Below are 43074 nucleotides of genomic sequence, written 5' to 3'. Positions count from 1 at the left end.
TGCACTGCGTCCGCTCCCGTCCGAACCGGGACGTCCCCTCCAAGGACGGGCCAGCACGGCACTCCGGACGAAACGCGATCACGCAACGGCCCCTGCACCGCTAGGGCTCGCATCCGCGACGTGATGCTTTCGTAGATTGCGGACGGCTCTTCAAAGATCACCAGGTCTTCCCCCCATTCCCGGTCTCGCGTTGTGATTTCAAGCTAGGACACGGCACTGACAATCACTCAGAATCCGAACTGGTGCGCTATTTATGCATGCGGTGAGGGACAGCCTGTGAAGGCTGGCGTGCCACTCTCGGGTGACCGTTCCCAGTTCGTGTGGCCGTCATGGCGGAGGATGGGTGCTGATTAGAGCGGATGGCGTGAAACCTATGGCTCAAAGGCGTCTTCCTGATCTCCTGCTGAGGTGGAGGTCCTTGTCGTCCGACGGTGTTGCGACGGGGCCCGGCCTCATCCCGGAGCCGATCGCTCCGAAGGTTCGGTAGCGACTGGATGGCGAGGAAGTGGGCGCAGGTCCTGCCCGTTGAGGCGTTTCTTGCGGATCGGCTGGGTGCGGTCAATGCGTGGGAATCCTGGGTATCCTGGCGAAAGGGGCAGCATTCGAGTCAAGGGCCCATGATCAGAGCGAGGGCTGGTCATGAAAACCGACCAGCGGGCGTTCGCGCCGCGAAATATTGAGGCGCATCGTTCGGCTTCTGCGGCAGACTGACCGAGCTTATGAGCTGGGTTTATCGCTCCCACGCTTTGAGATCGTTTGGAGGAAGGCGATTGACTGAGTCCGGTCAGCCGGCGGCCCGGTGGAAGAGTGAACCGATGACGACGCGGCTCATCGCTGCTGTTCTTGTCACGGATCCTGACAACGGCAGACTCCTCATCCTGCTGCGGAGCAGCCACTTGGATTTCGCGCCTGGCGAATGGGACGTCCCCAGCGGGAAGGGCGAGCCGCGGGAACCGATCACCGCGACTGCGGTACGAGAACTGAAGGAGGAGACGGGCGTCGTCGTCGCCGAGACGGACCTGCGCCTCGTCCACGTCGTCCATGGCTGCTGGGGAGCGGAGGCCCCAGGGATGTTCATGGCCCTGGTCTTCCACGCCGACCAGTGGAGCGGTACTCCCCGGAATGCGGAGCCGGACAAGCACGACACCATCGCCTGGGTGCCTCCGGACGACCTTCCGCAACCCTTTACACACACCACCCTGGTCGCGGTCAAGCGGTACTTGGACTGGGGCCCGATCCTCTCGTTGGACGGCTGGCCAGAGGGCTGATGACGGTCAGTCCGGGCAGCTGCCGCAGGGCCGTCGCCCAAAAATTGTGAAGCTCAGCAATGAGCCGCGCGGCTTCCTTCCTGGCCGGCTCCAGCGGGGGATCCCCCCCGGGTGCACGTGTGGCCATGCGACCTTCGCGCAGAAGAGCAGCGCCATCAGCAGGCCGGACCTGCCCCCCAGGTTCGGCCTGCGCTCGCTCCACACCCGTTCTGCCAAGGATGGTACGGCGACGGAATGGCGCCATAGCGTTGCCGCGGCCAGCCCTCGTGGCGTCATGCCCCAGAGCTTCCTAATGCTGTCCCCTGGGGCGCGGGGACGCATGGGGGAACCGTAGATTCCCGGTGACCGAGAGAGGCGACCGCTCTCCGGCCGGGCCGCACGCAGGGTCTTATCTTCACGCCTCCTCAGCCTCTCGCGGAAACAATTCCGCACCTCATCGGCGTTGGTGATCTCCGAGTCGAGGAGGGGAAGGTGTTGGGCCTGAAGCTGTTCCGCACGGACACGACGAATAGCGGCATGACCGAGGTCACGCCGCGTCTTGCTGAGGCCGAGGCAGATGTGCAAGGTCTCGTCGAGGCGCACATGGAGACGTTGCTGGGTGTCCGGTTCCTGGCGAGAGAGTATGGCACGGGGCCGGTTCACGGGGGCCGCATCGATTCGCTCGGGCTGGACGAGAATGGGTCACCGGTCATCGTCGAGTTTACCGACCGCAGGTAGTCCTGCCCGTGATGTCCGTCTGGGACTGTGACCAGGTCGTCCCGGGCTTGTTTACCGACCGTGTCCGGGACGTCTGTCATGTTCTGGAGTCGGTACGGAGGACGAGTGGCACGGCACGTGGTGGTCGGGGACCTGAGGGTCCAGCAGATCGAGCGGAAGGACGGGCGGCGGTCGTGGACGATCGTGTGGCCCGAGGCGACGGTCCATGCGGAGGCGGATCGGTTCCTGCGTCTGCATGAGGGTTCGGGAACGCAGAGGACGTACGCGTATCTGCTGGTGGACCACCTGCGGTGGCTGGAGCGGGAGTGCCTGGCCTTCGATGCGGTCCAACTACGGGACCTGGAACGGTACATGGGCCTGGTAGGTGCGGTGGTCCGCATGCCACTCGGCGAGCCGTGGCGGGTCGGAAAGCGCCCCTACGGCCACTCCGCCCTGTCGACCGCGGCGGCTTGCCTGAAGGGCTTCTACCTGCATCAGTCCTCCCTCGGCGTGAACGGGGAGCTCGGCAGGAAGCTCGGCACGTCGCGGCTGCCGTCGCGGGTGGACCGGCGCCGTTCGTTCCTTGGGCACGTGAAGTCGTCGCTGCCCACCAACCCGCTGGCGCCGAAGGGGCCGCACCGCCGGCATCCGAAGATGCTCCCGGACGGCGCCAAGGAGAGGCTGCTGGAGACGGTGAACGCCGCCCGGGACCGGCTGGTGGTCACCTGGCTCGCTGACGGCGGGCTTCGCATCGGCGAGCTGTGCGGGCTGCACCTGGTCGATCTGCACTTGCGGGAGAACGCGGCCTGCGGCGAGTGCCGCACCCCTCACCTGCACGTCTGTCACCGGCCCGGCAATCCGAACCGGGCCGAGGCCAAGACCAAGCACCCCTGGCGGGTCGAGCACGGCATCGTGACCGGCGGGCTGATCAAACGGGTCAGTCCAGCGATGGTGCACACCTACTTCGAGTACGTCACCACCGAGTACCCGCGCGGCACCGAGCATGGCATGCTCCTGGTCCAACTGCACGGCGCTGCTACCGGACAGCCATGGGCACCGGTCGGGGCCCGGAGGATGCTCGGCCGGGCCGGGAAGCGCGCCGGACTCGGGGTCGTGAAACCCCATGCCTTCCGGCACTCGTTCACGTCCGCGGTTCTCGACGCCGCCGACGGCAACACGCTGATCGCCCGCGACGCCGGGGGCTGGGCCTCGGCCGCGATGGTGGATGAGGTCTACGGACACATCGACGTTCACGACCCGGTCTTCGACGCCGCCCTGTGCACGGTCTGGGGTGAGACGAAGTGATAGAGCCGTCGCTGCTACCGCAGCAGGACGCCCGCATGCGACGGGACCGGCTGGAGGTCCTCACCGCGCTGATCAACGGGCCCGAGTTCGACCCGGTGCTGCGCGGCGGGGTGTTGAAGATCCCGCCGACGCACCCGGTCTATCCGTGGAGCTGCACGGTGGTCGACTGCGCGCGGCCTCGCTGGCGGCGCTACGCGATGTGCTCGGTGCACGCCGAGCAGTGGCAGGAGGCGGAGGCACGCGGCATAGACCGGTCTCAGTTCCTGCGGACCGCGGAGCCGTTGCCGGCCACGGAGATGCCGGAGGCGATGATGTGCCGGATCTGTCCGCAGCGGCCGGCGTTCAGCCTGCAGCGGGTGCTGTGCTTCCGGCACCGCAACCGGTGGCTGAGCCACCTGAAGCGGCACCCCGAAGGACGTGTGAACGAGGGGGAGTTCGAGCGGTGGCTGGCCGACCAGCCGTCGCTGCCGGGCTATGGGGAGTGCCGGGCGGATGTGTGCGACGAACTGGCCGCCTCGCCGCTGGGGTTGTGCGGCGCGCACGAGCGCGGCTACATCCGGGACGGGCGCCCAGGAGGGGCGACGCTGCCGAAGAACTTCTTCGCCACCTACGAGCGCCGTGATCGCCCTGTCCCGGTGACCTGCGAGGACGAAGTCGCCTTCCGCGCCTGGTGCCGAGCACAGATGCCGGTGCACCGCACCGGGACGGTCAACCTACGCGGGCTGCGGCCCCTGCTACGGGCGGAGTTGCAGTGGGGGATGTATGTCCATGGCCTACAACCCGTCGCCGTGTGGCACCTGACGTGGGTGCAGTCGCTCGCGGACGAGTGCCAGCGCCGTGACGTGGCGTCTCTGGCCGGCCTGGATGCGTCCGTCTTCCGCCGCGCCTACCACCAGCGCATGGTCCAGGAGATACAACAGGCCCTGCGGAAGATCTACTTCACCCCCTCCGACACCCGGGATGTCGGCTACATCGAGACCGAGCACTTCGGGGTGCGCTTCCCCCACCGCTCCAGCTACGTCGACCTGACCTGCATCTCCCAGCGGTGGCTGCGCGACCTCTTGTGGGACCACATCGCCGACGTGCTGCGCTCACCCACCTGCCCGCGCAGCGCCCAGCCGGTGGACTTCGTGCGCCGCGCAGCCGCCGAACTGTCCGCGTTCTTGGAGGCGGAGGCGCCGGGCAGCGGCCACGACCCGTCTGTGCTGCGCGGCGAGCACGTCCACCGCTTCGTCGCGGACCTGCGCAACCGCGAACGCCTCGGCCTGGCCTTCCGCGGCCAGGCCCGCCTGGACGGCAAAAGGGCGAAGGTCACCGAGAACTCGCGCCGGATGGTGTTCAACTACGGCCGGTCTCTGCTGCGCGGCGCGCTGGAAAGCGGCAGCGCCGAGAGAATCGGCCTGGACCGTGCCTTCATCGCCGCTATGCCGGTCGGCGGCCCGGGCACGCCCCGCAGCCGCAACCCGTTCCCCGACGAAGTCGCCCGGGCGCTTGCGGACGAGGCCAACCTGCAGCAGCTCGCAGACGGCTACGACCCGCACGACCGGGGCCTGCGGGACATGTGGGAGACCATCATCGTCACCGGCCGACGCGCCAGCGAGGTCATCCAGCTTCGCCTGGACTGCGTCGGCCGCTACGGCGGGCTGCCTCTGCTCTGGCACGACCAGACCAAGGTCGGCAACCTGAACGCGGCCGTCCGCATCCCCGACCATCTCCTTCACCGGCTCGAAGAACGCCGCCAAAAGACCCTGATCCACTACGCCGACCGGCACGCCGGCCGCCCGCCCGCTGCTGCCGAACGCGCTCACCTGGCCCTGTTCCCCACCGACATCCTCAACCCCGACGGCCGCCGCGCTTTGTCCTACACCTGGTTCCACACCGGCTTCCGCAGCTGGATCGCCGAGCTTGACCTCGGCGGTCACTACGTCGCCCACCAGGCCAGGCATACGCTGGCCACCCGGCTGCTGCGGCACGGCGCGAGTCTGACGCACATCCGCCGCTACCTCGGCCAGGTCTCCGACCGCATGGCCGAGCACTACGTCCACCTGACCCAGTCGGACCTGGACAACGTCCTTCAGCACGTGTGGGTCGCCGGACCCGGCACCGCTCACCCCGGCGAACTCCTGACCAGCGACACCACCCCGCTCACCCGAGAACAGGCCCAAGCCCTGGCCATCGACCTCTCGCGCCGCAGCACCCCCGCCGAGGGCGGGTTCTGCACCTTCCAGCCCGTCGTGAACGGCGGCGCCTGCCCCTTCAACCTCGATTGCCACAACTGCGACAAGTTCGTCCTGTCCGGCGCCGACCTCCTCTACTGGCGGCGCAAACGCGAGCAGTGGCGGCTGCTGGCCGAGCGCGCTCCCGACGACGCCACCGCCGACTACCTCCACCGCTACTTCGAACCCACCGCCCGCGCCATCGACGGCCTGGAGAAGGCCCTGGCCGGCCTCGGCCTCCTCGACGACGCCCTCGCCCTGGACCTACGCAAACCCCAGGACTACTTCCACCGCGTATGGTCCACCGCCTTCCGCGCCACCGACCTCGCCGACGCGGGCAGCGACGAGACGGACGAGAACAGCGATACACGTACAGCCGAGGACACCGACCCCGAACAGGACGTCGCATGAACACCGCCGCTGTCCCCGCACCGCGCACGGCCGCGGCCCTGGCGGCCCGCCGCCAGCGGACCGAAGCCGCCCTCCACCGCGTCCACGCGGCCATCGCCCGGCTACGGCGCGAGAAGGCCCAGGTCAGCGTCGCCGCTGTCGCCCGCCGCGCGGACGTCTCCCGCACCTTCCTCTATGACAACCTGGAGGCCAGAGCCGCCGTCGCCACCGCCATGGCCGAGGGCGGCGAACGCCGCGTCCGGACGCTCGCCGAGCAGGCCAACGAGCGCGAGTCGACCTGGCGCGAACGCGCGCTGAACGCCGAGGGGGGCCTCAAGGCAGCCCAGGCCGAGATCCTTGCTCAGCGGACCCGTATCGGTGAACTCCTCGGGCAGATTCGGGACTTGGAAGCCGAATGGACCAAGGAGACTATCCAACGGATCACCACCGAAAACACCACACTCAAGCAGAGGATCCATCAGCTCACCGCCGACAACCGCACCCTCGACGAACGGCTCAAGGCCGCCCGCTCCAACCTCCGCTTCCAGGACCGGCGCATCGCTGACCTCGAAGCCGGCCTCGCCGACCCGTTCAGTTGAAACCTGGCCGACTTCCACAGCCCGGTGGCGCACGGCGAGGCCGCCCGCCATCTCTGGGGGCCCGCTGCCCCGGAGATGGGCTACCCCCGCAGGAGGCGCCGACGGAGCGTCTCCTGCTCCTTACTTCGTGCGGGAGCGGGCGGTTGCGGCGGGGGCGTGTCGGCCGCGTGAGCGAGGTCGTGTTCCAGACGGTCGCTCGTGCGCAGGATGTCCGCGTCGGCCCACGGCGCGGGCCAGGTCATCAGGAGGTAGTCCTCCACCGGTTCGGGGCTGGTCTTGTCCGGGAGGGTGCTGCGGCCTCGCGCGTGGACGCGGAGCCGGTACCAGCCCGGTCCCGCCGGGCTGAGGGGTGCAAGTCCGTCGACCGGGCCCTGCTCAAGGGATTCGACCCGCAGGCCGCCCGTGGGAGCATGCACGCTGACTTCCGCGATCTCTTCCCAGAGGTCATCTGCGGGCCAGGGTGGTGGGCCGGTCATAGGAGTTGCGGTTGCCCGGATCTCGCCGGTATGGACTCCCGTGACGATGAGAGCCCCGTGTGACATGGGGACGGCGAGTCCGTTGCTCCAGTCCGCCGTCTGAACAGGGATTTCTCCGGCGTCGAGAACACCGAAAGTGCCTTCGGGGACGTACACGTTGTGTGCGGCGCTCATGGGAATCTCCCGGCTGGTACGGCATCGCTCCGGGTGGAAGCCTGCCACGCTTTGCACAAGTGCGGGCAGAGCGCAGGCTCATCCGGAGCGACACCGCGATTCTCCGCGGGTGCGGGTGCCGTGGTTTCCCTCGGCACCCGCACGGTGCATCAGGAAACGGTGACTCTGAAGGGGTCTCCGTCAAGGACGCGCTCAGCTCGGAAGAACTGGGTGTTCAGACCGCCCTGAGCGCTGTTCTCCGTGGCCGTGATCATGCAGACGCTGACGCCCGTCGGGCCGGTCCCAGATGACACGTGGGACATCTGGCAACCATCGAAGGTGCGCCGGGTACCGCCGGAGGACAGACCTTCAAGGGAGCGCGCGATGGGGTATTCATCGCAGCTCAGGCCCGTAATGCTGGGGGCGTCTCCGCACGCCAGGTTACGGTTCGTATTGACTATCGTGGCATCTTCTGTCCTGGTCAGCGGGTTCTCGAACGTGGCACCGGGGAGGCCGGATGCCTGGGCGCGCTCCACATGCGAGGCGAGGGAGGGGTAGGACGCCTTGCTGTAGACGAGTTCCGAGGCGTACCAGGGCACCACACAGCCGACGGTGGCTCGTCCGACAGTGGCGTTGTCGCAGCGGAATTGGTTGAGCTGGTAGTCGACGACGGCCGGCGAATACTGAGCGTTGGTGAAGGTGAGGTACCAGTAGGTGGCGCAGGTGCCGATGGCGCCGGCCGCGGTGGCAGTGGTGTCGAAGAACGCCTCGCCCGACCGCCAGGAGTTCAGCGGCAGCAGGGGCTGCGCGGGGAACGACGCGCTCTCTCGCGTGCAGGACCCGCTCATGGTCGCCTGCCCGTCGACGGATGCCTTCAGGGCGTCGCCCCACCCGTCGTACGCGGAAACCTCGATCTGATGGGCGAACGTGGGCAGTCCGGTGTCGCTGTAGCTGTAGTTGATGACGATCATGCTGGCCTGACCGGTAACCGTCGTCTGGCCATTGACGGTCTGCCGCGTGGTGTACGTGAGGCCGGTCACCTGGCAGATCTGGGTGCGGGTGCCGAGGATGATGCCGTTCGCGTCCTCACACCACTGGGGCGGGTCCACGGCGGCCAGGGCGGCGCGCGAGTTCTGCGGCAGGCGCGCAGGAAGATCGGCCGGCTTGGTTTCCTGTACGCACACCGAGGCGCCCTCGGCGTTCGGCTCGGTACACGTCTCCGGCTCGGAGAGCCGTGCCAGCTTCTGCCCAGGCTCGGCGGTGGGGCGGTCAGACCCAGGAGTCGCGCGTGAAGTTAACTGCCCCTGCACGCTCTCGTCGGTCTCGGTCTCGGTCTCGGTCTGGGCTGCGGTGCTTCGTGACGCCGCAGGTGCTGCGGCGTCGGCAGGTGCAACACCGATGAGTGTCGTAAGGAGCGCGGCTATCACCGCTGCGGGTATCAGGCGTATCGCTCGGGATCTTTCCCGGCGCTGCGACATCAGATCACTCCCGTCTCAGATCGACGATGTCGTCACATAGCCGATCGGGACGGTACTTCATGCAACGGCCAACCATTGGCATGCGCACGTAAGAAGAGTGGATGCAAGATCTCATTTGAGACGTCGTGAGCGAAGAGCGGCATCGGGCACGGCTGGCACTGAACGCGGACAGAGTCGAGACCGTCAGAAGCCGTGGTAGCAGCTACACGGCTACGGGGCCGTCCAAGGCTCCAACCGAGATCAATCGAGCGGGCTACCGCAGCAGCCTCAACTCGCCGTCACGGACATGTAGTCTATAAATCGTCGCAGTCCAGAGCCGGTTCACGAGTTCCTGCGGTCGGTAAAATCGAGTACAAGCGCGGTGTCGACGCCGGCGTCATCAACCAGGGCCTGTTCTACCTGGCGTGGCTGATGGACCATCGCGCCGAGTTCGAGCAGCTGGTCCGCGACCGGCTCGGGGTGACGGCCGCGTCCCAGGTCCTGTGGAGCGGACCGCGCCTGATCTGTATCGCCGGCGACTTCACGCGCTACGACGTGCATGCCGTGCGCGAGCACCGGAGGTCGATCGATCTGGTCCGCTACCGACTCTTCGGCAGCGACCTGCTCGGCCTTGAGACCGTGGCGTCCGTGAGCGGCGGCATGCAGGTAGCACGCCGGCCGCGCCGCCAGGCGGTTGCCAGGGCGGCGGCCGGCGCCGGGGGCGCGTCGATGGTGGAGCTGGCGACCGCTGTCGACGAGGTACTGCTCGGGCTCGGGAACGGTGTGAACCGCGTCGAGCGCAAGACCTACCGGGCCTACCAGCGGCTGCGGAACTTCGCCTGCCTCTGCCCGCCGCAGCGCAGCAAGCTGTTGGTCTACCTGAAGGTCGATCCGCAGGACGTCGACCTCGTTCCGGGTTTCACCCGTGACGTGTCCGGTCTCGGTCACCACGGGACGGGTGATCTGGAGGTGCAGCTGCGTACGCCGCGAGACGTGGAGCGGGCGCAGGATTTGTTCCGGGCCAGCTACGCGGCGGCGTGATCGTCTGCCGGCCTATGGCTGCTCTGTGGCCGTGGGGTGGCCCCTTTCGACGTGCGAGTAGGGCGTGGCGGTGGACTACCAATGATGTGCGGGATCGCCGGTTGGGCTAATCGGCGATCCCGCGCTATGTTGCGCCGCTCTTGCGTGCTGACGATCAGCGTGTACGGCTGACAGCGGGGGTGGCCGCGACCGCGGGGGTGACCGGCGGGCTGGTGACGAGGCTCGTTCTGCGTTCGGGGGTTCCGGTCTGTGGGTGGCGAGTGCCGGTTTTGTGGGCGAGGGCCTCGGAGAGATCGGCCAGCAGCGAACTCGGGGTGTGCGGGGACGCGGTGACGGCCCAGGTGGGCCGGTCAGGGCCGGGACCGGCCCAGACGGTCCAGGTGGCCAGGTTGTGGCTCGGGTGCTGGGCGGTGAAGGCGTCGAACTGGACGCCCGCGTCCCCGGTGGGGGACTTCCAGCGGATCCATCGCCCCTCCACGGTGTGCTTCCATCCGGCGTCGGAGAGGGGCTGCGTGGCCACGGTGACCATCTTCTCGTCCACTGGGGCGCTGATGGCCGCGTCCCAGCCGTCGCCTTCGGCGAGGTGATTCAGCAGCTCCTCCAACATCGGGGCGGGAGTGGCGCCGGTCGCGGTGAGGACCCACATGCGGTCGGATACGGGTGTCTCGTAGGCGGCTACGGTCCACGCTGTTTCGTGAGCGGGCGTTTCGTGGACGCGCTCGATGCGCAGGGTCTGGGACTCGTGGATGGCGTGGGTCGTCTCGTCCGACCAAGTCCGCCACTTCTCCCATTCGCTGTGGGAGTCGATGAACGCGTCGAGGAGCGCGTCGTGGTCACCGGCATCGGCCAGGTAGGCCGGGACGGTCTCCGGTTCCGGACGGGCCGGTTCGGCCTTGGCTGCGGTGAGAGAGAGCGGGGCGCGGGCCTCGGCAGCGGCGCGTTCGGTCTCGGTCAGGGGTGCCGGGCCGGGGCGCATCTCGGCGCCGTGGACCTTCTCGAAGGCGAGCAGGGCCCCAGCGGGTGAGTCGAAGGTGTCGGTGACCTGGCGCAGGTGGTCCTCGCCATGGAGGTAGACGGACTTGCCGTTGCGGTGGAGGTAGGTGCCGACTGCGACGGTGGTGTGGCCGTCGTGGGCGTGGGCGTGGGCGTGGGCGTGGATGAGGAGCTGGCCGTGGCGGATGTCGTCGTGGATCTTCTGCGCCTGATTGGAGACCTCGCGGATTTCGCTGCGGGTGCACCACGGCATCGGATAGTTCGCCCAGGTCCATTCCTCGTCCATGGCCTCCTGGAGCCGAGGGGTGGTCTCCACGATGATGCCGTCGGCGAACAGATGCTTGGCTGTGTCCTTGACCCAGTAGGGCTCCTCGTGGTCGATGCGGACCAGGACCAGGACATTGTCGGCGACGACGGTCCAGTCGGCTGCCTCCAGACTCAGGTGGGCAACGTGGGCCTGGGTGCCGGTCAGGACGGCAGTCACGGCGCTTGGATGGGTGGGGTGGGTATCGAGGCGAACGTGGGTGTCGATGGTGGGAGTCACGTTGGGGTGTCGTCTCTTCTGCCGGTGGCCGGGCCTTCGGGTCCGGCCACCGGCGTGTGCGGGGTGCTATCGGGTTGCTCGCGCGGCGCGGCCGGTGTACGCGGCCGTCGTTGTTGGCGGGCCGGCACGGGTGGTGGGAGCCCGTCGCGGTTGCGGCGTCGGGACCGTTCCGGTGGCGTGCTGCCAGCGGGTGTGGACGGCGCCGATGTCGGCGAGGGAGCGGCGGGCGCCGACGACGAGCTGGAACGGGGTGTTCGCCGTGTCGCCGGCGTACGCCTCGATGCGCCGGCCGGTGCGATCGGCGGTGGCCAGGAGGGAGCGCTGCAGTGCGCGCTCGCTCCAGTGCTCCACGGAACCGGCCGGTTCGGCCAGCAGGTGGAGCACCTCGCCCGGTTTGCTTCCGTCGTCGAGCAGGCCGCGCTGTTGGGCCTCCCACAGGACGGTGACGGGGTCGACGGGCTCGCGGCGGCGCGCCAGGGCGGTCAGGCACTGCCACAGGCCGGCGTGCAAGGGCAGGGTGAGGTCGTCGGGTAGTAGCCACCGGACGGACTCGATGTCGGCGGGGTTGGCGGTGGCGGTCGCGAGCAGCATCTGCTCCTCCTCGACCGCCTCCGTGTAGTCGGGCGCGACGGGCGGCGATGGTGCCGCGGTGCGGGGCAGCACGCCTGCGCGCGGCGGGAAGCGGGCTGCGATGTCGTCCACGACCGCGGCGAGCGCGTCGGCCTCGGCGAGCACCGCCTGGACAGGGTGCGGGAGGGAGACATCGTGGACGGTCTGGACGAGGCGTTCGGCGGCCGTCTGCAGACGGCGGCGGGCATGTTCGGCCTCGACCATCCGCGCGTAGGCAGGCGCGTGGCGGGGCCAGGGACAGACCTGGACGAGGGTGTGCAGGTACGAGGCGGTCAGTCCGCGCGCCCGCTCGCGTCCCGTGGTGAGTATGCGGTCGAGCCAATCGGCGTTCTCCGCGTGCTCGGCCTGGTCGGGCGGCGGCAGCGCGCTGATCGCAGCGAACACGGCGGCATGCGCGGCGATGGAGAACGAGTCGGCGGCGATGCCGGTTACGTCGCCGAGACGGTGCGGATCGAGGAGGAGTGCGCCGAGGAGGGCCTGCTCGACGTGGAACACAGGCTGCGGCGGTCTTGCGTCGAAGTCGTCTTCGTCAGGTTCGGGAGCGTGGGGCATCAGGCGGCGAGAGTGAAGTCGTCGGGGTCAACGGAGACGCCGAGGTGCGGGGCGAGAAGGTGGCTGGCGAGCAACGGCGGTACGGCGTTGCCGATCTGCGAGAACTGCTGGCCTTTGTTTCCGGCCCAGGGGTAGTCGGCGGGGAAGGTCTGCAAAAGGCCGGCCTCGCGGGCGGTGATCCGGATCGGCTCCGGCACCGCTGGGGCTGGGGCGTCGGTGTCCTCGGTCGGAGACGAGGCTGGTTCGGCGACCCAGGTGCACTCATTCGCCCGGTGCCCGAAGAACAGCGTGCCTGCTGGCTCGGACAGCGGACGGACGGTGGCGTTGGCCTGGTTGTTGCTGCGCAGGGACCAGGACCAGCGGTGCGCTTCGGCGGTGAACGTCGGCGCCGGAGCGTCGGCGGCTCGGTTCTCCCGTGTGCCGTGCCGTGCCGCCCATCCGGCGCCTTCGCGGCGGGACTGCAGGACCACTTCGTCCGGCCGGGGCATCCAGGTGCCGCGCTCGCGGGCGTCGGACAGCGTCTTGCGGGAGCCCGACGGGAACGGTTCGGGTCCGCCGCCCGCGCAGACCGTGGGGACGGGCCGGTCGGTCGCGCCCCATCCCAGGGCCTCGGCCATGCTGATCCAGCGGGCGCGGCCCGGACCGAACAGCGGCTCCGGTTCGGCGAGTTGGGAGTGCGTGGGAGTAGGAGGCTGCGCCGTACGGACGCGGGAGGCCAGGAGTATCGCCCGCTTCCTGGTCTGCGGAACGCCGAAGTCGGCCGCGTTGAGGATCCCGTACCAGACGGAGAACCCCCACTCGCGCAGGACGGCCGCGTACTGCTTCCACAAGGGCAGGACGTGCGGAACTTCCTCCATGGCGACCCAGTCCGGCTCGCCGACCGTGTTCAGGGCGTACAGATAGCGCATCGGCTCGGCAGCGAGCAGGGAGCGCTCGTCGCGGCACGCGGCGAGGAGGCGTTCGCGGGTGTCGCGTCCGGCGGCCAGGTCCTCGACCGCCGCGTGCACCAGCGGCTGGTCGAGCAGGCCGAGGCGTTTGCCGGCCATGCTCCACGCCTGGCACGGAGGGGAAGCGATCATTCCGCGGGTGCGGCCGATGAAAGGCCAGGTCGGATACATTGCCACGTCGGTGCGGATGGTCAACTGCCCAGCCGCGGCCCGGGTCTTGCACGCCCACTCGTTCCATTCCAGCCCGACGTCGCGCACGCCGAGGACATGCAGCGCCCTGCTCCAGCCGCCCGGCCCCGCGAAGAGGTCGAGTATCACGTGGCCAGCCCGAAGTCGGACTGTGTCGGCGCGTGCTTCGCGACGGCGCGGGCGGTGATCGCCTGCGACGCGCGGGCGGACGCCGCGGACAGCTCCTCCGCGCCGGGCTCCCGGTACCACGGCCGGAGGTCGAGCATGGCGGCGCGCATGCCGGTGGCGAAGCAGAGCGCGGTGCCCTTGGGCAGGGCGCGGATCGCGTCGGCTGGCAAGATCCGCTCCTGCCGCATCGACACCGACGTGCTCTTTCCGGACTCTGAGTGCGAGGTGGACGTGGTCTCCACGTCATGGTCACCGATCAGGCGGCTGAGCTTGTCCGCGAAGTCCGGGTCGTCAATACCGCTGCCGATCACCTTGACAGTCGAGGCGGACCACATGGCGTCCATGCCCGTGTCTCCCCAGACCTTCTGGCCCTGGCGGTAGGACTGCAGGATCGTGATCGGGATGATCCCGCGGCTGCCGAGGTGGGAATACAGGTCCGGCAAGTCGCTGATCTTGCACACGTTGGCAGCCTCGTCGAGGATCGCCAGCATGGGCGGATCCAGGCGCCCGCCGGCACGTTCGGCCTGCGCGGTCGCGGCCCGCATCACCGAGTCCGCGCACGCGGCGATCAGCGCCGAGGCTCCGCCGCCGCCGTCCTTGCTGAGCAGGAACAGCGTGTCGGTGGACGTGACGAACTGCTCCGGCCGGAATTCCGGGACGTCCTTCTGCGGGGTCACCCACGCGGCGATTTCCGCGTTCAGGAGCGCGGAGGCGTACTGCCGGGCGGTCTCGTAGATGCCGTCCCTCGTCTCCGGTGGGCCCTCGACGGTGCCCTTGAGCTGAGCGGCGACGGCGGCGAAGTCGTGGTCGCGCAGGATGTCCAGCGGAGTGCGGTCGGCGGGGAAGGCGAGCCACTGCATGATGTCGGTGATGGGCCGCTCGTCGAGCGCCGCGGCCAAGAGCAGCTGGGACAAGATGTTGCTGCCGGCCTTCGACCAGAAGTCGCCCTGCTGGGAGGCGTCCACCGAGGCCGCGAGGAAGTGTCCGGCCAGACGGTTCGCCCCGTCCAAGGTGGTCGCGCTGGCGAGAGGGTTCCACCACATCTCGCGGGCGGCATGCGCGATCTGCTGTGGATCCATGGTCCACACCGACCCCGCCCGGGCCCTTGCCTCGTAGGCGGTGGTGAAAGCGTCGCCGGCGGCCTTGTTCGACGTCAGCAGGACCGGGCCGGGTGCGCCGAGCATGGACGGGATGGCGAGCGAGGTGGTCTTGCCGGACCGGGGTGCCATGATCGCGACGGCGACGTCCTCGAACCCCATCCGTACCTCGTGGCGGCTGCCCTGCAGGTTGCCGAGAAGGATGCCGGTGTCCTTCGCGTCGATGTGCTTGCTGTCCTTCAGGCTGGGGCGCAGGGAGCGGGCTTTGTCGGTGATCGCCTTGGCCATCAGCGGCTCGATGTCCTGGGCCTTGGCCATGTCGGTGATCTTCTTCCGGCCGCCGCCTCGGTTCTTGTGCCAGGCCCACAGGACGCCAGCCCCCGCCCCGAGGGCCAGGAGCAGGAGAACGGGGACGATGCGGGCGCCGATCAGCAGGGATGTTTTTCCTGCGTCGGGCCAGACCTGCTCGGGGTGGAGCAGGGCGTTGGTCGGCTGGTAGGGGGCCCAGCTGGCGCCGGTGAGGTAGGCGGTGGCGTTGCCGGATAGCCAGGCCAGGTGGGACAGGGGGACGACGACGGCGAGCACGCCGAGGAGGAGGCGCAGGACGAGGTCGTATCCGTCGGTGTTGCTACTGGAGGAGGAAGGGAACAAGGGCTACGTGCTTCCGGGCGGGGAGGGGAGGGTCAGCGGCTGCGGCCGTGCCTGGGCGGCGCCTGCCGCGAGGGGCTCGGGGCTGTCGGCGTGATGGTGTGCCGGGCAGCGAGGGAGTGAACGCGGTCAGCGCGCCGACGACGTACACGGCGAGCACGTCGGTCGTCCGGCGGATGACGATGTTCGGGTCGAGAGGGTCGGCAGACTGCGCCCGCTGTCGGTGCGGTGCACGGGCTTCGGATCGCCGAGCGCGGCGGTGAACGCGGTGACAAGGTGTGGCGGAGTGTGCGCACCGAAGCGGGCTTGCCAGACCTTCTGGTGCATGCCGAGGGTGACCGTGACGAACCAGACCTCCGGATCAGTCGGTGTTCCCAGCCGCTCGACGTATGCCGTCTTGTCGGGGGAAGCAAGGCCGTTGTCGCCGTACGGTGACCAGCCGGCCTGCCGGAGCGCTCCGTACGGGACGCAAGGCGCGTCAGCGGCTGGGGCTGGGTCGGTGAGGGCGTCGGTGAAGGCGGCGTTCAGTTCGACGGGCGTGCGGGCGCCGAAGCTGGCGTACCAGGCGGGCCGGTCCGGCTCGGCGACGTGGTGCAGGGTCCACCACTGGTCGTCGGGGTCGGGCTTCAGGCGCAGGAGGGCCTTCTGGTCGGGGCTGGAAAACAGGACGCGTGGCATCAGGGGGTCGTGCCGTGGCTCCACCCGCAGGCGCGCTGTAGGAGAACGGTGATCCAGGCGGGGTCACCGCCGCCGGCGAGGTGGCGCGGGGCAATACACCTAGTCACTTCCGTGCCGCGGTTCGTCGCACGAGTGCGAGGGCAGACATGGGAACCAGGGATGAGGGGGCCTTGCGGGCTGCAATATTGATCTCCCGGAGCGCTTTGCCGTGGGTGGCCCAGTCGTCGAGGTAGCTCCAGGATTCGGCGTGATGTTCGGCGAGGGCGTCGTCGAATTCGGCGGTGCCGGGCTTGGCGGTGGCGGGCAGGGCGTCGCGGGTGAGCAGCCATTGCTCGTGCAGTTCGTCGAGACGGTCGAGGGCCGTGTGCAGGACGCCCAGCTGGTAGACCCAGCGGCTCTGCACCGTGTTCTCCGGCAGCTGGGCCAGCTGTGTCTCGGCGGTCGCCAGCAGGTGCCGGGCGCCGTAGCGGAGCGGCTCGAACGCCTCGGCGGTGTCGGCATCGCGCTGGCTCTTGCGCATGCCGTAGGCGTGGTCGTCGTAGGGCCAGCCGTCGAGGTCGGTGTGCTCGTCGGAGTAGGCGTCCCAGGCGTCGAGGATTTTCTGGCTGTCCCGCACGTAGTGGTCGAGGTGGCGCAGGAAGTCGTGGTGTGCGTGGTGGTCTCGGGAGATGGGGAGGGGTCCTGTCAGGTCAGCGGTGCGCGGCCGGCTGCGCGGTATTGGCGTGCGCCGGGATCGTCGCGGGTTTCGTCTGTTGGCGGCGGGTTGAGCGTGCCTGGGCGCGTAGATGCTTGATGCGCGTGGCGTGGGCGTCGACCACCTGCTGCGGGCGCAGCGGGCTGGGCTCCTGTACGGCGCTGTAGTGGCCGGTGCGTTCGAACATGCCGCGCTGGAGCGGGTTGCGGTCGGTCAGCGCGGTGAGGAACGCGCTGACCAGGTGAGCGGGGGTGTGCTCGTCGAGGTAGGCGTGCCAGATGCGCGGGCCGGGAAACTCCCCGTGGCCGGGCTCGCGGGTCTCGATGTGCCAGGACGACCGGTCGTGGAATTCGTTCAACGGCCGCAGTTCGATGTGGCACATGGAGTCCGGCGAGCGCGCGCCGTCTGGCTCGTGGTGCCATCCTGCCGAGGTCACCTGCTGCCACGGGTCCGGCTGCTGTGGCGGCGGGGCGGTGAGGGCGTCGGTGAAGGCGGCGAGGACCTCGGCGGGCACGAGTTCGCCGAACTCGGCGTACCAGCCGGGCTCGGTGCCGACGGGTTCCGCCCGTAGCCGCCACCACGCCGAGGTGTGGGACTGCGGGGCGAACTGGAGCCGGTGGCGAAGGTCGGGGCTGGCCAGGATGATCTCGGCGCTCAGGGGGTCGGAGACGGCGTTCCATCCGGCGGCGGCCAGGCCGTGGGTGACGTGGCGGGCGTCTCCGGGGCCGGCGAGGTGGCGGGGGCTGGTGTCGTACGGGATCTGCACGGCGTGCTTGTCGGCGAAGGCGGCGAGCTGCCGTTCGCTCAGCGGCACCAGCAGCACCCCTGCTCGCTCGTCGGCGAACTGCCATACAGGTCACGGAGATCGTCCAGCACGTAGTGGAGGGTGTGCTGGTCGGCCAGTTCCCACGCGGCCGTGCGCAGCTCGGTGATCAGCAGGTCGCCCTGCGCCCTGCGCGGTGCGTCCGGGTTCTCCTGAACGGCGCGGGCGAGGGCGCGCAGCGTGTCGGCGAACTGGACGGGCAGGCCCGTGTACTCGTCGAGGAGGGGCTCGACCAGGGCGAGGGCTTCTGCGGGGTCGGGGTTCTCGCGCAGGTAGTCGGTGAGGTCCGCGAGCGTTTCGGTCAGCGTGCGGATGGTGTCCGGGGTGAGTGCGGGCATCGGGCTCCTCGGGGCGGGGCTATTGCGGTCAGCGGCGGGTGCGTGCGCCGTCGGCCAGGGTGTAGGGACGGGCGCTGGCGCGCGGCCTGGTGCTACGGGCGCTGTTGCGGGCCCAGGTGGCGGCGCGGGCGGCCGTAATGCGGGCCTGCTGCCACGCGCTGAGCTGGGAGGGCTTCACGGACACCGACCAGGTACGGATCTGCGCGCTCATCGGCACGCGTCCGCGTGGGCGCATCACGGGGTCCGGGCTGGCGAGTTCGGTGGAGAAGGCTTGAACCAGGTGCATCGGGGTGTTCGGCGTGAAGTTGGCCGTCCAGCCGTTGCCCTGCTTGTCCTGCGCTCCGGTCCACCACATCACCGCCCCGTCGGGGCTCTGCCGGTACTGCATCCACGAGGTGCCGTCGGGACTCGTCGCCATGTAGTCCTGGCCCTCGAAGCGCGTGCGCCAGTTCTGCTCCTGCACCGGGGCCCAGACGTTGGGGGCGTGGGCAGAGCGGGGGCGGGTGAGGGCGTCGGTCAGGCCGGCGACGATCTCCACTGGCGTTTGCCGGCCCAGGTGGGCAGACCACTCGCCGTTCGCTCCGTCTGCTCTGCCGTGGATGGTCCATCCGCCGGGGAGGACGTAGGGGTCGTAGGCGATGCGGACGGTGCGGTCCGGGCTCTCCATGTGCAGGGGGCCGCCCGTCTTGGACTTGTCCCGCCAGCCGGAGGCGCGCAGGAATTCCGAGACGTGCCGGACGTCGCCGCCGCCGGCCAGGGCGCGGGGCTGGACGAGGTAGTGCTGCTCGGCCTGCTCGTCGGGTCCCCAGCCCTGCCACTGCTTCTTCTTCACCGGCGGCGCCGGACGACGAGCGGTGCGGGTGCTGGGGGCTTCGCCGCCATAGTGGCGGGCTGGGCGCCGACGCGCTGGAGGGTGTCTTTGTGTTCGTCCAGGTCGAGGGTGATGTCGCCGAGTTCGTTCGAGGCACGGCCCAGGGCGAGCCACACCTCCGGGGGGAGCGCCCCTCGCTCTGCCTGGTCCTTGGCGAACACGCTGCCGGTGGCGACGAGGTGGGTGACGCCGCCGAGGACTCCGGTGTCCGGGTCGAGCACGCAGGCGATGACCTGAGCGGCCTGGGGCGGGGGAAGCTGAGAGAGGCGGTCGGCGAGCTGGCCGAGCTGGCGAGTGATCTCGTCGGCCAGTCTCACCGGGTAGGGGGCGGGGTGGGACATACTCCTCCGGGGCGGTGGACGGTCAGTGGTGGTGGCGCTGCCCGACGCGCTGCGTCTCGGCGAGGACGGCCTCCGGGCGGGCGCCGGCCAGCAGGGAGGCACGGTCGGGGCCGGTCGGAATACAGGCGCGCAGATAGCGGCGAAAGAGGGCCGTGGCGAGTCGGGGCTTGAGCCGGTTGCTGATCGGTGGGGGTGTGCGGGTTGCTACGGGTTTCTCCGGGATTCGGGTGGTGAGGCAGGTGGCCCCGGCTCGGCGCCGGGGCCACCCAGGCGTTTATGGCTTGCGGCGGGCTGGCGTTGGAGGCGAGGCGGAGTTGGACGGCGCCGGTTGCCGCGCGGCAGGGCGGCGGGCTCGGCTACGCAGGTCCTGCGCGGCCTGCTGGTAGGCGTGTTCGTCGAACACTTCGGGCGTGCAGTTGACCTCGTACCCGGCCACCAGCAGCGTGGGGATGGCGCGGGTTGCCAGCCGCCTCCTCTGCTCGTCGGTGTCGAGGTGTTCGGGCACGGTGTGCCAGATGTAGAGCGGCGCGTCCGTGGGGTATGCGTGGCGTTCCAGGCCGAGATGTTCCAGCAGGTCGTGGAGCTGGGCGGGGGCACCCGTCGGGGTGTCGGCGTGGATGGTGGTCGTCAGGGCCTTGATGTAGATCTCGACGTCCGTGCCGTATTCGTCGGCCAGGTTGGCCATGTGGTTCTACGGGGTCAGCGGCGGCGGGATTCCGCAGGCTGGGCGCGGCTCGGCGGTGGTGAGGCAGTGGCCGGCCGCTGCGCAGGGCGTGCGGCGTAGTTGCGGGCGTGGAGGATGGCGCGCGCGGCCTCGCTCACGGAGGTGGCAATGCTTCCGAGTCGTGCGATGGGATCTGGTTCTCCGGCGGGCGCGGCCTTTTGGAAGTCGCTGGCGGCGATCCAGGCGCGGACGGCGACCTCTCTGGCGAGGGGCAGCAGCCCGTGGACGGGGGCAGCGACCTCGGTCAGGACCTCGGCCACCTTGCCGCTGGTTGTGGCGGCTGCGGCTCGCTCAGCGAGGCCCGCCAGGTAGGGCAGGGCGGCCTCACGTTCACCGTCCGGTGCGACCAGCATGTTCAGCGTGGGGTCGAGGTGGACGCTGTGACCGGTGGCGAGCAGAGCGTGCGAGGCTGCGGTCGCCTTCCGGCGCTGCTGCTGGACGGGCAGGCCGTGCGGAAGCCGGTGATAGTCCCCGCGCGGTCCGGGAGCGGAGAGGGAGCCGCCGGTTCGCTGGAGGATGTCCGCGGCCTTGTCGGTGCCGCCGATGGCCACGACCAGGTCGGTTCGGGGGTCCTTGGTGATGGTGACGTACTCCAGCACCCAGAAGTCGGGCTCCGTCTGCTTCACCGAGACCGGGTGGCCGGCGTACGGGGAGCGGCCGGGACGGGCGGCATGGAAGCGGCGGCGGCGTTGGGCGCGGTCCGGCCTGCGGGATGCTGCAGAGCGGTGCCGATGCCGAGCGCGTCGAGGCGCGGGCCGATCTCGCGCAGGGCGCGGGCCTGGGCTTGGGTGTCGTCACCACTCAGGCGGTAGATGCCACTCTGCGGGTCCTGGGCGAAGCCGTGGGCCATGAGGACAGCGCTGGCGCGGTCGTCGGCGGGGGCGGTGGCGATGCTGCCGTCCGGCTGCCAGGTCAGGACGACCCGGTCCGGCTGGGAGGGCTGGATGCCGTCCAGGGCGTTGTGGCGGACCTGGGCGAGGGCGGCGTCGTATCGGGCGAGCAGGTCGCCGGTGACCTGCTCGGCGCTCAGGAACGGGTCATCGGCCAGGGCGATGCCGTTGGGCTCGGGAACGCCGCGGAACGCCTCGTCGGGCAGGGCGTGCGGGGCGACGGCGGCGATGAGGAAGCCGTCGCGCCCGTCGTGCCGGTCCAGAAGGGCGAGCTGCGCACCGTCCTGTCGGCTCAGGATGGCGGCCTGCTGCAGGGGGTGCTCGGCGAGAGAGGCGGCGACCAGGTCCAGGTCCCAGATGCGGTCGGCGAGTTCGGCGAGGTCGTCCTTGGCGTCGGCCGGCAGGTGGGAGCTGGTCCAACTGTCGGGGAGTTCGCCGGCGAGAACGTCGGCGTAGGAGGCGAGGCGCTCGGAGGTGTGGTGGTCGTGCATGGTGTCCTTGGGCGAGGTGGGAGTCAGCGGCGCAGTCCGGCGGCCATCGGGGGCGGCGGGGCCGGTAGGGTGCGCGGCGGTGGCGGGCAGGCGCACACGGCAGAGCGCTCTTGCTCGGTTGACGGGACTTCCCCGGTGCAGGTGCTGCGGCCAGGGTGCGGGGCATGCCGGTCGGCGAGCTGGTTGCGGGTCTCGGAGAGGTCGGTACGGATGACGTGAAGGTGCTCGTCGGCGAGGTAGCGCAGCCGCCGCGCGATGTAGGGGTCGGCCGCCTGGCCGAGCCCGTCGTGGAAGTCGGCGGTGGCGGTGAGGACTTCCTCCAGCGCGGCGAGGACACCGTCGTGGGCGGCGGTCAGCTCGGTCAGCGCATCGGCCGCCTCGCCCGTAGTGGCGGCCTCGCGAAGGCGCTCGGCGACGTGGGCAACGGAGGAGCCCAGCGGCAGGTAGCTGGCCGGACACGAGTCGGTGTCGAAGTCCGCGTCGCAGTCGACGTGGTATCCGGCCGCCCGCAGGTGGGCCACGGCGTCGGTGGCGAGACGGGACTCGTCGTCCTCCGCCAGGCCGGTCGGGGTGCGGTGGTACGTCTCATGGACGCGGACGACGGCGACGAAGCCCGCGCGCTGGAGGATGCTATGCGCCTCGGAGTCGCCGCCGCGGGCGAGGAGTTCATCGGGGTGCGGGTCGCGGCAGATGTCCAGGAAGCGGTCGGTGCGGGGCAAGGAGATGTTTTCTCCTACGGCGATCGGTGGGCGTTGTGCCGGACGGCTGCCGGGGCCGGGACGGCACGGGGCTGGACCAGGCGGTAGGCGGTGGTGTCCAGGTCCTGCTGGATGGCGTGGAGGCGGCGGGCGATCAGCTCCAGGCGGTGCGCCGCATCGGTGCTGGCTGCTCCCGGCTGGCGAGCGATCCGGTGCGAGGTGTGCTCGACGAGTTCGCGTACCGCGGCCAGAGGGCCGGCCTGTTCGTCGGCGAGCTGCGTGAGGATGGTCGCGAGCTGGGCCGACGCCGTGAGCGCCGCGCGGACGGCAGGCCGCAAAGGGGGGTCGGATCGGACACGGATCAGGTGGAGGTCCTGTTCGATGCGACGCGCCTCCTGTGCCAGGCGCCGCAGTTTGTCCGCAGGAGGAGCGTGCCACGCGCCGTCGAGATGGATCAGGTTGGCGATCAGGTCGAGGCGCCCGGGCTGGGCCTGGACGGCGATCCACCGGCAGCCATGTTCCTTGCCGGGGATCTCGATGCCGGCGGCTCGTGCGAGCCGTTGAGCGACCTCGGCCCACTCCGGTCCTGTCAGTTCCCGGTCGTCCGGGTGAAGGCGGACATCGAGGTGGAGGATTGCCCGCCGGTCGTCGTCGGGGCTGGCGGCGAACGGATGCTCCAGGTAGGGGTCTTCAAGGTGCTCGGCCCACTGGACGGACGTCCAGATCCTCTGCTCGTCGTCCAAGGTGAAGTAATCCAGGCCGGGCCAGTGGGCGACGATCGTGTGCTCCGTCAGGCCCTCGTTCGGTGAGACCGGCCGCCCCAACGCCTCTTCGAGCGGGGCGTGGGGCCGGTGGGTCCGCTCGTGCAGGCGGGGGATCACCGGCTGCTCCGGATGTCGGCGATGTGCACGAGCTGGCCCAGGGCGGTGGTGGTGTACCAGCCGCAGTCGATCAGCTCGTCGCGGTCGGCGAACCGTGCGAGGAGGGTGTCCTCCATGGCCCGTAGATAGATGAGGCAGTCCGGGCAGCGGCGTGAGAGGTGCACGAGGTAGCGGGGGTGGGCGGTGACGTAGGACTGGGCGCCGCCGGTCGCATCCCGCAGGCGCCACCCGTCCTCGTCGGTCGGGGTGTGCCAGGACGGGGCGACGACGCGCATCGCGTCGCCCCACAGTTCTCCGCCGGCCACCCCCTTCAGGACGACGACGGTGTCACCGGCCTGGAAGTGGGCGTGGGTGATGTCCCGGTCGGGGGTGAGCGTGTCGGGCGTCGGTGCGAACGCCGAGGTGGGCGGGGGCTGGGACATGAGTTCCTTCCGCGCGAGTGCTGGCGGGGTGGGAGCATCAATAGTCCGGAGGAACGCCGGTTTGGCTAACCGGCGTTTCCCGGCTATGTTGCCCCGCCGTCAGCGGAACGGGTTCTCCGTCCCGCGGTCCGCCTCACTGGCTGCGTCGAGGAGTTCGAGAAGGTCAGTGCCGTCGGCGTCGCGCTGGTCGATCCACCATCCAGCACGGGTAATGGGGCGGGCCTTCTCTTCCAGCTCCGCCCAGTCCGCCTCGTCCCAGGTGCCCTCGACGACGAGCGCGGTGTGCGCGGCCGTCATCAGCTGGTGGCGGGAGCGCTCGCCCCAGTCCAGGGCCTTCTCCGGGCCCTCCAGCTGCGGCATGTCGAACTGCTTGGCCCACGCGACGGCTGCCTCCTGTTCCTCGGCGCGCTTGGCCACGAGCCACTCCTCCTTGGACTCGGAGTCGGCGTCGCGCGCCGCCTTCCAGCAGTCGGTGCAGTCCTTCGACGCGAGCCAACGGGCAAAGCCTGCCCGCTTGTCGGCAGGGCGATTGGACAGGTCATGATCCACGCTGTGGGAGCAGGCGTGCTCCACGGTCCAGTGCGTACGCACGGCCATAAGTCGGTCTCCTCAAAGGGGTTAGTAAGTGGTGGGGTTACGCCCTGATCAGGGCGTCTTGTGCTGGCCTCGGAGTGGGCGGCGGGGCGGAGCTGTCGGCGCGCGGCGAGAAGGACGGCGAGGACGAAAGCCGCGCCGGCGGCGGGGAGCACAGCGCTGGTGAGCGGCTGCTCGGCGAGGCGTCCGGCCAGGGCGGTACCCGCGGACTGTGCGACGCCGATCGAGAGGATCAGCCACGCATACGCCTCGCTGGTCCGGCCCGCCGGGGCGAGGGCATCGGTGGTCACGTAGGCGCAAGCGACCACGACGGTCAGGAACGCACCGGGCACTGCGATGGCGACGGTGGCCGCGAACGGCGCGGGCAGAGTTACGAGCGGGAGCCACCTGGCGAGGAACGCGGCGCTGGCGATGATCAGCCGGTCGGCGGTGGTCCGACTCCAGGTGCGGCGGCCACTCGCACGGCTCATGAACAAGCTCCCGGCTCCCGGGGAGCTCCTGGGTGCGGTTCGCCCTGGGGCCAGGTTTTTAAAATCCGTCGCCCTGTATTACAGGGGTGGCTACCGTCCTGGACATGGACGATTCGCTCTCCTTCGAGAGTCTGCTTGCCGGGGCGAAGAAGTTCGCCGGGCTCGCGCTGCAAGCCCACCGTGACCGAGACGACGAGGTGTTCGTCCTGCACACGGGCGTCAGCATCGAGCGCCTGATGAAGGCAGCCCTGGTCAAGACCAACCCTGTACTGCTGATGGAGACAGGTGCCGTCAAGGACGACCGGGCGCTCCTGCACTTCGCAGGGCTCCGGCCTCATACGGAACGGATCCGGACCGTCAGTGCCTCAGCGGCTCTCTCACGCATACGGTCGGCAGGGTGGCTGACGAAGGACCCGGACCTGGACGAGCTGATCGAGCTGCGCAACGGTGTCGTGCACCTTGGGCCCACCGAAGCGGAGAGCGCGGATGTCCTGGCCACGTTTGGCCGTACGACCAACACTCTGCTGGCTCACCTTGGAATCGCCCCCGTGGACTATTGGGGCAACCAGTACAGCGTGATCGAAATTTCCCTGAACGATCAGCTCGAAAGGGTTGAGCGCGACGTCAAGCGGCTCATCGAGCAGGCTCGCCACCGCTACAGAGAACGGACGCGCGGACTGCCCTCAACAGCCGTACAGGCTCTCAGGGAAAAGGCCGTGATAACGGGCCTGACGTACCCAACCGAGCGAGACGGCCAGTTTGCCGTCGGCCACGTCGTCTGTCCCGCGTGCGAAAACCCGCACGCAGCCCTAATGCTCTTCACAAGCGGGGTGGAGAGCGACGGCGCGTCAGCAGCCGAACGGCGTGAGTCCTACGCCGGGTACACGTGCACGCTGTGCGAGCTACCGTTGGAGACCATCGAGCACGTCGAGGCAGCCGGGATTGACGTCATGGACGCTCGACTGCCCGAAGTTGTGGTGAGGGTGGCGGAAAACGCAATCAAGGCACTCCTGAAAACACTGGAAGCCGTTTCCTTGCCCCGTGAGCCACCCCAACCTACCTCTTAGTAGTCCGCCGAAGCCCCGGTCTCGGCCGGGGCTTTCGCATGCCCTCACAGCGCCGGACCTTCCTGCGGACACCCGCAAAGAGGTCCCCTTGTTGATACCTGAGCTGCTCAGGCTGGCCGCAGCCGAGGACGGGGGCGGCGGCCCCGACATCGGCAAGATGCTGGGCCAGTTCACTCAGTACGGCATCATCGGCCTGGTCGTCGTCCTGCTCATCGTCGGCGTCATCGTCCCCAAGTACGTCATGAACAACCTCATGACGGAGAAGGACAACTGGCGGCAGGCGTTCGAGAAGGAACGCAAGGCTCATCAGGCGACGCGGGAACAGCTCGCCAAGGCCGAGGAGCGCGGTGACGTCGCCGTCGAGCAGGGCCGCACGCTGAACACGCTCCTCCTCGAACTCGGGCACCGCCCCGACCCCGCTAGGAGCACCTGACGATGTGGCCCTTCGCCCGACGCAGCCACGTGTCTCCCGAGTCGGAGACCGCGAAGAGAGGGACGCCGAGAGTTCCCTCCAGGACGCGCACGCCCGGACCCCCGTGTCCGAGGCCAAGCTCACCGAGAGCCGTCGGGTGAAGGAGCAGCTCAGAGCCCACAACAGGGCGAACGCCTACTCGGACTTCATCGTGGGAGTCGTCCTCGGCTGGCTCAACGACGGCCGCTCGTAAGGAGGGTCCTGTGTACTCCCTGATCCTGTACGTCCTGCTGGGCGTTGGCCTGGCCGCCTCAGTCGGGTTCCTCGCTCTGTACCGGCCCCGGCGCTTCTTCCGGATGGTCGAGATCAACGCCTCATGGTGGGGCATCATCATCGGCCTGCTGTACGCGCGCTCCCTCGTGCTCCTTGCGATCCGCGGTGCCCGTCCCGGGGATACCTGGTGGGACATGGTCATCGGTATCGGCTTCCTGGCCGCGATCGACGCCTTCCTCCTGGTCCGCTTCTTCTCCTACCTCCGGTACCTCCGGGAGCACCCCGAGGGCCCGCCCACGGCCCCCTGAGCCGTCCCCCAAGCCGCCCCCTCCGGTTCCACCCCCCTACCGGAGGGGCTTTTTCGTGTCCGCGCACACCCCTGGAGAGCCCTGTGTGCGAACTCTGGCTTCCCGGCGCCGAGAGACTCTCGGTCGGCAACACCGCACCCACCGATGGCGGCCCCGCCAAGGCGGTGGCTCATGTGACCTGGGATAGGTCGGCCACCAAGGCCAAGCCCCAGGACCTGGTCCCGTACGCCAACCTCCGGTCCGCCGTACGGTCCCGTCAGCGGAAGGGTGACCAGGAGAGCCGAGTTGCGCACGGCGGCCGGAAGACGCACCGCCGTCTGGCCGTGGCGGTCCATGAGGCGTCCCTTGACGGGCTGCACCACCGAGGAGGACAGCCCGTACAGGGCGCTGAGCAGTCCGCCGAAGGCGCTGCTGCTGCCGCTCATGGTGGCCCACAGGAGGATGGCCACGGGCGCCATGCCGTTGGGGAGTCGGCCGGTGAGGGTGCCGCCGAGGAGGCGGGCGACGTACGGGCTTCCCAGCATCGCGCCGTAGGTGATGCGCGGTGCCGGGGCCGGGGCCGGGGGTGCGGTCGCGGACAACGGGTGCTGTCTCGGGGTCTAGCGGTGGCGGGCGGTCGTGCTGGCACGGGGTGGCGGCGTGGGCGGGGTGGTGTCCACGGCCGGGCGCGGGCGGGCGCGCAGCACGGGGGTGCGGTGCGGGGGCAGGACGGCGACGGTCGCGCCGAGGTCTTCGGCCGCCTCTTCGACTTCGCGGGTGAGGAACTCGATCTGCCGGCCCAGCGCTGAGAGGCGGGCGGCGATCTGGCGGCCCTGCACGGTCTCCAGGGCGCTGGCGAACTGGCTGCTCGTCTCCAGGAGTTCCTGCAGCCGGGCCATCGGGCCGGCGGCGTAGCCGCGCTGGACGGTTCCGAGGAGAGCGTTCGATGCGTCACCGGCGGTGTGGCCTTCGACGACGTCGCGGATGAGTTCCTGCAGGGACACCTCCGGGGCCGGTGCCAGCCGGTTGAACCGGGAGACGTCCGCGCGCAGGATGCCGGGCGGGACCGGAGCGGGCAGGGCCTTGCCCGCCTCGTACTCGTGGGCGTAGTGCCCGATCACCTGCCAGCCCGGTACCCCCGGATCGCCGCGCAGCGCGACCACCGTCGAGTCGTTGTCCTCGACCAGGTAAGCGAGGGTGATCGACTGCCCGTCGGCGGCATACCACGACTCGGTCAGCTCCAGCTCGCCGCGCCGCTGCGCGGCCTGGGCCCTCTCGGTCCACATCTGCTGCTCCTCGTCGGTCAGCGAAGCCTTGTGGTGCTGGCCGTCGCGCTGGTCGGCGAGGTTGCTGGCGACAGAGCTGTGGTCCGCCCAGGCGGTGAGGTGCGGCCACAAGGCCGCGTGCTGAGTGCGTTCGGCCTGAGAGCCAGGGGCGGCTGGCCGGTCGAGGGCCCGGTGGATCTCGGCGGCGGAGACAGCCAGGCCGTCCAGGACGACCCGCCACCCGGCTAGGTGCCGGGCGGGTGGCAGCTCGTCGAGCACGAGTCGGGCGGCATCGAGGAGAGCCTCGGCGTGCGGGGCGAGGTGAGTGGCGTACGCCTCCACCGCCGCCTTGTCGCGGTGGGCTCGTGCGGCTGCCGCGGCGCCCGCGTGGACGGTACGGCCGTAGCGGTCGCGTGTCATGTCGAGCGCGGCCTCGGTCTCGCTGTCGATGACCGCCATCTGCAAGCGGAAGTCGCGTGCCGCGTTGGCCAGTTCGGGAGCTGTCGGCAAGGGGCCGTCGGGGGCCGGGCTGCTCGCGGGTGTCATCGGGACCGCCCGCCGGTCGCGGCCGTCAAATGGACGGTCGGAGCGTACGAGGGCTTCGGCGGGATCGGCCGGGCCGTCGGCGGGGAGGTGGTGGGCGGTGCGGAGCGCTGCGTCGTCCGGCCGGCGGCGGCCCGGGCGAGACGGCTGCGGCGCTCCTGGAGTCCGTTGGGCCGGACGGGGCGCGGCGGGCCGGCCGAGAGGGACGGGTCGAGGCGGATGTCGGCCTGCACGGTGTAGCCGTGGCGGCGCAGGTCGTGGACGGCTTGGCGGGTGCGTCGGACTCCGTCGCGCTCGGGCTCGCTGAGCCGGTACAGGCCGGGTTCTCCGGGAACGGGCTCGAACTGCTCGCGCTCCAGGTACCAGTGGGCGAGGTGTGTGGGCAGGTTGGCGGTGTAGGAGGCCACGAAGCCGTGTTCCTCGTGGTCGCCGAAGGCGAAGTGGGTGCCGGGTTGCAAGGGGGCGGGGTTCTCCTCGGGGCGTGGGGCGGAAGGGTCAGGGCCCGCGGTGCGCGGGCCGGGCCGCGGCGAGGGGGCGGGCTGGCGCGGTGACGGGCAGGGCCGGGCGACGGTGGGGTGCGCTGATGCGGGCCTGACGCAAGAACGGTTGGCCGTCGGTGAGCCACGTCTCGATGGCCGGCCAGGCGCGTGCTCGGCGCTCCTGCTCCGGCACGGAACCGCCGTGGACGATCTCGTCGAGCAGGGCTTCGGCATCGATCACGGCGTCGGCCAGACGGGAGAGGGCTGAGGCATCGTCGGGCCACGGGCTGTTCGCGGGTTGGCACCGGTCGAGCAGCGCCGGGGCGTGGTCGACGACGGTCAGGAAACGGCGCCAGGCGTGGTCGAGGAACAACTCCGTCGCGGCGCCGCGAGCGGCGGCGCTCAGCGGGGTGGCGTCGCTGTAGCGGCCGGAGGCGTTCATGGCCTGCCAGGTGTCGTGCTCGCAGCGGATGTCCCCGAGTACAGCGGCGATGGCCGCCGTCTGGCGGGCGCGGACGGCCTGCTCGTAGGCCGGAAGGTACCGGCCGGTGAGTGCCTGGGCAGCCCGTCCGGCAAACGGCGGCAGGACGATGCTGCGCGGGGCGTGGGGATCGCCGTAGCCCCCTTCCAGTCCCTCGGGCGAGAAGGACCCCACCAGGTAGTCGAGTTGACGGCCGGGGCGTTCGATGAACAGCAGCGTGGTGCCCTGCACCGCGTCGGTGAGGAGCGCGGCGTAGGGGATTCGCTCGCTCTGGACGGCGCGGCCGAGTTCGCCGCTGTCCCAGATCCAGGGGACAAGGTCTTCCTGCCAGGCGGGGTGCGAGTAGATCTCGACCGAGGCGTGCCACCTGGCTGGGCAGGAGGCGCGCGAGGTCGCGGGCGGCGTCGCCGATGAAGCGGCGGCTGCTCGTGTGCACGCTGGTGCGGTGCCGCTTCGCGCACCTGATCAGGTCGACCACGGTGGTCTTGGTGCCGTCCGCGGGCAGGTGCCAGACGCCGTCGTCGTCCCGCTGGAAGCCGCTCTCCGCGAGGGCGGTGTGCGCCCAGGGGTACTGCTCGCCCGAGGCGATGGCGACGATCCCGGACTCCCGGCTGTGCGACAGGATGATCTGCGCCTCAGCCATGGACCAGGTCCTCGCCACCGCGCAGGACGGAGCGCAGGCTGCGGCCGTACGCCCAGGCGTGCTCGCGGGCCGCCGCCTCCAGTTGGTCGTATCCGACCTGGGCTGTCATCTGCCCGTTCCACTTGCGGTACCGGTACACGGGGACCGGCAGCAGGATTCCGGGGGCGAGAGCGGTCACGCCGAGGGCCGCGCAGTAGTCCTCACCCTGGACGAGGCCGCCCATCGGCGCGGCGCGCACGAGGTCGGTGCGGGCGAGGATCGTGGTCGGTCCGATGGGGATGGTGTCCGCCGGCGACTTCCAGTACGTCCACACGTCGCCGGCCTCGTGCTGGCCGGGCGGCGTGGGGCAGCGCCACAGGGTGGTCGAGCCGTCGGGGTACTTGTCCTCGCTCCAGCCCGCACACCAGCCGACCCCCGCCGATTCCAGGGTGTTGAGCCGTACGGCCATCGCATCGTCGGTGAACTCGTCATCGTCATCTGCCCAGTTGGTGTACGGGGTGCGTACGTGGCCGAGGGCCAGGTTGCGGGCGCAGGCGGCGCCGACCGGCCGGGGCAGCGCCAGGGTGCGAACGCGGGCATCTTGTGCGAGCGGGGCCGGCAGGCGGTCGGGCGAAGCACCGTCGAGCGCAATCACGGCCTGCCATGGCACCGTCTGCCGGGTGAGGCTGGCGTGCATGGCGGCCAGGTAAGCCAGCCGGTCTTCGCGCAGGCGGCTGGCGATGACGACGGTGATCAAGGGCTTGGTGTGCGGGGGCAGAGGGGGCTCCGGGAAGGCGAGGGGAACTAGCGGCGGGCGGAGGGGCGTGGGGTGCCAGCCTTCGCCGGGGCTGCGGCAGGAGCGCTGTGTGGCCGCCTGCTGCGCGAAGCCGGGATGGTCGGTGCGGGGTTGAGGGAGGACCAGGCGGCCGGGTGGTCGTTGAAGGCGGTACGTGGATCGATGGCCCAGCTCACGACCGGGCCGGTGTCCTCGTGCAGGAGGCTGATCACCTCGACGCCTTCCTTGTGCAGGACGTATCCCCACGGCATGTCCTGCTCGTCGGCGGTCGCGTCGGTGACCGACATGCGTACCGGCGGGGAGCCGTCCGGGGTGACCAGGTGGTCGAGGGTTCGGCTGGGCCAGTGCTCGCCGCCGGTCAGCGCGGCCACGAGTGCGGGCGGGGCATCGTCGAGGAGATCGGTGCCGAGTTCGTCCCAGCCGACGGCGACGTCGTCGATGAGGTGCCGGCACATGGCCTCGATGTCGCGTCCGAACTTGTACTGGTAGGCGGTCAGGAGCAGGGGGAGGTGGTGGCTGGGCGCGCCGTCGAGCTGGACGTGGATGCCGGTGTACCCCGTGCCGACGGTGGGGCGGGCGATGAATGAGCGAGTGGACAGGGAGTTCTCCGCAGCAAGCAGGGGGCGGGAAATGTTCGGCGGCCATCAAGGTGGCGCGCGAGTGCATCTACGCGCGGTCCGACCAGGACGGGACCGGCGGGCCGGACGCGTCGGTGCGGGCGCAGGTGTAGCCGATCAGGCGGGATGGGGCGGCCTTCGCGGGGACGGTGGCGGCGTCGTTGCACACGAACGTGTACGTGATGGAGGTGCGGGGCACATCGTGGAGCCAGGCCCGGTCTTCCTTGCCGGGGTTGATCTGCAGGCCGGAGTGCGCGACGGCGTCGGTCTGGGTGTGCATGTGGGAGAAGAGGATCAGCGCGCCGCCGTCGGTGATCTTGAGGGCGTAGGCGTCCTTGTAGCGGTTGGCGGTGCCGGCGAAGACGGTGGTGCCCTGGTCCCCGTAGCGGGTGCCGGTCTTGTCGTGGACCTCGATCTGCTGCTTGCTCGCCGTGGTCGGCGTGAAGACCTTCGTCCCGGTGTGCGTGCCGCCGGTGGCGAAGTTGTCGAGCACCGCGGTGCGCAGTAGGTTCGCGTCGGCGGCGAGGTGCTTGTTGCCGTCGGCAGCGACGGCCGTCGCGTACCCGTCGTGGTCGAGGGCGATGTCCGGCAGTTTCGGGCTGTCGAGGTCGACGACGGAGACCATCTCCCAGCGCTTGTGCTGGGGGTCTTCGGCGAACACGGCCAGACGCGAGGGGGCCTTGTCCTTGGCGTCCGAGAGCGCGGCGGCGAACCAGCGGTCCTCTCCTGCGGCCAGGCGCGGGATGTACAGCTTGGCGCTGGCGGTGTCGTAGGACCAGGGCTTGTAGGGCGTGCGGTCGGCCGCGGGAAGTCCCTCGGTCTCGGTGTAGTCCGAGACGGACATGGCGTACAGCGGGCCGTCCTCGACGGTGTCGAGCAGGGCGCGGTTGCGGTCTGCGTTGGCCTCGTTGTTGATCTTCGCGTAGTGGGTGATGACGGCGCGGGCCTGGGCGGCGCTGAGGGCAGGCGCGGGCTTCGGCGCGCTGCTGGCGCTGGGCGTCTGCTTGGCGACGGCAGCATCGTTGTCGGTGGTACAGCCGGTGAGTGCCAGGGCGAGGCAGGCGGCGCCGACGAACAGCGGCAGGGTGCGGCGGGCGATGCGGATGGAGACTCCAAGGATCTGGGGGCGGGGGCGGGTCAGCGCGTACGGCGGATCGGGAGCGCGGCCTTCGCTGACGTCGGCGGAAGGGCGGCGCTGGTGGTCGGCGCCGAGTGGCGCAGGTTCACGCCGATGCCCTTGGCCATGAGCTGCTGGACCACGGCGTGGACGCGAAGGGCGCGTCCGCTTTCCCCGTAGGTGGCGGGCAGGAGGAACGCTGCTTGGTGCGGGTGGTACTGGAAGCTGTTGCCGTATAGCGTCATGCGAGCATCCACCGGCACGCTCTCGTACGGTGCGCCGAGGGCTCCGTCGCCGTACAGGGTCAGCGTGAGGACCTGGTCGACCTGCGGTGGGGCGGGCCGGTGCGGGGGCTCGGGCTGGTGCGCCGCGTTGCCGAGTACCGCCCACAGGGCCTTTTCGTAGCGGGGCAGCAGTCGCCGGGCGACTCGTGCTGCCGCCCGCGCGGGGTCCTTGGGAACGGCGATGCCGTTGGGTTCCTCGACTCCGGCGAAGTGGTGGGGCTTGATGCGCGCGCCGTCGGGGGCGAGCGCGGCGACGACGAACTGGTGCGGGTAGCGGGGGCGGTCGGCCACGTACAGCTGCTGGTCTTCCGGCCCGTGGAGCACGGCGTCGTGGGTGAGGATGTACTGGCTGACGACGTAGTCGACGTGGCCGGTGTCCCAGAGCTGCTCGGTGAGGGAGAACTGGTCCGCGTACTGCGAGTGGCGCTGGTACTGGCTGGTCCAGGTGCCGGGCAGGCGTGCGGCGAGGTCGGCGGCGAAGGCGGCCAGGTCGGTGCTGGGTGAGGTCATGTGTTCCTGGAGGGAGGTTGTGGTCCAGCGTCAGCGCGTGTGCCGCGGCTGTGCCGGCGGGAGGACTCGCGGGGGAAGGGACTGGGGACGGGCTGGAGTGGACGGGGGCTGCGGCGTGGGTACGAGTGGGGTCAGTGCCCGCATCTGGTCCTCTGCTCTGTGCAGGACCTCTCCGAGGTTCCGGATCTCGGCGGCGTCGGCGAGGTCGTAGGACAGGTCGAAGTCGTCGTCCTCCTCGGCTTCCTTGGCCTTCTCCCCGGCTGCTTCGAAGAACTCGCCGAGCTGCGCCAGCAGGCCGTCGGTGGGTTCCAGGATCTGGTGCAGCAGGGCAGCGGCATCCGCATGCGACTCGGCTCCGTTGAGCTGGTCGGTCAGAGCGCGCAGCGCGTCGCCGTAGGCGTAGACGGGGGCGCGGTCTGCTGTGTTGTAGACGTCAGGGGCCTTGGGCGTCTGGGGCATCGGCGTAGCCGGAGGCGGGTGCGGGGTCCCGGTGGGCGAGACGGGATGTGGCAGCAGCCCGAGCTGGGTGAGGCGATGGTCGATCGCCGCGATTAGGGACTGGATGCTGCCGCCGTGGCGGGCTTCGGGCCGCTGGGGGGCACCGGGGTCGCTGGAGGGAGCCGAGTCGTAGACGACCTCGAACAGCGACGGGTCGTCGGGGTGCTCACGGGTCGCGATCCAGCCTTCCGGGTCTCCCGGCGGGCGCTCGGAGGATGACTCCTGCGGCGGGCTGACGATCAGGTAACTGTCGTCGGCGAGCGACACGCGCACGATGTAGGCGCTGAGGCCGAACTCGATGTCGCACTCCAGCCCGCGCTCTCGCAGCGGCGTGGTGATGTGGGCGTGGCGGCGCCACACCTCCTGCCACCACGGCGTGTGCACGTTGCGGTGGTCGGGAAGTGGCGCGAGCGCAGTCGCGCGGCGGGCATCTGGAGTGCTCTCCCCGTCAGCGGCCACGGCTCCTCCTGCGGGAGGCCGGCGATCGGTGCGGTGGAGTTGTCCGGCGAGGGGCGGTTTCCGGCTTCGTCACCGGACTGGAGTCGAGTTCGTACTCGTCGTAAGTAGCGATCAGATCGTGTTCCATCTGAGCTTCACGGTCGGCGATCTGGGCCATGAGGTCGTCGTGCTCGACTCGGCACTGCTGGTACTCGGCCCAGTCGGCGTCGCTGAAGTGAGCGGGGCGGTTCAGGGGACTCCTCGTGAGGGGCGGCCAGGGGTAACGGTGGAGATCGCTCGGTCTGGGCAGCGGTGGCGGCCCGGGACTCTTGCGATGGGAGTGCGCGGGGACGAAGCGATGGAAGCCGAGGTGAGGGTGGCTGATCCCTCGGCGGTCAACGCCGGGGTCCTGCGGGGCCGGGCTGCGGACCGGGCGGGGCTGGGGGCGGGCCCGGCGCAGTGCGGGTCTGCTTCGTGAGCGCGTCGAGGTCCGGGGCCGGGTCGTAGTGCGCGCGAAGGATCTTGAGATCCGCTTCGGTGACCATGGCCAGCCCCGAGGCGATACGGCTGGCGGCGCCGCGCAGCAGCCAGGGCGGTGACTCGGGTTCGGCTCCCCGGTTTTGGCCCCGCCACTTTGCCGTGGCGGCCAGGTGATCGATGACCTCGTTGAGGAACGGGGCGACGGCGTCCAGCAGGGCGTTGAGTACGGTGCTGAACTCGGCCGGTGTCTCGGCTGTGGCCAGTGCCGCGCGGTAGGGGCTCAGGTCCGGGGCGGGGAAGGGCTCGGACGGCAGAGAATGCCGGGTGCGGAAGGCGGCGGCATCGCGCTCGGCCCAGCGGCGCAGGTCGCTTGGGGTGGCGGAGCGGGTGTGGTAAGCGTGGATCTGGTCGGCGGTGCGGCCGACGTTGTCGTACAGCTCGAAGTCGGGGTTCTGCAGAGGTGCTCCAGGTCTCGTGTGTGACGTCTATCGTCGGGTGAGGGTTGTTGCACGACGGCGCTGCATCGGAAGTGAGAGACCGTCAGGCGGCGTGAATTCGGCGTTTCAGTGCATGCGGGCGTCGGTGTCGAAGAGCGCCAGTTCGTGGCTGTGCAGGAGGTGCTGCACGATGAAGGATCGGCCAGCGACCTTCCACAGACCGCGCCCTCGGTTGAGGTGGGCGATGGCGTCCACCTCGACGGAGGTCAGGCCGAGCAGGGAGGCCGCGGCGTGGAGCTGGTCGGTCTCCTGGCGGTAGATGATCCGGGTGGAGCAGTCCGCCAGGAGTCCCTCGGCCAGGGCGCGGCCCTGTGATCCGGCGTCGCCGGCGGTAAGCAGGTCGGACAGCCGGTGGATCACCATGAGGTTGGCGATGCCGAGGCCGCGGCTGAGCTTCCACTGGGCCTGCATCCGCTGAAGCAGCCCGACGTGCCGCATCAGGCGCCATGCCTCGTCGTACACGATCCAGCGCCGGCCGCCGCCGGGATCGGAGAGGGCAGATTCCATCCAGGCGGAGGCGCAGGTCATCGCGAGGACGAGGGCGGTGTCGTCCCCGGAGCCGCCGAGGCGGGACAGGTCGATGGTGAGCATCGGCGCGTTCGGATCGAAGGCGACGGTGGAGGGGGCGTCGAACATGCCGGCCAGGTCGCCGTGGACCAGGCGCCGCATGGCGTGGGCCAGGTCGCGGGCTGCGTCACCGAGCTGGCCCGACATCATCCCGGCAGCCTCGTCGAGCGCGTGGGGGTTGTTAAGGGTGGCGGCGATGTCACCGAGGAGCGGGGTGCGGTGTGTGTCGGCGGCGCGGGTGACGACGGCGTCGAGGGCGACGTCCAGCGCGGTGTGCTCCATGGGCATCAGGTCCCGGCCCAGAACGGTCCGGGCCAGGGAGCCGAGCAGGAGCAGGCGCCGCTTGCGGATCTCACCGACCCAGTCGACCTCGGCCACGCTCTGCGGGCGCGGTGCCGCGTCCAGGGGGTTCAGGCGTCCGGGCAGTCCAGGCCCGAGGGCGACGGACCGGCCGCCGAGGGCTTCGGCCACCGGCGTCCACTCGCCCTTCGGGTCGCACGGCACGTAGACGCGGTATCCGAAGGCGACCGACCGCAGCGCGAAGGACTTGGCGAGGGCGCTCTTGCCCTGGCCGATCACGCCGGCGAGGAGCAGGTTCGGGTTGGTGAACCCCTCGACCTTGCCGTACAGAGCGAACGGGTCGAAGACGAATGATGCTTCGGCGTGGACGTCGCGACCGATGTAGATTCCCTCGGCGCCGAGTCCGCCTTCGGCGAGGAAGGGATAGGCGCCGGCCGCGACCGCGGTGGTCATGCGGTGGGCGGGAAGTTTCAGCCGGTTCCCGCGGGCGGAGGCGGGCCCGGGGCGCCCACCCCGTGGGTAGAGCGCGGCGGGCATCTGCTGCTCGGGGCGCGTGCTTTCGCTCTGGTGGGCGCTGGCTTCCGCGCGGGCTTTGGCGGTGGCCTCGGCGAGCCGGCGGCGGGCGGCCTTGCGGCTGGCGTGGTCGGTGCCGTGGGGGGTGAACAGCGGGCTGGCGGACGCGCGGCGGGCACGACGGGCGGGCCGGTGGCTCATCGGGGGCCCTCGATTCTGCGGGTGGTGCTCATCGCACGCAGGCCGTGGTGTGCGGGCGGAGGTCGGTGGGGGTGGTCTTGCGGCGGACGACGTGTCCGGCGGCAAGGTGGCGTTGGCAGATCGTCAGCACGGGAGGGCCCTCGGGAAGCCGTTCTGGGTGGCAGCCGCTGGTCTGGGCGTCGGTCTGGGGGGTCCCGGGCAGCAGGTGGAAGGCGGCGTGGACTTCGCTGGTGGCTTGCCAGAGCCTGGTGTGGGCGGTGGCCAGGTGGCGTCCGGCGGCCGGGTGAGGGGGCCGGGTGTGGTCGGCGAGCCGGTCCAGGAGATGGAGCAGAGCGGTGAGGTGGGCGTGCAGCGCATCGAGGTGCGGACGGTGCTCAGGCCCGGGCCGATCTCCGCCGGACGGCGCCAAGGACCGTGCGTGGTGGCGGATGCCGGCGCTCGCGGCGCGGAGATAGGGGTGTGCGTCGTGGGGGCGCGTGGAGGAGGCCAAAAGTGGTGGTCCTTCCTGCCGGTTGGCAGGGTGGTGAGGGAGGTCCCGTCGCGGGTGATCCGGAGTGCAGTGGGCCAGCGCGCACGGGCGCGGCTGGTTCATAGGGCGGTGCGGGCGAGCGGGAGCGCGGAGAGGGCGAAGGCGTCCGGCTGCTGGTAGTTGAGTCTGCGGAGATCGACTCCGGAGGTGACGGCGTGGGTCTCGATCTGTGTGCAGGCGGCGTCCAGGAGGGCGTCGGTCTCGGCGGTGACGGTGACCAGGCCGGTCAGGGCCACGTCCGCGTGCCCGGCGATGAGCTGGCGTTCACGGGTTTTGACGTCGGCGTACTCGACGGAGTCCTCTTCGGAGTCGACCTGCCCGCGGCGGGCGCGCTCGTTGGCGTCGGCGATGATCGCGGCCTTTTTGCGCTGGACGTCCCGCAGTGCGGACTCGAGCCCCTGCGGCACGTAGATGAGGGACAGGCTGCGGCGCACGCCGGCCGTGAACATGATCCCGTGCAGGAACCCGGCCCCCATCTCGGTCCTTGGCCAGTTCTCCACCCAGTACGTCGCGTGTCGCGCGCTGTCGGTGGCGAGGCGGTCGTACTCCTCGAACTGCACGACGGGACCGGCTGCTGCGGGGTCGGCCTCGGCACGGCCGGTCTCGGACCACTGCTGGAGCGCAGCGAGCGCCTTCGGGTCGTAGGCGGTGCGGATGACGGCGGCGATCTCCCGCGCGCTCAGCCACCCGGTGACCATCAGGTCGGCGTTGCGGGCGGCCTGGGCGATGGACGCGGTGGTCTGCTCCATGACGGTGAACGCCCCGGGCAGCCCTCCGCCGGCCTGGTTGATCAGACGTCGGGCGGCCTTGAGGTCGAGGGAGATGGCGAGGTAGGTCTCGTGCGGAGCGGCGGCCGGGCCGGCAGAGGCGACCAGCTCGGAGTAGATCTGTCCAGCGACGGGAGCCTGGGGCTGCCCGTTCTGGGTCCAGTGGCGGGTGAGCGTGTCACCGCTGTCGGGCACGGTGCGCTCCAGCACCTGCACAGTGGCGACGTGCCCGGTGCGGGCGATACCCGCCAGCGCGCGCCCCCAGCTGCTCACGTTGTGGTTCTGGGTGGCCGGGTCGAGGAGAGCGAAAGCCCGGGAGGTGACGCGGGCGATGGCGGTCAGGGTCTGCTGGTGCGGGTCGTGGACGGCCGCAGCTCCGTTGGCCGAGTCACCGGGGGTGACCACCTTGAGGGAAGCAGCGGTGCCGGGAAGGTGAAGGATGCCGTCCTGCCGGGGCCGGGTAACTGGCCGGCGAGCCAGAGGGTCTGGCCGGTACGGCGGCGGTGCGTGTACCGGGTGACGATCGGTGCCCAGTCGATGAGGGAGCGGCCGTGCCGGCGGATCGCGACCAGTGCACCGGATGCCGCCCACAGCGGTGCCAGGGCGATGGCACCGAGCAGTCCGGTGGAGATCACCGTCATCAGCAGCAGGGCCAGCGTGCAGGAGACGAGGACGAGTTGGGGCAGGGAGAGGCCGAGGAGAATGCCGCGGCGGCTCCGGTGCGGGAACTTCACCGTGACCGGAGCGACAGAAAGATCAGTCATGGGGGCGGTCCTGGAGGCGCGGGTGGAGTCCGGGGGCGGGAGGTGGCGTGCACGTCCCGCCCCGGGAGTCGGGCAGGGTCACAGGCCGGTCGGAGGCGGCGGCGGAGCCGACCCGCTCGATGCGGCGTTCTGCGAGCCGGAGGACGGAGGTGCGCCCTGCGGAGGCGGTGTCGTCGTCGGCGGAGTGGTCTGCCACCCGCCGCCCTGGCCGGACGCGGCATTCGCGCCGGATCCGCCTGGTCCGGGGCTGCCGCCCACCTGGCCGCTGGTATCGTCGAACACGCTGGTCGGCGCGGGCTGTACGGCCTTCTCCAGGCCGGACTTGACGGCATCGCCGCCGGGTGAGCTTCCCGTCCCGCTGCCCTGCGAACCGTCCTTGCCTTCTCCGCCACCGCCGGTCGGGTTGGCGGCGACGTCGCCGGGGAATCCGCCACCGGCATCGGGACCCTGCGGTGCGGCGCCCGCTCCGGCCGCAGCGCCACCGGTTCCGGCGGTGGCCGCGGCTGCGGCGGCCTTGCGGGCGGCCTTCTCGGCGTGCGCCTTTGCGATCTGTGCCCCGGCTCCGCCGGCACGGTGGATGGACTCGCCGTCGGTGCCGTCGGCTGCCCAGTGCACGAATTTGAAGACGGCGTACGGGCACAACAGCACCAAGACCATGATCACGATGCCGGACATGACGTCGGCGAGCGCGGCGATGCCGTCCTCGGCTTCGGTCTTCCCCATGGCGGCGATACCGAGGACGAAGATGACGGTCATCAGGAGCTTGGAGACGACAAGGGTGGCGGTGGCTTCGATCCAGCCCTTGCGCCAACGTCGGGCGACTTCCCAGCCGCCGCCGGCGGAGGCGAAGACGGCCAACGTGACCATGACGAGGATGCCGACCTTGCGGACCATCATCATGCACCAATAGAGGACGGCGCCGAGGGCAGCCCCCAGACCCGCGACGACGGCCACGAGCCAGCCGAGGCCGGAGAGGCCGGCGATCTGGTTGACCTTCACGATGCGGCGCACGGCCGAGGCGATGTCGAGCTTCGCGGCTTTGAACAGGCCGTCGGAGACAGCATCGACCACTTCGACGGCGACCGTGGTCAGGGCGATGGCACAGAAGGCAAACAGGACACCGCTCATGGTGCCGGTGAACGCTTGCGTCAGTGCTTGTCCGTCGCGTCGGATGGCGGCCCGGACCAGTTGCGCGCAGAACGTGGCGACCAGCAGGACCAAACCCAGGGGAAGCAACATCTCGTAGTTGTCGCGGAACCATCCGGCGTTGAGGTCCACTTTCGTGGTGGTGTCGACCGCCTCGGCGGCCAGATCGGCTGCGGAGGCCGCCAGTTCACCGGTGGACTTCGCCATCCAGTCACCGATGGCCTTTCCGGGGTCCGAGGCGAAATCGACCGCGTCGCCGACGGTGCACAACTTGTCAGCCAAGGGGAGATCACAGAAACCCACGAGGAGTTACTCCTGCTTTCTTGTCTCAGGCGAGGGTCACTGCGTGACGCTGGGAGCGATGGCGGCCAGGGTGCAGTCGTGGTTCGGGCGGCACTGGACGGCGAGGGTCACGGCCCGTTCCTCGGCCCCGCCGCCGCCCTTCTTCCAGCTGAGGGTCTGCTTGCCGTTGACGGTGACCACGTAGACGTACGCCTCGGTGATCGCCGACGGGTCGTCGGCCAGCGCCTGCTTGAACGCGGAGGGGTAGTGGCCTTCGGTGACGTGGGCGGTGGCGTGCTGGTCCTGGTCGGCCATCCGCGACCACAGGACCGGGTCGGGGACCTGGCCGGCGACCGAGGGCCAGTCGGCGTACTTGGTCTCGGTGGTCATCCAAGCCCGCATGCCGGCGAGTTGCTGGTCGCGGCTGGTGTCGCGGGTGTCGTAGGACCAGAGCATCTGAGCCGCTGCCTTGGCGTAGGCGATCGGCTCGGCGATCTGCGGAGGCTTGGGCACTGACCCGGACCCGGAGGAAGGCTTCGGGGCAGCCTCGGAGCGGGACGGGCCGCCCGTGGGAGCTGGTGGCGCGGCATTCGGAGTCTGCTGCCCGTTGCCGCCGCCGGTCAGCAGGGCAACGACCCCGGCGAGGGCAAGCAGAATGGCGACAATTGCGGCCCCGATCGCGATGCGCTGGTTCATCGACCAGCCCAAGCCGTACGAGGACAGTGAAGAGGACGGCAAGCGTTTCCGCATCAGTGGACCTGCGATCCCAGGCCGGAGAAGAAGGCCACGATGCCGTTCGCGGCACCCAGACCGAGGGCGGCGCCGGCTGCGACGACGGCGCCCTTCTTCCCGTTGGCCTCGGCCTGGTGACCACCGGTGTGGTGGCCCCAGGCCCATACGCCGAGCGAGACGGCGAGGGCGCCGACGACGGCGATGATCCCGAACATGTTGATGCTGTTGACGACGTTCTTCAGCACGCTCAAGCCGGGCAGGCCACCACCCTTGGGCGAGATTCCTGGGTCGTAAGCGAGTTGGATGACGCGGTCTGCGAGAGGGACGGACATAGGTGTGGCGGGGCTCCTTGCATACGCGGCCAGGCGAGGGCCGACGGGAAGGGGGAGAGCGGAGGGGAGGCGCGCGAGGGGCACGGAAGCGGGCCCGCCCGGTTCGAAGCCGGGCGGGGCAGCGTCAGAGGACGCGGCGGGCCGCGAGAACGTCCCAGTCCTTGATAGGGGTGATCCGAACCGGTTTGGTGGTGCGCGGCGCCTCGATCACGAGGCCCTCGCCCATGTACATGCCGACGTGCTCAGGCCGTGCGGCGCTGCCGCGGCTGAAGATCAGGTCGCCGGGCTTGAGGCGAGCGGGCGAGACCGCCTTGCCTTCGTTGACCTGCGTGTACGTGGTGCGGGTGAGCGTGATGCTGGCATGGGCGTACGCCTGCTGCATCAGGCTGGAGCAGTCGCAGCGGCCCATGGGGTCGGGGCCGTGCGCGTTCGTGCAGGACCCGCCCCACTGGTAGAGCGTGCCGAGTTGGTGCATCGCCCACTCGATGGCCTTTCGGGCCTTCGGGTCGGCGTCCTTGGGGATCGCGTAGCCCTTGGGGACGCTCCCTTCGGGGATGCGGCCGAAGCCGGAACCGTCCTGGCCCGGCGCGCAGCCGGACGTGCTGGTCGAGGGCTTCTCGCCCTGGTTCGTGTCCTTGTCGTCCGCGTCATCGCCGGCGCCGGGGAAGGCCTTGGCGATGGCACTCTGCAGCGCGGTGGCCAGGTTCTCCCACTGCGCATACGCATCCGGCAGGCCGGACTTCTGCACGGCTTGGGCGGCCTGGGTGACGGTGATCTGCTGCCAGCCGTCCACCTTGAGCAAGTGCTTGTAGAACTGCTCGGAGGCGTAGACCGGATCGCGGATCTGCTGGGCGCTGCCCCAGCCCTGGGAGGGACGCTGCTGGAAGAGGCCGAGGGAGTCACGGTCGCCGTAGTTGAGGTTGCGCAGCCGGCTCTCCTGCATCGCCGTGGCGAGCGCGATGATCTGTCCCTTCTTGGGGACGTCGAGTGAGAGGCCGGCGGCCACGATCGTCTGGGCGTTGGGGATCTGCTCGGCGGGCAGATCCAAGCCCTCGACGTGTACGTCTTTGCCGGATGCGCCGTCGAGGATCTTGGTTACCTGCTCGGCGACCTTGTCGCTGTCGATGTCGGTCAGGCAGCCGCTGAAGGAGCCGCTGCTCTGCACGGCATCGGCGGAGGAGGCCAGCATCATGCCGGTGCCGGCGAGCAGCATCGGGGAGAGAAAGACGACGCCGATGCCGGCGGCGAGCCCCTTCAACCTGAGCGGACCGCTCGCCGGTCAGCGGTTTCGGGCATGGGTGGGTAGCGAGACGTCATGAACGGCTCCTTGAGGGGTGCGGTGTCCGGCGCCGCTGGCGGCATGCGTGGTGGAAGGGCGCGGTGGCCGGGGTGGGCGATCGGAGGCGGGCCGGTGTGGGCGAGTTGCCGCTCGCTCCGTGTATGGCTGTGCCGTGAGCTAGGTGTGCCTGGGCAGGGGGGACCTCCGTGAGGTGGGGCAGGGGAATAGCCAGCGGCGGTGTGCGCCGGGCGGTTCAAAAACAGTAGGCGCGGATCGGCGGTTGACCAAAAAGTACGGCGTGAGGTGCCGGAAACCGGCACCTCAGCACGGCACTTCTTGGTCGTCGGCGGATTCGGCTCTACAGTTTTTGGACTCCCCCTCGCCTTCCTCCGCCTGTGGCCATGGGCTTCTGCATGCCCATTTCCGGCCCGTGAGGACTCCCGTGCGAGGCGGGGTTTCCCTCCGCGTTTCCGCACCGAATTGGGGTTCCTCTTTGCCTTTTTCCCTGCACCAGGGCGACGCTCTGGCCGTTCTCTCCGGTCTCCCGGACGGCTGCGTCGACTCCGTCATCACCGACCCGCCGTACAACTCGGGCGGCCGGACCGCGAAGGAGCGCACCCAGGGTCCTTTGCATGATCGAGGTCTGTCCGGGTTCATCCGGTGATGCCCAGGGCGGTCAGGGGCCTTCGCCAGTCGCGGGCGGTGTGGCGTA

General features: G+C 70.1%; 42 protein-coding genes and 3 pseudogenes. 11 read left to right on the top strand and 34 right to left on the bottom strand.

The annotated features are described in order from the left end of the window. Window positions 1–815 precede the first annotated feature (815 nt). From ACIP5W_RS34875 to ACIP5W_RS34855, 5 genes and pseudogenes are all read left to right on the top strand, one after another. The gene (locus tag ACIP5W_RS34875; RefSeq protein WP_401481954.1) at window positions 816–1268 is read left to right on the top strand and encodes an NUDIX domain-containing protein; all 453 of its coding nucleotides are present in this window, start codon (window positions 816–818) and stop codon (window positions 1266–1268) included. A 471-nt stretch (window positions 1269–1739) separates the two neighbouring features. Then, window positions 1740–1970 (top strand): annotated as a pseudogene (locus ACIP5W_RS34870) (transporter); the annotation flags it as partial. A gap of 120 nt (window positions 1971–2090) precedes the next feature. Then, complete coding sequence (locus ACIP5W_RS34865) at window positions 2091–3269, top strand: tyrosine-type recombinase/integrase (protein WP_401481952.1); 1179 nt, start codon at window positions 2091–2093, stop codon at window positions 3267–3269. Further along, window positions 3266–5896, top strand: a complete 2631-nt coding sequence (locus ACIP5W_RS34860) for a tyrosine-type recombinase/integrase (RefSeq protein ID WP_401481950.1) — start codon at window positions 3266–3268, stop codon at window positions 5894–5896. Before ACIP5W_RS34865 ends, ACIP5W_RS34860 begins: the two co-directional genes overlap by 4 nt. Further along, window positions 5893–6474, top strand: a complete 582-nt coding sequence (locus ACIP5W_RS34855) for a DUF6262 family protein (RefSeq protein WP_401481948.1) — start codon at window positions 5893–5895, stop codon at window positions 6472–6474. Before ACIP5W_RS34860 ends, ACIP5W_RS34855 begins: the two co-directional genes overlap by 4 nt. Window positions 6475–6554: 80 nt before the next feature. On the opposite strand, the gene ACIP5W_RS34850 is transcribed toward ACIP5W_RS34855, so the two are convergent. Both ACIP5W_RS34850 and ACIP5W_RS34845 read right to left on the bottom strand, forming a co-directional pair. Next, on the bottom strand, window positions 6555–6890 hold the full coding sequence (locus ACIP5W_RS34850; protein ID WP_401481946.1) for a hypothetical protein: 336 nt from the start codon (window positions 6888–6890) through the stop codon (window positions 6555–6557). A gap of 383 nt (window positions 6891–7273) precedes the next feature. Next, window positions 7274–8530 (bottom strand): hypothetical protein, encoded by a 1257-nt coding sequence (locus ACIP5W_RS34845; RefSeq protein ID WP_401481944.1) that lies wholly within the window; start codon window positions 8528–8530, stop codon window positions 7274–7276. 396 nt (window positions 8531–8926) lie between these two features. On the opposite strand from ACIP5W_RS34845, the gene ACIP5W_RS34840 reads away from it, so the two are divergent. Continuing rightward, window positions 8927–9601, top strand: a complete 675-nt coding sequence (locus ACIP5W_RS34840; protein WP_401481956.1) for a DUF5655 domain-containing protein — start codon at window positions 8927–8929, stop codon at window positions 9599–9601. Between the two features lie 154 nt (window positions 9602–9755). Here ACIP5W_RS34840 and ACIP5W_RS34835 read toward each other — a convergent pair whose 3' ends face one another. The 17 genes from ACIP5W_RS34835 to ACIP5W_RS34755 form a co-directional block, all read right to left on the bottom strand. Continuing rightward, on the bottom strand, window positions 9756–11138 hold the full coding sequence (locus ACIP5W_RS34835) for a DUF317 domain-containing protein (RefSeq protein WP_401481942.1): 1383 nt from the start codon (window positions 11136–11138) through the stop codon (window positions 9756–9758). A 66-nt stretch (window positions 11139–11204) separates the two neighbouring features. Next, window positions 11205–12320, bottom strand: coding sequence for a DnaB-like helicase N-terminal domain-containing protein (locus ACIP5W_RS34830; RefSeq protein ID WP_401481940.1), 1116 nt, complete (start codon window positions 12318–12320; stop codon window positions 11205–11207). Next, window positions 12320–13585 carry a DNA cytosine methyltransferase gene (locus ACIP5W_RS34825; protein WP_401481938.1) on the bottom strand — a complete coding sequence of 422 codons (1266 nt, stop codon included), beginning with the start codon at window positions 13583–13585 and terminating at the stop codon, window positions 12320–12322. The genes ACIP5W_RS34830 and ACIP5W_RS34825 overlap by 1 nt, the downstream gene beginning before the upstream one ends. Next, entirely contained in the window at window positions 13582–15372 is a 1791-nt protein-coding gene (locus tag ACIP5W_RS34820; RefSeq protein ID WP_401481936.1) for a type IV secretory system conjugative DNA transfer family protein, read from the bottom strand. The genes ACIP5W_RS34825 and ACIP5W_RS34820 overlap by 4 nt, the downstream gene beginning before the upstream one ends. A 126-nt stretch (window positions 15373–15498) precedes the next feature. Beyond that, complete coding sequence (locus ACIP5W_RS34815) at window positions 15499–16047, bottom strand: DUF317 domain-containing protein (protein WP_401481934.1); 549 nt, start codon at window positions 16045–16047, stop codon at window positions 15499–15501. A gap of 103 nt (window positions 16048–16150) precedes the next feature. Then, window positions 16151–16663: a hypothetical protein gene (locus ACIP5W_RS34810; RefSeq protein WP_401481932.1), complete on the bottom strand. Its 513-nt coding sequence runs from the start codon at window positions 16661–16663 to the stop codon at window positions 16151–16153. Between the two features lie 73 nt (window positions 16664–16736). Next, on the bottom strand, window positions 16737–17555 hold the full coding sequence (locus ACIP5W_RS34805; protein ID WP_401481930.1) for a DUF317 domain-containing protein: 819 nt from the start codon (window positions 17553–17555) through the stop codon (window positions 16737–16739). Further along, the gene (locus ACIP5W_RS34800) at window positions 17546–17902 is read right to left on the bottom strand and encodes a hypothetical protein (protein WP_401481928.1); all 357 of its coding nucleotides are present in this window, start codon (window positions 17900–17902) and stop codon (window positions 17546–17548) included. Before ACIP5W_RS34800 ends, ACIP5W_RS34805 begins: the two co-directional genes overlap by 10 nt. Before the next feature lie 28 nt (window positions 17903–17930). Further along, on the bottom strand, window positions 17931–18734 hold the full coding sequence (locus tag ACIP5W_RS34795; protein ID WP_401481926.1) for a DUF317 domain-containing protein: 804 nt from the start codon (window positions 18732–18734) through the stop codon (window positions 17931–17933). Then, entirely contained in the window at window positions 18731–19114 is a 384-nt protein-coding gene (locus ACIP5W_RS34790; RefSeq protein ID WP_401481924.1) for a hypothetical protein, read from the bottom strand. The genes ACIP5W_RS34795 and ACIP5W_RS34790 overlap by 4 nt, the downstream gene beginning before the upstream one ends. Window positions 19115–19388: 274 nt before the next feature. Then, window positions 19389–19799 (bottom strand): hypothetical protein, encoded by a 411-nt coding sequence (locus ACIP5W_RS34785; protein WP_401481922.1) that lies wholly within the window; start codon window positions 19797–19799, stop codon window positions 19389–19391. Between the two features lie 14 nt (window positions 19800–19813). Then, window positions 19814–20464, bottom strand: a complete 651-nt coding sequence (locus ACIP5W_RS34780; protein ID WP_401481920.1) for a hypothetical protein — start codon at window positions 20462–20464, stop codon at window positions 19814–19816. Continuing rightward, window positions 20461–21219 carry a hypothetical protein gene (locus tag ACIP5W_RS34775; RefSeq protein WP_401481918.1) on the bottom strand — a complete coding sequence of 253 codons (759 nt, stop codon included), beginning with the start codon at window positions 21217–21219 and terminating at the stop codon, window positions 20461–20463. The genes ACIP5W_RS34780 and ACIP5W_RS34775 overlap by 4 nt, the downstream gene beginning before the upstream one ends. 23 nt (window positions 21220–21242) lie before the next feature. Next, a complete protein-coding gene (locus ACIP5W_RS34770) occupies window positions 21243–21938 on the bottom strand; it encodes a hypothetical protein (RefSeq protein WP_401481916.1) in 696 nt (231 codons plus the stop codon). Between the two features lie 14 nt (window positions 21939–21952). Then, a complete protein-coding gene (locus ACIP5W_RS34765; RefSeq protein ID WP_401481914.1) occupies window positions 21953–22798 on the bottom strand; it encodes a relaxase/mobilization nuclease in 846 nt (281 codons plus the stop codon). After that, a complete protein-coding gene (locus tag ACIP5W_RS34760; RefSeq protein ID WP_401481912.1) occupies window positions 22795–23220 on the bottom strand; it encodes a hypothetical protein in 426 nt (141 codons plus the stop codon). Before ACIP5W_RS34760 ends, ACIP5W_RS34765 begins: the two co-directional genes overlap by 4 nt. Before the next feature lie 99 nt (window positions 23221–23319). Further along, a complete protein-coding gene (locus tag ACIP5W_RS34755; RefSeq protein WP_401481910.1) occupies window positions 23320–23817 on the bottom strand; it encodes a hypothetical protein in 498 nt (165 codons plus the stop codon). Between the two features lie 571 nt (window positions 23818–24388). On the opposite strand from ACIP5W_RS34755, the gene ACIP5W_RS34750 reads away from it, so the two are divergent. From ACIP5W_RS34750 to ACIP5W_RS34735, 4 genes are all read left to right on the top strand, one after another. Next, window positions 24389–25351 carry a hypothetical protein gene (locus ACIP5W_RS34750; protein ID WP_401481908.1) on the top strand — a complete coding sequence of 321 codons (963 nt, stop codon included), beginning with the start codon at window positions 24389–24391 and terminating at the stop codon, window positions 25349–25351. Window positions 25352–25439: 88 nt separating this feature from the next. Beyond that, on the top strand, window positions 25440–25784 hold the full coding sequence (locus ACIP5W_RS34745) for a hypothetical protein (protein WP_401481906.1): 345 nt from the start codon (window positions 25440–25442) through the stop codon (window positions 25782–25784). 103 nt (window positions 25785–25887) lie between these two features. Then, window positions 25888–26016 carry a hypothetical protein gene (locus ACIP5W_RS34740; protein ID WP_401481904.1) on the top strand — a complete coding sequence of 43 codons (129 nt, stop codon included), beginning with the start codon at window positions 25888–25890 and terminating at the stop codon, window positions 26014–26016. Between the two features lie 10 nt (window positions 26017–26026). Further along, on the top strand, window positions 26027–26344 hold the full coding sequence (locus ACIP5W_RS34735) for a hypothetical protein (protein ID WP_401481902.1): 318 nt from the start codon (window positions 26027–26029) through the stop codon (window positions 26342–26344). A gap of 599 nt (window positions 26345–26943) precedes the next feature. On the opposite strand, the gene ACIP5W_RS34730 is transcribed toward ACIP5W_RS34735, so the two are convergent. The 15 genes and pseudogenes from ACIP5W_RS34730 to ACIP5W_RS34660 all read right to left on the bottom strand — a co-directional run bounded on the left by ACIP5W_RS34730 (window position 26944) and on the right by ACIP5W_RS34660 (window position 42341). After that, entirely contained in the window at window positions 26944–28134 is a 1191-nt protein-coding gene (locus ACIP5W_RS34730) for a hypothetical protein (protein WP_401481900.1), read from the bottom strand. Continuing rightward, the gene (locus ACIP5W_RS34725; RefSeq protein WP_401481898.1) at window positions 28131–28589 is read right to left on the bottom strand and encodes a hypothetical protein; all 459 of its coding nucleotides are present in this window, start codon (window positions 28587–28589) and stop codon (window positions 28131–28133) included. The genes ACIP5W_RS34730 and ACIP5W_RS34725 overlap by 4 nt, the downstream gene beginning before the upstream one ends. 37 nt (window positions 28590–28626) lie before the next feature. Beyond that, on the bottom strand, window positions 28627–29322 hold the full coding sequence (locus ACIP5W_RS34720) for a hypothetical protein (RefSeq protein ID WP_401481896.1): 696 nt from the start codon (window positions 29320–29322) through the stop codon (window positions 28627–28629). Window positions 29323–29726: 404 nt separating this feature from the next. Further along, the gene (locus tag ACIP5W_RS34715; RefSeq protein ID WP_401481895.1) at window positions 29727–30470 is read right to left on the bottom strand and encodes a glycosyltransferase family 2 protein; all 744 of its coding nucleotides are present in this window, start codon (window positions 30468–30470) and stop codon (window positions 29727–29729) included. Between the two features lie 47 nt (window positions 30471–30517). Further along, complete coding sequence (locus tag ACIP5W_RS34710; RefSeq protein ID WP_401481893.1) at window positions 30518–30964, bottom strand: hypothetical protein; 447 nt, start codon at window positions 30962–30964, stop codon at window positions 30518–30520. A 211-nt stretch (window positions 30965–31175) separates the two neighbouring features. Continuing rightward, on the bottom strand, window positions 31176–31970 hold the full coding sequence (locus ACIP5W_RS34705; RefSeq protein ID WP_401481891.1) for a hypothetical protein: 795 nt from the start codon (window positions 31968–31970) through the stop codon (window positions 31176–31178). A gap of 293 nt (window positions 31971–32263) precedes the next feature. Continuing rightward, window positions 32264–33037 (bottom strand): hypothetical protein, encoded by a 774-nt coding sequence (locus ACIP5W_RS34700; RefSeq protein ID WP_401481889.1) that lies wholly within the window; start codon window positions 33035–33037, stop codon window positions 32264–32266. Window positions 33038–33067: 30 nt separating this feature from the next. Next, window positions 33068–33994 (bottom strand): hypothetical protein, encoded by a 927-nt coding sequence (locus ACIP5W_RS34695; RefSeq protein WP_401481888.1) that lies wholly within the window; start codon window positions 33992–33994, stop codon window positions 33068–33070. A 1022-nt stretch (window positions 33995–35016) separates the two neighbouring features. Then, a complete protein-coding gene (locus tag ACIP5W_RS34690) occupies window positions 35017–36531 on the bottom strand; it encodes a VirB4 family type IV secretion system protein (protein WP_401481886.1) in 1515 nt (504 codons plus the stop codon). A gap of 28 nt (window positions 36532–36559) precedes the next feature. Then, complete coding sequence (locus ACIP5W_RS34685) at window positions 36560–37021, bottom strand: DUF6238 family protein (protein WP_401481884.1); 462 nt, start codon at window positions 37019–37021, stop codon at window positions 36560–36562. A 98-nt stretch (window positions 37022–37119) separates the two neighbouring features. Next, window positions 37120–38591, bottom strand: a pseudogene (locus tag ACIP5W_RS34680) (SCO6880 family protein). A gap of 78 nt (window positions 38592–38669) precedes the next feature. Further along, window positions 38670–40040, bottom strand: a complete 1371-nt coding sequence (locus ACIP5W_RS34675) for an ATP-binding protein (protein ID WP_401481883.1) — start codon at window positions 40038–40040, stop codon at window positions 38670–38672. A gap of 36 nt (window positions 40041–40076) precedes the next feature. Then, window positions 40077–40769 (bottom strand): hypothetical protein, encoded by a 693-nt coding sequence (locus ACIP5W_RS34670; RefSeq protein WP_401481881.1) that lies wholly within the window; start codon window positions 40767–40769, stop codon window positions 40077–40079. Further along, complete coding sequence (locus ACIP5W_RS34665) at window positions 40769–41083, bottom strand: DUF6112 family protein (protein ID WP_011031268.1); 315 nt, start codon at window positions 41081–41083, stop codon at window positions 40769–40771. The genes ACIP5W_RS34670 and ACIP5W_RS34665 overlap by 1 nt, the downstream gene beginning before the upstream one ends. Before the next feature lie 124 nt (window positions 41084–41207). Further along, window positions 41208–42341, bottom strand: a complete 1134-nt coding sequence (locus ACIP5W_RS34660) for a C40 family peptidase (protein ID WP_401481879.1) — start codon at window positions 42339–42341, stop codon at window positions 41208–41210. Between the two features lie 514 nt (window positions 42342–42855). Between ACIP5W_RS34660 and ACIP5W_RS34655 the strand changes: the two are divergent. Beyond that, a pseudogene (locus tag ACIP5W_RS34655) lies at window positions 42856–42981 on the top strand (site-specific DNA-methyltransferase); the annotation flags it as partial. Window positions 42982–43074 lie beyond the last annotated feature (93 nt).

Source organism: Streptomyces sp. NPDC088766 (assembly GCF_044750845.1).
Lineage (GTDB): Bacteria > Actinomycetota > Actinomycetes > Streptomycetales > Streptomycetaceae > Streptomyces.
The sequence above is the reverse complement of the archived record's forward strand: the minus strand, read 5'-3'. Positions and strand labels throughout refer to the sequence as shown.

Excerpts from the sequence above, each read along its gene's own strand:
- ACIP5W_RS34875 (WP_401481954.1), top strand. The coding sequence starts at position 816 with ATGACGACGCGGCTCATCGCTGCTGTTCTTGTCACGGATCCTGACAAC.
- ACIP5W_RS34855 (WP_401481948.1), top strand. The coding sequence starts at position 5,893 with ATGAACACCGCCGCTGTCCCCGCACCGCGCACGGCCGCGGCCCTGGCG.
- ACIP5W_RS34830 (WP_401481940.1), bottom strand. The coding sequence starts at position 12,320 with ATGCCCCACGCTCCCGAACCTGACGAAGACGACTTCGACGCAAGACCG.
- ACIP5W_RS34815 (WP_401481934.1), bottom strand. The coding sequence starts at position 16,047 with ATGCCACGCGTCCTGTTTTCCAGCCCCGACCAGAAGGCCCTCCTGCGC.
- ACIP5W_RS34800 (WP_401481928.1), bottom strand. The coding sequence starts at position 17,902 with ATGCCCGCACTCACCCCGGACACCATCCGCACGCTGACCGAAACGCTC.
- ACIP5W_RS34790 (WP_401481924.1), bottom strand. The coding sequence starts at position 19,114 with ATGTCCCACCCCGCCCCCTACCCGGTGAGACTGGCCGACGAGATCACT.
- ACIP5W_RS34785 (WP_401481922.1), bottom strand. The coding sequence starts at position 19,799 with ATGGCCAACCTGGCCGACGAATACGGCACGGACGTCGAGATCTACATC.
- ACIP5W_RS34775 (WP_401481918.1), bottom strand. The coding sequence starts at position 21,219 with ATGCACGACCACCACACCTCCGAGCGCCTCGCCTCCTACGCCGACGTT.
- ACIP5W_RS34760 (WP_401481912.1), bottom strand. The coding sequence starts at position 23,220 with ATGTCCCAGCCCCCGCCCACCTCGGCGTTCGCACCGACGCCCGACACG.
- ACIP5W_RS34755 (WP_401481910.1), bottom strand. The coding sequence starts at position 23,817 with ATGGCCGTGCGTACGCACTGGACCGTGGAGCACGCCTGCTCCCACAGC.
- ACIP5W_RS34750 (WP_401481908.1), top strand. The coding sequence starts at position 24,389 with ATGGACGATTCGCTCTCCTTCGAGAGTCTGCTTGCCGGGGCGAAGAAG.
- ACIP5W_RS34730 (WP_401481900.1), bottom strand. The coding sequence starts at position 28,134 with ATGACACCCGCGAGCAGCCCGGCCCCCGACGGCCCCTTGCCGACAGCT.
- ACIP5W_RS34710 (WP_401481893.1), bottom strand. The coding sequence starts at position 30,964 with ATGTGCCGGCACCTCATCGACGACGTCGCCGTCGGCTGGGACGAACTC.
- ACIP5W_RS34705 (WP_401481891.1), bottom strand. The coding sequence starts at position 31,970 with ATGTCCGTCTCGGACTACACCGAGACCGAGGGACTTCCCGCGGCCGAC.
- ACIP5W_RS34700 (WP_401481889.1), bottom strand. The coding sequence starts at position 33,037 with ATGACCTCACCCAGCACCGACCTGGCCGCCTTCGCCGCCGACCTCGCC.
- ACIP5W_RS34690 (WP_401481886.1), bottom strand. The coding sequence starts at position 36,531 with ATGAGCCACCGGCCCGCCCGTCGTGCCCGCCGCGCGTCCGCCAGCCCG.
- ACIP5W_RS34670 (WP_401481881.1), bottom strand. The coding sequence starts at position 40,769 with ATGCGGAAACGCTTGCCGTCCTCTTCACTGTCCTCGTACGGCTTGGGC.
- ACIP5W_RS34665 (WP_011031268.1), bottom strand. The coding sequence starts at position 41,083 with ATGTCCGTCCCTCTCGCAGACCGCGTCATCCAACTCGCTTACGACCCA.